Annotated in this window: 54 protein-coding genes and 2 pseudogenes (2 of these 56 running past the window's edge); 20 read left to right on the top strand and 36 right to left on the bottom strand. The window is 58.9% G+C overall.

What is annotated here, in order from left to right; genetic code table 11:
* Positions 1-569: the beginning of a methyl-accepting chemotaxis protein gene (locus tag HU718_RS23420; protein WP_186614551.1), read on the bottom strand. The gene continues 1,054 nt to the left of window position 1, outside the view; only the first 569 of its 1,623 coding nucleotides appear in the window; the start codon lies at positions 567-569; its stop codon lies off the left edge, out of view.
* A gap of 276 nt (positions 570-845) precedes the next feature.
* Here HU718_RS23420 and HU718_RS23425 point away from each other — a divergent pair, with 276 nt between their 5' ends.
* Both HU718_RS23425 and HU718_RS23430 read left to right on the top strand, forming a co-directional pair.
* A complete protein-coding gene (locus HU718_RS23425; protein ID WP_095121237.1) occupies positions 846-1,868 on the top strand; it encodes a transporter in 1,023 nt (340 codons plus the stop codon).
* Positions 1,869-2,116: 248 nt separating this feature from the next.
* Positions 2,117-3,730 carry an inorganic phosphate transporter gene (locus HU718_RS23430; RefSeq protein ID WP_077574219.1) on the top strand — a complete coding sequence of 538 codons (1,614 nt, stop codon included), beginning with the start codon at positions 2,117-2,119 and terminating at the stop codon, positions 3,728-3,730.
* 124 nt (positions 3,731-3,854) lie between these two features.
* Here HU718_RS23430 and HU718_RS23435 read toward each other — a convergent pair whose 3' ends face one another.
* Positions 3,855-4,751, bottom strand: coding sequence for a LysR family transcriptional regulator (locus HU718_RS23435; RefSeq protein ID WP_186614549.1), 897 nt, complete (start codon positions 4,749-4,751; stop codon positions 3,855-3,857).
* A gap of 120 nt (positions 4,752-4,871) precedes the next feature.
* Here HU718_RS23435 and HU718_RS23440 point away from each other — a divergent pair, with 120 nt between their 5' ends.
* Complete coding sequence (locus HU718_RS23440) at positions 4,872-5,630, top strand: SDR family NAD(P)-dependent oxidoreductase (RefSeq protein WP_186614547.1); 759 nt, start codon at positions 4,872-4,874, stop codon at positions 5,628-5,630.
* A 135-nt stretch (positions 5,631-5,765) separates the two neighbouring features.
* On the opposite strand, the gene HU718_RS23445 is transcribed toward HU718_RS23440, so the two are convergent.
* Positions 5,766-6,203 carry a multidrug/biocide efflux PACE transporter gene (locus tag HU718_RS23445; RefSeq protein WP_110718776.1) on the bottom strand — a complete coding sequence of 146 codons (438 nt, stop codon included), beginning with the start codon at positions 6,201-6,203 and terminating at the stop codon, positions 5,766-5,768.
* Between the two features lie 89 nt (positions 6,204-6,292).
* On the opposite strand from HU718_RS23445, the gene HU718_RS23450 reads away from it, so the two are divergent.
* Complete coding sequence (locus HU718_RS23450; protein ID WP_016984800.1) at positions 6,293-7,147, top strand: LysR family transcriptional regulator; 855 nt, start codon at positions 6,293-6,295, stop codon at positions 7,145-7,147.
* Between the two features lie 591 nt (positions 7,148-7,738).
* Here the strand turns inward: HU718_RS23450 and HU718_RS23455 are convergent.
* From HU718_RS23455 to HU718_RS23465, 3 genes are read right to left on the bottom strand one after another with little or no spacing between them, the layout of a single operon-like run.
* Positions 7,739-8,980 carry an RNA polymerase sigma factor gene (locus HU718_RS23455; protein WP_186614545.1) on the bottom strand — a complete coding sequence of 414 codons (1,242 nt, stop codon included), beginning with the start codon at positions 8,978-8,980 and terminating at the stop codon, positions 7,739-7,741.
* Positions 8,973-9,317, bottom strand: coding sequence for a YciI family protein (locus HU718_RS23460; protein ID WP_008081988.1), 345 nt, complete (start codon positions 9,315-9,317; stop codon positions 8,973-8,975). The genes HU718_RS23455 and HU718_RS23460 overlap by 8 nt, the downstream gene beginning before the upstream one ends.
* 40 nt (positions 9,318-9,357) lie before the next feature.
* On the bottom strand, positions 9,358-9,783 hold the full coding sequence (locus tag HU718_RS23465; RefSeq protein WP_186614543.1) for a YybH family protein: 426 nt from the start codon (positions 9,781-9,783) through the stop codon (positions 9,358-9,360).
* A 141-nt stretch (positions 9,784-9,924) separates the two neighbouring features.
* On the opposite strand from HU718_RS23465, the gene HU718_RS23470 reads away from it, so the two are divergent.
* Both HU718_RS23470 and HU718_RS23475 read left to right on the top strand, forming a co-directional pair.
* Positions 9,925-10,410, top strand: a complete 486-nt coding sequence (locus tag HU718_RS23470) for a GNAT family N-acetyltransferase (RefSeq protein WP_038362581.1) — start codon at positions 9,925-9,927, stop codon at positions 10,408-10,410.
* Positions 10,411-10,428: 18 nt separating this feature from the next.
* Complete coding sequence (locus HU718_RS23475; protein WP_186614541.1) at positions 10,429-11,034, top strand: pyridoxamine 5'-phosphate oxidase family protein; 606 nt, start codon at positions 10,429-10,431, stop codon at positions 11,032-11,034.
* 120 nt (positions 11,035-11,154) lie between these two features.
* Here HU718_RS23475 and HU718_RS23480 read toward each other — a convergent pair whose 3' ends face one another.
* The 3 genes from HU718_RS23480 to HU718_RS23490 all read right to left on the bottom strand — a co-directional run bounded on the left by HU718_RS23480 (position 11,155) and on the right by HU718_RS23490 (position 13,192).
* On the bottom strand, positions 11,155-11,643 hold the full coding sequence (locus HU718_RS23480; protein WP_186614539.1) for a GNAT family N-acetyltransferase: 489 nt from the start codon (positions 11,641-11,643) through the stop codon (positions 11,155-11,157).
* Positions 11,644-11,967: 324 nt separating this feature from the next.
* Complete coding sequence (locus HU718_RS23485) at positions 11,968-12,462, bottom strand: GyrI-like domain-containing protein (protein WP_186614536.1); 495 nt, start codon at positions 12,460-12,462, stop codon at positions 11,968-11,970.
* A gap of 67 nt (positions 12,463-12,529) precedes the next feature.
* Positions 12,530-13,192, bottom strand: a complete 663-nt coding sequence (locus HU718_RS23490) for a LysE family translocator (protein ID WP_102900890.1) — start codon at positions 13,190-13,192, stop codon at positions 12,530-12,532.
* 139 nt (positions 13,193-13,331) lie between these two features.
* Between HU718_RS23490 and alaC the strand changes: the two genes are divergently transcribed.
* Positions 13,332-14,549 (top strand): alanine transaminase, encoded by a 1,218-nt coding sequence (gene alaC / locus HU718_RS23495; protein WP_093430443.1) that lies wholly within the window; start codon positions 13,332-13,334, stop codon positions 14,547-14,549.
* 178 nt (positions 14,550-14,727) lie between these two features.
* Here the strand turns inward: alaC and HU718_RS23500 are convergent, their stop codons facing one another.
* Both HU718_RS23500 and HU718_RS23505 read right to left on the bottom strand, forming a co-directional pair.
* Positions 14,728-16,083, bottom strand: a complete 1,356-nt coding sequence (locus HU718_RS23500; protein WP_008082018.1) for a GntP family permease — start codon at positions 16,081-16,083, stop codon at positions 14,728-14,730.
* A gap of 82 nt (positions 16,084-16,165) precedes the next feature.
* Entirely contained in the window at positions 16,166-16,699 is a 534-nt protein-coding gene (locus HU718_RS23505) for a gluconokinase (RefSeq protein ID WP_095048167.1), read from the bottom strand.
* Positions 16,700-16,915: 216 nt separating this feature from the next.
* Here HU718_RS23505 and gntR point away from each other — a divergent pair, with 216 nt between their 5' ends.
* Positions 16,916-17,947 (top strand): HTH-type transcriptional regulator GntR, encoded by a 1,032-nt coding sequence (gene gntR / locus HU718_RS23510; RefSeq protein ID WP_150707500.1) that lies wholly within the window; start codon positions 16,916-16,918, stop codon positions 17,945-17,947.
* Between the two features lie 250 nt (positions 17,948-18,197).
* On the opposite strand, the gene HU718_RS23515 is transcribed toward gntR, so the two are convergent.
* Entirely contained in the window at positions 18,198-19,070 is an 873-nt protein-coding gene (locus tag HU718_RS23515) for a LysR family transcriptional regulator (protein WP_150707501.1), read from the bottom strand.
* Positions 19,071-19,192: 122 nt separating this feature from the next.
* On the opposite strand from HU718_RS23515, the gene HU718_RS23520 reads away from it, so the two are divergent.
* The 3 genes from HU718_RS23520 to HU718_RS23530 all read left to right on the top strand — a co-directional run bounded on the left by HU718_RS23520 (position 19,193) and on the right by HU718_RS23530 (position 21,884).
* Positions 19,193-19,633 (top strand): PACE efflux transporter, encoded by a 441-nt coding sequence (locus tag HU718_RS23520; RefSeq protein WP_102900210.1) that lies wholly within the window; start codon positions 19,193-19,195, stop codon positions 19,631-19,633.
* A gap of 125 nt (positions 19,634-19,758) precedes the next feature.
* A complete protein-coding gene (locus tag HU718_RS23525) occupies positions 19,759-21,183 on the top strand; it encodes an MFS transporter (protein ID WP_186614534.1) in 1,425 nt (474 codons plus the stop codon).
* A 155-nt stretch (positions 21,184-21,338) separates the two neighbouring features.
* On the top strand, positions 21,339-21,884 hold the full coding sequence (locus HU718_RS23530) for a hypothetical protein (protein ID WP_150795183.1): 546 nt from the start codon (positions 21,339-21,341) through the stop codon (positions 21,882-21,884).
* A gap of 136 nt (positions 21,885-22,020) precedes the next feature.
* On the opposite strand, the gene HU718_RS30060 is transcribed toward HU718_RS23530, so the two are convergent.
* The 3 genes and pseudogenes from HU718_RS30060 to HU718_RS23540 all read right to left on the bottom strand — a co-directional run.
* Positions 22,021-22,560, bottom strand: a complete 540-nt coding sequence (locus HU718_RS30060) for a methyl-accepting chemotaxis protein (protein ID WP_224789345.1) — start codon at positions 22,558-22,560, stop codon at positions 22,021-22,023.
* Positions 22,561-22,563: 3 nt separating this feature from the next.
* A pseudogene (locus HU718_RS30065) lies at positions 22,564-23,340 on the bottom strand (PAS domain-containing protein); the annotation flags it as partial.
* Between the two features lie 546 nt (positions 23,341-23,886).
* Positions 23,887-24,078, bottom strand: a pseudogene (locus HU718_RS23540) (fatty acid desaturase); the annotation flags it as partial.
* A 325-nt stretch (positions 24,079-24,403) separates the two neighbouring features.
* Between HU718_RS23540 and HU718_RS23545 the strand changes: the two are divergent.
* Complete coding sequence (locus HU718_RS23545; protein ID WP_186614530.1) at positions 24,404-24,823, top strand: GNAT family N-acetyltransferase; 420 nt, start codon at positions 24,404-24,406, stop codon at positions 24,821-24,823.
* Positions 24,824-24,952: 129 nt separating this feature from the next.
* On the opposite strand, the gene def is transcribed toward HU718_RS23545, so the two are convergent.
* The 3 genes from def to HU718_RS23560 all read right to left on the bottom strand — a co-directional run bounded on the left by def (position 24,953) and on the right by HU718_RS23560 (position 26,801).
* Complete coding sequence (gene def, locus HU718_RS23550; protein WP_217868240.1) at positions 24,953-25,492, bottom strand: peptide deformylase; 540 nt, start codon at positions 25,490-25,492, stop codon at positions 24,953-24,955.
* Positions 25,493-25,494: 2 nt separating this feature from the next.
* A complete protein-coding gene (locus HU718_RS23555) occupies positions 25,495-26,445 on the bottom strand; it encodes a YihY/virulence factor BrkB family protein (RefSeq protein WP_034153379.1) in 951 nt (316 codons plus the stop codon).
* A gap of 164 nt (positions 26,446-26,609) precedes the next feature.
* Positions 26,610-26,801, bottom strand: a complete 192-nt coding sequence (locus HU718_RS23560; RefSeq protein WP_008082339.1) for a CsbD family protein — start codon at positions 26,799-26,801, stop codon at positions 26,610-26,612.
* Between the two features lie 197 nt (positions 26,802-26,998).
* On the opposite strand from HU718_RS23560, the gene HU718_RS23565 reads away from it, so the two are divergent.
* Positions 26,999-27,376, top strand: a complete 378-nt coding sequence (locus HU718_RS23565; RefSeq protein ID WP_007917843.1) for a hypothetical protein — start codon at positions 26,999-27,001, stop codon at positions 27,374-27,376.
* A gap of 435 nt (positions 27,377-27,811) precedes the next feature.
* On the opposite strand, the gene fadD1 is transcribed toward HU718_RS23565, so the two are convergent.
* A complete protein-coding gene (fadD1, locus tag HU718_RS23570; protein WP_095121271.1) occupies positions 27,812-29,509 on the bottom strand; it encodes a long-chain-fatty-acid--CoA ligase FadD1 in 1,698 nt (565 codons plus the stop codon).
* A 347-nt stretch (positions 29,510-29,856) separates the two neighbouring features.
* Positions 29,857-31,545: a long-chain-fatty-acid--CoA ligase FadD2 gene (fadD2, locus tag HU718_RS23575; RefSeq protein WP_186614526.1), complete on the bottom strand. Its 1,689-nt coding sequence runs from the start codon at positions 31,543-31,545 to the stop codon at positions 29,857-29,859.
* A gap of 200 nt (positions 31,546-31,745) precedes the next feature.
* On the opposite strand from fadD2, the gene HU718_RS23580 reads away from it, so the two are divergent.
* On the top strand, positions 31,746-32,690 hold the full coding sequence (locus HU718_RS23580) for an alpha/beta hydrolase (RefSeq protein WP_186614524.1): 945 nt from the start codon (positions 31,746-31,748) through the stop codon (positions 32,688-32,690).
* A 42-nt stretch (positions 32,691-32,732) separates the two neighbouring features.
* Positions 32,733-33,203 (top strand): MaoC family dehydratase, encoded by a 471-nt coding sequence (locus HU718_RS23585; protein ID WP_003227420.1) that lies wholly within the window; start codon positions 32,733-32,735, stop codon positions 33,201-33,203.
* A gap of 263 nt (positions 33,204-33,466) precedes the next feature.
* Here the strand turns inward: HU718_RS23585 and HU718_RS23590 are convergent, their stop codons facing one another.
* Positions 33,467-33,934, bottom strand: coding sequence for a ferritin-like domain-containing protein (locus HU718_RS23590; protein WP_038369175.1), 468 nt, complete (start codon positions 33,932-33,934; stop codon positions 33,467-33,469).
* A 204-nt stretch (positions 33,935-34,138) separates the two neighbouring features.
* Between HU718_RS23590 and HU718_RS23595 the strand changes: the two genes are divergently transcribed.
* Both HU718_RS23595 and HU718_RS23600 read left to right on the top strand, forming a co-directional pair.
* Positions 34,139-34,375, top strand: coding sequence for a DUF3820 family protein (locus HU718_RS23595; protein ID WP_003227425.1), 237 nt, complete (start codon positions 34,139-34,141; stop codon positions 34,373-34,375).
* A gap of 29 nt (positions 34,376-34,404) precedes the next feature.
* Positions 34,405-35,586, top strand: a complete 1,182-nt coding sequence (locus HU718_RS23600) for an aminotransferase class V-fold PLP-dependent enzyme (RefSeq protein ID WP_186614522.1) — start codon at positions 34,405-34,407, stop codon at positions 35,584-35,586.
* Here the strand turns inward: HU718_RS23600 and HU718_RS23605 are convergent.
* The 4 genes from HU718_RS23605 to zwf all read right to left on the bottom strand — a co-directional run bounded on the left by HU718_RS23605 (position 35,583) and on the right by zwf (position 39,288).
* Entirely contained in the window at positions 35,583-36,158 is a 576-nt protein-coding gene (locus tag HU718_RS23605; protein ID WP_186614520.1) for a peptidase associated/transthyretin-like domain-containing protein, read from the bottom strand. The two genes, HU718_RS23600 and HU718_RS23605, sit on opposite strands and share 4 nt — an antisense overlap.
* Before the next feature lie 280 nt (positions 36,159-36,438).
* The gene (locus HU718_RS23610; protein ID WP_008082815.1) at positions 36,439-37,104 is read right to left on the bottom strand and encodes a bifunctional 4-hydroxy-2-oxoglutarate aldolase/2-dehydro-3-deoxy-phosphogluconate aldolase; all 666 of its coding nucleotides are present in this window, start codon (positions 37,102-37,104) and stop codon (positions 36,439-36,441) included.
* A gap of 17 nt (positions 37,105-37,121) precedes the next feature.
* A complete protein-coding gene (pgl, locus tag HU718_RS23615) occupies positions 37,122-37,835 on the bottom strand; it encodes a 6-phosphogluconolactonase (protein WP_186614518.1) in 714 nt (237 codons plus the stop codon).
* On the bottom strand, positions 37,822-39,288 hold the full coding sequence (gene zwf, locus HU718_RS23620) for a glucose-6-phosphate dehydrogenase (RefSeq protein ID WP_186614516.1): 1,467 nt from the start codon (positions 39,286-39,288) through the stop codon (positions 37,822-37,824). Before zwf ends, pgl begins: the two co-directional genes overlap by 14 nt.
* A gap of 226 nt (positions 39,289-39,514) precedes the next feature.
* Here zwf and HU718_RS23625 point away from each other — a divergent pair, with 226 nt between their 5' ends.
* Positions 39,515-40,375 carry a MurR/RpiR family transcriptional regulator gene (locus HU718_RS23625; protein WP_171057240.1) on the top strand — a complete coding sequence of 287 codons (861 nt, stop codon included), beginning with the start codon at positions 39,515-39,517 and terminating at the stop codon, positions 40,373-40,375.
* Between the two features lie 123 nt (positions 40,376-40,498).
* Here HU718_RS23625 and HU718_RS23630 read toward each other — a convergent pair whose 3' ends face one another.
* From HU718_RS23630 to edd, 11 genes are all read right to left on the bottom strand, one after another.
* Positions 40,499-41,353 (bottom strand): D-hexose-6-phosphate mutarotase, encoded by an 855-nt coding sequence (locus HU718_RS23630; RefSeq protein WP_007917868.1) that lies wholly within the window; start codon positions 41,351-41,353, stop codon positions 40,499-40,501.
* A gap of 113 nt (positions 41,354-41,466) precedes the next feature.
* A complete protein-coding gene (locus HU718_RS23635) occupies positions 41,467-42,816 on the bottom strand; it encodes a carbohydrate porin (protein WP_095126181.1) in 1,350 nt (449 codons plus the stop codon).
* A 193-nt stretch (positions 42,817-43,009) separates the two neighbouring features.
* Positions 43,010-44,170 carry an ABC transporter ATP-binding protein gene (locus HU718_RS23640; RefSeq protein WP_102900194.1) on the bottom strand — a complete coding sequence of 387 codons (1,161 nt, stop codon included), beginning with the start codon at positions 44,168-44,170 and terminating at the stop codon, positions 43,010-43,012.
* Between the two features lie 2 nt (positions 44,171-44,172).
* A complete protein-coding gene (locus tag HU718_RS23645; RefSeq protein WP_007917872.1) occupies positions 44,173-45,018 on the bottom strand; it encodes a carbohydrate ABC transporter permease in 846 nt (281 codons plus the stop codon).
* Positions 45,011-45,919, bottom strand: coding sequence for a carbohydrate ABC transporter permease (locus tag HU718_RS23650; RefSeq protein ID WP_007917874.1), 909 nt, complete (start codon positions 45,917-45,919; stop codon positions 45,011-45,013). The genes HU718_RS23645 and HU718_RS23650 overlap by 8 nt, the downstream gene beginning before the upstream one ends.
* A 117-nt stretch (positions 45,920-46,036) precedes the next feature.
* Positions 46,037-47,338 (bottom strand): ABC transporter substrate-binding protein, encoded by a 1,302-nt coding sequence (locus HU718_RS23655; RefSeq protein ID WP_095121282.1) that lies wholly within the window; start codon positions 47,336-47,338, stop codon positions 46,037-46,039.
* Positions 47,339-47,457: 119 nt separating this feature from the next.
* On the bottom strand, positions 47,458-48,717 hold the full coding sequence (locus tag HU718_RS23660; protein ID WP_186614514.1) for a D-mannose isomerase: 1,260 nt from the start codon (positions 48,715-48,717) through the stop codon (positions 47,458-47,460).
* 294 nt (positions 48,718-49,011) lie between these two features.
* Positions 49,012-50,481 carry an ATP-binding protein gene (locus HU718_RS23665; RefSeq protein WP_095121285.1) on the bottom strand — a complete coding sequence of 490 codons (1,470 nt, stop codon included), beginning with the start codon at positions 50,479-50,481 and terminating at the stop codon, positions 49,012-49,014.
* Positions 50,471-51,202, bottom strand: coding sequence for a response regulator (locus HU718_RS23670; RefSeq protein ID WP_102900192.1), 732 nt, complete (start codon positions 51,200-51,202; stop codon positions 50,471-50,473). Before HU718_RS23670 ends, HU718_RS23665 begins: the two co-directional genes overlap by 11 nt.
* A 179-nt stretch (positions 51,203-51,381) precedes the next feature.
* On the bottom strand, positions 51,382-52,341 hold the full coding sequence (locus tag HU718_RS23675; protein ID WP_186614512.1) for a glucokinase: 960 nt from the start codon (positions 52,339-52,341) through the stop codon (positions 51,382-51,384).
* A complete protein-coding gene (gene edd, locus HU718_RS23680; protein WP_007917882.1) occupies positions 52,338-54,164 on the bottom strand; it encodes a phosphogluconate dehydratase in 1,827 nt (608 codons plus the stop codon). The genes HU718_RS23675 and edd overlap by 4 nt, the downstream gene beginning before the upstream one ends.
* Positions 54,165-54,384: 220 nt before the next feature.
* On the opposite strand from edd, the gene gap reads away from it, so the two are divergent.
* Both gap and HU718_RS23690 read left to right on the top strand, forming a co-directional pair.
* Complete coding sequence (gap, locus tag HU718_RS23685) at positions 54,385-55,386, top strand: type I glyceraldehyde-3-phosphate dehydrogenase (protein ID WP_034153396.1); 1,002 nt, start codon at positions 54,385-54,387, stop codon at positions 55,384-55,386.
* 198 nt (positions 55,387-55,584) lie between these two features.
* On the top strand, positions 55,585-56,085 hold the 5' portion of the coding sequence (locus HU718_RS23690) for an RNA polymerase sigma factor (RefSeq protein WP_127929500.1). Its footprint extends 27 nt past the window's final position; only the first 501 of its 528 coding nucleotides appear in the window; the start codon lies at positions 55,585-55,587; its stop codon lies off the right edge, out of view.

Below are 56,085 nucleotides of genomic sequence, written 5' to 3' on the forward strand. Positions count from 1 at the left end.
CCCAGCCATACGGTGCGATCAGCCTCGGCACTGATCAGCGCCGACTGCGCGGTGCCTTGCTTGCGCAACTCGGCGACCAGCTCGCTCATCTGATCGCTGGCGGCGCGGTCGACGCCTTTGACCGCCGCGTCACCCACCGTCGGATCACCACCGGCAGCCACGTAGGCATCGCGTCCCTTCAGATAAGCGCTACCCAACTGGCGGTGTTCTTCACGCAAATGTTCGATGCGCGATTTCAGACTGGGCTCGATGCCTTTCTGCCCGGCCAGTTCTCCGAGGATCTTCTGCACATCGCGCTGGCGATCTTCGAACTGACCCCAATACTTGGCCAGATCCGCCGGTTGCTTGCCGCGCAACAACACGTTTTTCCACTCCTGCACCTGCACCTTGAATTGCAGGTTGGCTTCGTCGATCAGTTGCGAAGTGTGCAGGGGACCGGCGATCAATTGGCTGTAGCTTTGCACGCCGTTGGACAGGAAATGAAAACACGCCAGGGCAATCAACAGCACCGCCAGCAGGCTGCCGCTCAGCAGAGCGAGAATTTGCGCTCTCAGGGATTTTTGCAGCATCGAAAGATACTCAGGACAAGGATGAGGCACGCCCGGTAAGGCGTGAAATTGTGCCGGACATCCTTGTCGGCGAGCCTTGGCTCATGGCCAATGGCGCGCAACCTAACGCACCTGTGATCGGCGCGCCAGAGCGTTTCTTGAAGAAAATCAGACCACCGGTAAGTCGCTGATTTGACGTCACTTTGCTGTCACACAAACGTCATGTGACATTGCGATGATGCGGCTCAGGTGAATCTGTAAAACCCGCCCCGGATGCCCTCCTCGCAGCGAGCCTTCATGAACCACAGCCTCGACATCAGTCATCGCGATCCTGATCTTTTTGGCCTGCTCTACGGCTTCCGTTTCCTGCCCGGCGAACGTGGCCGCGAAGTCGATTCGGCGACGGCATTGCGCTGTTTGCAGGACGACAGCGACAGCGGTGAATTCCTTTGGCTGCACCTGAACCTGGCCCACGCGGCGTGCGAACGCTGGATGAAAAGTCATCTGCAATTGCCCGAAGAGTTTTTCGAGGCGCTGCACGAAGGCTCGCGTTCGACACGTATCGAGCATGTCGATTCGGCATTGCTGGCGGTGGTCAACGATGTGGTGTTCAACCTCAGCAGCATGGTCTCCTCGGACGTGTCGACGCTGTGGGTCTGTGTGCGCAGCAAACTGATCGTCAGTGCGCGTTTGCAACCGCTGCACTCGGTGGATAAATTGCGCTCGTCAGTGAAGGCCGGCGAGCGCTTTCGTTCGCCCTCGGAGTTGCTTGTGCATCTGCTGCGCGATCAAGGCGAAGTGCTCACGCAAATCGTGCGCAAGACCAGCCTGAGCGTTGATCAGGTCGAGGACGAATTGCTCTCCTCACGGCTGTCGACCAACCGCGCCGAACTGGGTGCCAACCGGCGCGTGCTAGTGCGTTTGCAACGGCTGCTGGCGCTGGAGCCGGGTTCGCTGCTGCGTCTGCTCAATCGGCCGCCGCCATGGTTGCAGAAGGAGGACGTCAAGGAGCTGCGCAAATCCACCGAGGAGTTTGCGCTGATCATCAACGACCTCACTGCGCTGGGCGAGCGGATCAAACTGCTCCAGGAAGAGATCGCCGCCAACCTCAACGAGCAGAGCAACCGCACGCTGTTTACTCTGACGGTGGTGACTGTGCTCGCGTTGCCGATCAACATCATTGCCGGTTTTTTCGGGATGAATGTGGGTGGCGTGCCGTTGTCGCAGGATCCGGAAGGGTTCTGGATTCTGGTCGCGCTGGTGGCGACGTTTACCGTGATTGCCGGGCGTTGGGCGTTTCGCAAAAGAGGCGATTACTGACCACAAAATGCGCTAGCACCGCAGATCCAATGTGGGAGCGAGCCTGCTCGCGAAAGCGATCTGTCATTCAACAATGATGGTGACTGACACTCCCTCTTCGCGAGCAGGCTCGCTCCCACAGGGGACCTCATCGGCCTTAAGACCGACGGTCAGGCTATTCGGCCAAACACTGATCTATCGCAGTCTCTCTGTAACATTCTGCAACGATCATGGGCGACATTCCTTCCCTCGCTCAGGATTGTCCGCTCATGGCTACTCCCTCCCTGACCGCCAGCCCCGCGTCCGCCGCCAGCGGCAGGCCGGCCCTCGACAAGAAAACCGGCCCGTTCACCTACGTGATCTTTTTCGCCGTGCTGGCGATGGGAATGCTGTTTACCGCTTACAGCCTGATGCACGACATGCACGAACTCGGCACGGTGGTCACCACATGGACGCCGTTTCTGCTGCTCGGCGTGGCGCTGCTGATTGCGCTGGGTTTTGAGTTCGTCAACGGTTTCCACGACACCGCCAACGCCGTCGCGACGGTGATCTACACCCACTCGTTGCCACCCAATGTCGCGGTGGTCTGGTCGGGGTTCTTCAACTTTCTCGGCGTGCTGCTCTCGAGTGGCGCGGTGGCGTTCGGCATCATCGCCTTGCTGCCGGTGGAGTTGATTCTGCAGGTCGGTTCGTCTGCCGGTTTCTCGATGATCTTTGCTCTGCTGATTGCGGCGATCCTGTGGAACCTCGGCACCTGGTGGCTGGGGTTGCCGGCCTCGTCGTCGCACACGTTGATCGGTTCGATCATCGGCGTCGGTGTGGCCAATGCCTTGATGCACGGCCGCGACGGCACCAGCGGTGTCGATTGGGCACAGGCGACCAAAATCGGTTACGCGTTGCTGCTATCGCCGTTGGTGGGTTTCGGTTGTGCGGCACTGTTGCTGCTGGCGCTGCGTGCGTTCGTGAAGAATCGTTCGCTGTATAAAGCGCCGGAAGGCAACACGCCGCCGCCATGGTGGATTCGCGGTTTGCTGATTCTGACCTGCACCGGCGTGTCCTTCGCCCACGGCTCCAACGACGGGCAGAAAGGCATGGGCCTGATCATGTTGATTCTGGTCGGTACGCTGCCGATGGCCTACGCCTTGAACCGCACCATGCCGGAAGAACAGTCGCTGCAGTTCGCCGCCGTGGCGCAAGTCACCCAACAAGCGCTGGTGAAAAGTGCGCCGTTGCCGACACCGGCCGATCCACGTGCAGTCCTCTCCGATTACGTGCGCAGCAAGGACGCCACGCCGCAACTGATCCCCGCCCTCGCCGCTCTCACCGGGCACATCGGTGAAGAAGTCAAAGGCTACGGTTCGCTGGCAAAAGTCCCGGCTGAAGCCATGGGCAACGTGCGTAACGACATGTACCTGGCCAGCGAAAGCATTCGCCTGATGGACAAAAACAAGGTCGGCAATTTCGACGCCGACACCAGCGGCAAACTGCAACTGTTCAAGCAACAGATCGACAACGCCACGCGATTTATTCCGCTGTGGGTGAAGATCGCCGTGGCCATCGCGCTGGGGCTGGGCACCATGGTTGGCTGGAAGCGCATTGTGGTGACGGTCGGCGAGAAGATCGGCAAGACCCACCTGACCTATGCGCAAGGTGCCTCGGCGGAAACCGTGGCGATGTTGACCATTGGTGCGGCGGATATGTTTGGTTTGCCCGTTTCGACCACGCATGTCCTGTCCTCGGGTGTCGCCGGGACCATGGTCGCCAATGGTGGTGGGTTACAGATGAAGACCATCCGCAATTTGCTGATGGCGTGGGTGCTGACGTTGCCGGCGGCGATCCTGCTGTCAGGCAGCCTGTACTGGCTGTTCACCCAGATCTTCTGACCCCCCACAAATCCCCTTGTGGGAGCGAGCCTGCTCGCGAAAGCGCTGGATCAGTCAACTCAGTACTGACTGACACGCCCTCTTCGCGAGCAGGCTCGCTCCCACATTGGTTTTGTATTCAGGTTCAGAGCGCGGAGCGAATCAGATCTCCGAGCCAATCCATGAACACGCGCACTCGCAAAGGAAGGTGTCGCTGCCTGGCATAGAGCAATGAAATCCCCATCGCCGGCGCAGTGAATTGCGGCAACACGGTCACCAGTTCGCCGTTTTCCAGATGCGGCTGCATGCCGGTACGCGGCACCTGCGTCAGACCGAAGCCACCGAGGCACGCCGACTCGTAAGCGTCGGTGCTGTTGACCGTCACACTGCCAGCCATCGGCAAGCGTTTAACCTGCCCGCCCTCCTCGTACACAAAACCTTCCGAACGCGAACCCAATACGCCGACGTAATGCACCAGTCGATGCTGCGCGAGATCTTCAAGCGACTCCGGCACGCCGTAGCGCTCGAGGTACGCGGGGCTGGCGCAGTTGACCATGGGGAAGTCCCCGAGGTGCCGCGCGACCACCGATTGATCCGGCTGCGCGCCAATCCGCACCACGCAATCGAACCCTTCGCTGAGCAAGTCGACGCGTCGATCGGTGCTGCTGATTTCCAATTCCAGATTCGGGTGGCGATCCATGAACTGCGGCAGGCGCGGCATGATCAGACGCCGCGCGAGAATGTTCGGCAGGTCGACACGAATACGCCCGGTCAGCGAGGCCTCGTCCTGCCGAAACAAGCCCTCGATTTCGTCCATGTGCGAGAGCAGATCCTTGCTGCGCTCGTACAACACCAGACCGTCCTGCGTGGCCTGCACCTTGCGCGTGGTGCGTTGCAGTAGGCGTGTGCCGAGCAGGGATTCCAGCGCTTGCACATGTTCGGACACGGTTGAGCGGGGCAGTCCGAGACTTTCCCCGGCGAGGGTAAAACTCGACAGTTCGCTGACCCGCACGAAGGTGCGCAGCAGTTCCAGTTTGTTCATGGCAGGCCTTTTATTGTTCGGCTGAGCCGATCAGTGATTCCGGATTCAGTCTGTTTATCACCTCAGGGCGGATAAATAAACTTCATCCCATCACCACTCACCGCAATCGAGGAAGCCTCCATGAATCGTAAAATCGCATTGATCACCGGCGCCAGTCGTGGCCTGGGCAAAAACACAGCGCTGCACCTCGCCGCTCAAGGCATCGACGTTATCGGCACTTACAACAGCCGTGCTGATGAGGCGCAGGCGCTGGTTGCCGAAGTGCAAGCACTTGGCGGCAAAGCCGTGATGCTGCAACTCGATGTTGGCCGCAGCGAAAGCTTTGCCGATTTCGCTAAACACGTTGAGCAGGCGTTGCAGCAGACTTTCGACCGTCAACGTTTTGATTTCCTGATCAACAATGCCGGGATCGGTGTTCACGCACTGTTCGCCGAAACCACGCCGGAGCAGTTCGATTTGCTGATGAATATCCAGCTGAAAGGGCCGTTCTTTCTGACTCAGCAGTTGCTGCCACTGATTAACGACGGCGGACGCATCATCAATATTTCCAGCGGCCTGACCCGTTTCAGCCTGCCGGGTTACGGCGCTTATGCGGCGATGAAAGGCGCGATGGAAGTGCTGACCCGTTATCAGGCCAAAGAGTTGGGTGCGCGGCAGATTGGCGTGAACATTCTCGCGCCGGGGGCGATTGAAACCGACTTCGGTGGTGGCGCCGTGCGCGATAACTCGGCGGTGAATGCGATGGTCGCCAGCAACACCGCGCTGGGACGCGCCGGGCAGCCGGATGATATTGGCGGAGCGTTGGCGCTGCTGCTGTCGCCGGGTGGACAGTGGATCAATGGCCAACGGGTCGAGGCATCCGGCGGCATGTTCCTTTAACTCTTACTGAAAACACTTACCTCCTGTAGGAGCTGCCGAAGGCTCGGGCCGCGATCGGACGATCTTTTGATCTTGCTGTTAAAAATCAAGATCAAAAGATCGCAGCCTTCGGCAGCTCCTACACGGGGATCGAGGTTAGCTCTGGCAAGCGTTGCGCGTCATGAAGCGCTCGCGCAAAACGTCATAGCCCCAGTGATACACGTAGGTGTACGGCAGGAAAAACAGCAGCACGCCGATGTCGAGCAAAAACGCCTGCCAGAGGCTGACCGACAACCACCAGGCAATCAGCGGCACACCCATCACGATCAAACCACCCTCGAACAGCAGCGCGTGCACCACACGCACCCAGGCGTTATGCGCGACGTTCATGCGCGCCAGCATACGGTCGAAGAAGCGGTTGAACACCACGTTCCAACCCAGCGCCAGCAAGGCGATCAACACGGTCACTGCGCCCATTTCAAGCATCGGTTTTTGCATGATCCACGCCAGCAACGGCGTGCAGATCAGGATCGCCAGCAGTTCGAAACCAACGGCCTGAAAAATACGTTCTGTGATGGATTTGTGGGCAGTCATGGCCTGACTCCTTGAGTGAAGATGGTTGCCATGATCCATCCCCAAACCGATACTTCATAATCAATAACCATCGATCAAGGCGATAGTTGATGATTTCTCAGGAAGTGCTGTTGGCGTTTGTCCAGGCGGCCACGCAAGGTTCGTTTTCCGCAGCGGCGCGCAAGTTGGGGCGCAGTCAGTCGACCATCAGCGCGGCGGTGGCCAGTCTGGAGATCGATCTGGATCTGCAGTTGTTCGATCGCAGCAGCCGCAAACCGACACTGACGCCGGCCGGGCATGTGATGCTGCAACGCGCCGAGGCGATTCTCGCAGCCAGCAGTCGCCTGGAAATGACCGCGCGGCAGTTGTCGCAAGGCGTTGAGCCGAAGCTGACGGTGGCGATTTCCGATACCTATCAGTCGGACCGGTTTGAAGCCGCTTTGGTCGGGTTTGAGCAGCGTTATCCGGATCTGGAACTGGAATGTCTGATTGCCGAATGTGATGACCTGATTGAATTGGTGCAGCGTGGTCGCGCGCATCTGGCGTTCGCCGAAATGCAAGAGAACTATCCGCCGGATCTGGTCACGTCGACGGTGGCCGAGCGTACGGAAATTGCCCTGTTCGTCAATCGCGACCATGCGCTGGCCAAGCTTGATCACATTGATCAGCAGATCCTTGAGCAACATCGTGAGCTGCGTCTGGCGACCATCGTCAATCCCTATGACAGTCGCGGCAAAGGTCGGGTGTGGTCGGCGCCGAGTTATCTGATGCTGCTGGAAATGGCCGAGAAAGGTTTTGGCTGGGCGCCTTTGCCGCGCTGGCTGGCGCAGCGCTTTGGCAATGATTTGCTGGTGGAGTTGAAGGTGCGCGGCTGGCCTAAGCCGGTGTTTGTTGATGCGTTGTGGTCGCGGCTTTATCCACCGGGGCCGGCGGGGAGCTGGTTGTTGAGCAAGATGCTGGAATAGCGGCGCTGCCAATCGCTGGCAAGCCTGAAGTCAAAAGCCCCTCACCCCAGCCCTCTCCCGGAGGGAGAGGGGGCCGACCGAGGTGTCTTGCGTCAGACATCGACCTGAAGGACCGAGTCGATTATGGATTCATTGGATATGAGTTCAAAAGGCCCACACCCCAGCCCTCTCCCGGAGAGAGAGGGGGCCGACCGAGGTGTGTTGCGTCAGACATCGACCTGAAGGACCGAGTCGATTATGGATTCATTGGATATGAGCTCAAAAGCCCCACACCCCAGCCCTCTCCCGGAGGGAGAGGGCGCCGACCGAGGTGTGTTGCGTCAGACATCGACCTGAAGGACCGAGTCGATTATGGATTGATTGGATATGAGCTCAAAAGCCCCACACCCCAGCCCTCTCCCGGAGGGAGAGGGAGCCGACCGAGGTGTCTTGCGTCGTACATCGACCTGAAAAACCGAGTCGATTATGGAATGATTGCTGCGGTATATAGGGTCGTGAAATTTGGTTCGATCATGGATTCCCAACTGAGCTTTCAAGTCGGTGAACCTCTCCAATATCCCCCAATCAGTCCCCTCTCCCCCTGGGAGAGGGCTAGGGTGAGGGCAATTCCAGCGCCGAAAGCCGCCCTTCAATAAACCGCCGCTCCGGTTCCTGCCGCGTAAGCTCCAACGCCCGCCAATACGCCGCCCTCGCCTCTCCCACCCTGCCCAACTGCCGGCAAAACTCCGCCCGCGCCGAGTGCGCCAAGTGGTAATCCTGCAACTCGCCCCGCGCCAAAATCCCTTCAATCAGATTCAACCCCGCCAACGCCCCATCACGCTTGGCCACCGCCACCGCCCGGTTCAACTCGATCACCGGCGAAGGCACCGCGCGCAACAGCACGTCATACAAACCAACGATCTGCTCCCAATCCGTCTCCCCCGCCGACGGCGCCTCGGCATGCACTGCGGCAATCGCCGCTTGCAGACAATAAGGCCCAAACCGCCGCGTGGTCAGCGCACGCTCAACCAGCGCACAGCCTTCAGCTATCAACGCGCTGTCCCACAATGAACGATCCTGATCATCCAGCAGCACCAGTTCACCACTCGGCGAAGTGCGCGCCGAGCGTCGCGATTCGTGCAACAGCATCATCGCCAGCAACCCCATCACCTCCGGCTCCGGCAGCAACTCCATCAACAGCCGCCCCAACCTGATCGCCTCACGCGTCAGATCTTCACGCGTCAATTCAGCCCCGCCCGACGCCGAATACCCTTCGTTGAACACCAGATAAATCACCCGCAATACACTGTCGAGGCGTTCGGGCAATTCGCTCAGGCTCGGTACTTGATAAGGGATTCTCGCGTCCCGAATCTTGGCTTTGGCCCGCACGATGCGCTGGGCAATCGCCGCTGGCGCCGAGAGAAAGGCGCGGGCGATTTCCTCGGTGGTCAGGTCGCAGACTTCGCGCAAGGTCAGCGGCACTTGCGCATCCGCCGCCAGCGCCGGGTGACAACAGGTGAAGATCAGCCGCAGACGATCGTCTTCCACGTCCTCGCCACTCCAGTCGGCCTGCTCCAGTTCTTCCAGTTGCGCCAACAACAATGGCTGCGAGGCTTTGAACCGCGCGCGCCGGCGCAACACGTCAATCGCCTTGAAGCGTCCGGTCGAGACCAGCCAGGTGCGCGGATTATCCGGCACGCCGTCGCGTTGCCAGCGCTCGACCGCGACGAAGAACGCCTCGTGCAAGGCCTCTTCGGCGAGGTCGAAATCACCCAGCAGGCGAATCAGCGTCGCCAGAATCCGCCGCGAGTCTTCGCGATAGACCTGCTCGACCCGCGTCCGAACCTCAGACATTCAACTGCCGCACCGGCCGCACTTCGACGCTGCCAACCCGCGCGGCCGGAATGTTGCCGGCGACCTGGATCGCTTCGTTGAGGTCCTTGGCGTCGATCAGATAGAAACCCGCCAATTGCTCTTTGGTTTCGGCGAACGGGCCATCGGTAATCGATAACTTGCCGTTGCGCATACGCACCGTGGTGGCGGTCTGCACCGACTCCAGCGCTTCGGCGGCGACCATTCGCCCGCTGCCCTGAATCGACTCGGCGTAGGCCCAGCACTCGGCGTCTTCCGGACTGTCGGGCGATGAATGCAGCAGGCGTTCATCGCTGTAGACCAGGCATAAATACTTCATGGCGTTCTCCTGAACCGGACGGATCAACTATGGCTGAAGATCAGGGAGTCACATCGAACAGCGTCGCGCCGCTCATCGGATCGAACGGCGCCGACCAGTGTTCGTGGACGATTTTCCACGCCCCGCCGACCTGCCGGTAGCAAGCGGTGACGCGCATCCAGCAGCTCTGGGTTTCGCCTTTCTCATTGGTGCCGCCGCAGTTCGCCACCCAGTGGGCGAAGGCGATGTTGTCGGCGCTTTCGATGGCGATTTCGTGGAATTCGAAAATGTGCGGGCCGGGGCACATTTCCATGCACTCGACCCAGTGCGCGCGGTAGGCGGCTTTGCCCTTGAATTGCAGGGCCTTGATCGCGTCGAAGGAGACGATGTCGTCGGCGTACAACGCCATGACTTTCTCCACGTCCTTGGTCATGACGGCTTCGCGGTAGGTGTTGATCAGGGTCTGAATTTCAGATTGTGCGCTCATGCTGTTCTCCGTGGTTTTTGTTGTGAAGACACCCTTAGTCGTTCGGCAATCGGGTAGATCGACAGTCGAAACAAAAAATTTCCACTGAGGCCAAAATCGCTAGAATCCGAGGCTCATCTTTGTAGGAAAAAGGAAATTCCCGTGTCAGCCCAACTCGTGCCGTACGACAGCCTGAACGCCTTGCAGCGTGAGCAAGTCGAGGCGATTGAAATCCATGCCGAGCAGATCAAGTTCTCCGGTGATATCCACGGTGCCTTGCACACGCTGCTGTCGAAACCCGGCCCCGGCGTGAAAGGTTTTGCGCTGTTGGCGGATGACGTACCGGTGGCGTTTCTGCTGCTCAAGCGCCCGCCGGTGTTGCCCGCCTGGGCCAATGAGCACAGCGCCACCTTGCATGCGTTGCAGGTCGATCGCCGCGCACAGGGCAAGGGTTACGGCAAGGCCTGTCTGCAAGCGCTGCCCGAAGTTGCGCGCCTGGCGTGGCCGGAGATCAAGGGGCTGGAATTGTCGGTGGACGCTGACAATGATGCGGCGATCGCGCTGTACGCCAAGCACGGCTACGTCGACAGCGGCGAAGCGTACAAGGGCCGGATCGGTTACGAACGGCGTATGGGTCTGGTTTTCTAAGTCATCGAGGGATGCACGATGATCGATTCAATCGAAGCGCTGGAAGCGATTTACGGACTGCCGCATGAACGGGCGGTGCGCAAGCAGATCGGTTTTCTCAACGAGGATTATCAGGCGATGGTGCGGGTTTCGCCGCTGGTGATTGTCAGCTCGGTGGGCGCTGATGGCCTGGATAATTCACCGCGCGGCGACAAGGCCGGGTTTGTGCGGATTATTGATGAGCGCACCTTGGCCCTGCCCGATCGCCCGGGCAACAACCGCATCGATACCCTGCGCAATGTGCTGCAGGATTCGCGGGTGTCGCTGCTGTTCATCATTCCGGGGATTGGCGAGACATTGCGGGTCAACGGCACGGCGACGATCAGCGCAGATCCGCAACTGCTGGAAAGCTTTGCGGTGAATGGCAAACCGGCGAAAACGGTGTTGCTGGTGACGGTGGAAGCGGCGTTTTTTCATTGTTCGAAAGCCTTCGTCCGTTCTGATGCGTGGAACCCGGAAACGCATCTGCCGCGCTCTGCCCTGCCCTCTGCCGGCGCCTTCCACAAGCGCCTGAATGATGGGCAGTTCGATGCCGACACCTACGACCGTGAAGCGCCGAAACGGGTAAGCGACACCCTTTACTGACACAACACGGTCCCCCGTGTAGGAGCTGCCGAAGGCTGCGATCTTTTGACCTTGCTGTTAAAAATCAAGATCAAAAGATCGCAGCCTTCGGCAGCTCCTACAGTGGAGATCGGTGTGGGGTTAGAGGGTCAGGATCATCTCGTGCCACGCCATCCCACCGTGGTCGGACTCAGACGGTTTGATGTAAGCGAAGCCAAAGCCTGCATACAGAGGGATGTGTATTTCTTTGCACATCAAATGAATCGTCGCCTTATCCATCCCGCGCATACGTTCAATGAACTCGCCCATCAAACGCTTGGCCAAACCCTGCCCCTGATAATCCGGGTGCACCACCACCGACATGATCACCACGTTCGGCCCTTGCGGGTCGTGGCCGATCAGTTCCTTGAAGGCCTCGTCCGACATCTGCACGTCAAACGCCGCGCCGGAGTTGACGAAGCCTGCGACCTCACCGTCCACCTCGGCAACGATAAAACCTTCCGGCCAAGTGGCGATGCGCGTGGCGATTTTTTCGCGGGTGGCCGCTTCGTCACCTTCGTAGGCAACGGTTTCGATGGCGTAGCAGCGGTCCAGGTCGGCGGCGGTGACGTTGCGGATGACGGTGTTCATGGCGGCTCGAAAATCAGCAGAAGAAAGTGCCGAAAGCATAAAGGAATAAGGCCTGCATATCGATGCGCACGGGCGGCGTAAAGCCTGCGTATAAGTGCTTTTCTTCGTGTTCGCGGCGGGCTATTTCTCAGGTGTGTCTCTGACTACCCTTGGGGGAAACCGCTTATGAGCAGCGTTGAAATTGGCCTGTTGATGGTGTTGGGCATCAGTACCTTCGGCTTTATCACCTTGGGCATCGACCTGTTGCGGGCGCGACGGTTGGGCAAAGGCAAGCGGGGTTGAAAACCATAAGGCGGATCATTGATCCGCCTCATGGTTGTCGGCTCAGACCTTGGTATCGACCGGCACGCAGATTTCCAGTTTGCCGGTGTTCATTTTCGGATTGAAGTCGGCGCTGTAACGCTCCAGTTCCGGGGCGTTCAGTTCCACGTAATGGGAGTTCGGCAGCCAGGTTTTGTAGATGTATTGCAGGGTTTGCGGCAACTGATCGAGCGGTCCCTTGTGCTCAAACACCGCGTACTGCCGAGGCAGCACTTCCACCCACTGATAAACCTTCTGGTCGAGGTCATCAAGCTTGCTGATTTCCACCCCAGCGATGTAATCGAAGCCACCCTTGCCGTCGAAATTGCTGCAAACACCGTAGGTCACTTCGTTCTTTTGCCCCTGGATCTTTCCCAGGTGCGGCAAGAACTTTTCCCACAGCGCCGGGATGTCTTTTGCTGTGTCTTGAGTAAATCGACCGCGAAAGCCTGCAATCAGCAGGAAGTGTCCATGTTCGAAGCGAGGTTCAGCCACTTCGACGCGTGTTTGCTCATCCATGACTCGACTCCTGGAACAAGAAAGGGGTTCGGCTGGGAGTATAGAAAGCCAAACCCAATTCGCACGCTTACAGCGAATGCAACTGCTCGACGGCGCCCGAACCGACAAACTCGTTATAGCCGGAAACGATCACGTACACCGCGAAATAGCAGAAGATCGCTGCAGATGCCATATAGGAATAGCGCAACAGCTTGTCGCCCAGCAGCTTGCCACCGTGGCTCGCGGCAAAACATAAACCCGCCGACCACAACAGCCCGGCGCAAAGGAAACCGCCAAGGAACAGCGCCGAACTCAAAGGGCCGCCGCCACCGGAACGGGCGATCAAGGTGCCGCCGACCGCTGCAAACCAGAGAATCGCGCTTGGCGATGACATAGCGAGAAAAATCCCACGGAAGAACTCCTTGCGATGGGAGTTCTGCCCTACCTCGGCGGTCGCGGCCAGTTGCGCTTCGTGATGGATCGCCGAGTAGATCATCTTCGCCGCAAAGTAGATCAGCAGCGCCGAACCACCGATCCACAGGACCCAGCGCACGGTTTCGAACTGCAGCAAAACGGTCATGCCGGCCAGCGCCAGCACCGCGTAGATCAGGTCGCCGACGCAGGTGCCGAGGCCCAGCGCAAAGCCCTGAAAGTAACCGCGCTGCATCGCCAATGTGATCATTGCGATGTTGGCCACGCCGATATCCAGGCACAGCGAGAGGCTCAGCAAGAAGCCGCTGGTGAATTCCATCTACCGATTTCCTTGGGACAAAATTGTTTACAAACGGGCTGGACAGTATGCCATCACTGACCTTATCTTCCGCCACAGGTCACCGCAGTGACCAGCGTCGCTCGGACGGTTCCGGGCGCTTACGTTATCCGAGGCAACAATGGCCGAACAAGGTTCGCCGCGCCGCTTTGCGCGCATAGATCGACTCCCCCCTTACGTTTTCAACATCACCGCCGAGCTGAAGATGGCCGCGCGTCGTCGCGGTGAAGACATCATCGACTTGAGCATGGGCAACCCCGACGGCGCCACGCCGCCGCACATTGTCGAAAAACTCGTACAAGTTGCCCAACGCGAAGACACTCACGGCTACTCGACGTCCAAGGGCATTCCGCGCCTGCGCCGGGCGATTTCCAACTGGTACAAGCAGCGCTACGAGGTCGATATCGACCCGGAAAGCGAAGCCATTGTCACCATCGGTTCCAAGGAAGGCCTGGCGCATTTGATGCTGGCGACCCTGGATCAGGGCGACACCGTGCTGGTGCCGAACCCGAGCTATCCGATTCACATCTACGGTGCTGTGATTGCCGGCGCCCAGGTGCGTTCGGTGCCGCTGGTGCCGGGCGTGGACTTCTTCGATGAATTGGAACGGGCCATTCGTGGCTCGATTCCGAAGCCGAAAATGATGATCCTCGGCTTCCCGTCGAATCCGACCGCGCAGTGTGTGGAGCTGGATTTCTTCGAGCGGGTGATCGCCCTCGCCAAGCAGTACGACGTGCTGGTGATTCACGATCTGGCTTACGCCGACATCGTCTACGACGGCTGGAAAGCCCCGTCGATCATGCAGGTGCCGGGCGCCAAGGACATCGCGGTGGAGTTTTTCACCCTGTCCAAGAGCTACAACATGGCCGGCTGGCGCATCGGTTTCATGGTCGGTAACCCGGAACTGGTCAACGCGCTGGCGCGGATCAAGAGCTACCACGACTACGGCACCTTTACCCCGCTGCAAGTGGCGGCGATTGCTGCGCTGGAAGGCGATCAGCAATGCGTGCGCGACATCGCCGAGCAGTATCGCCAACGGCGTAATGTGCTGGTCAAAGGCCTGCATGAACTGGGCTGGATGGTCGAGAATCCGAAGGCTTCGATGTATGTCTGGGCGAAGATTCCCGAGCAGTACGCGCATCTGGGTTCGCTGGAGTTCGCCAAGAAACTGCTGGCCGAAGCCAAGGTCTGTGTTTCGCCGGGGGTGGGGTTTGGTGAGTATGGCGACGATCACGTGCGCTTTGCGCTGATCGAAAACCAGGACCGCATTCGTCAGGCTGTACGCGGCATTCGCGGGATGTTCCGGGCGGATGGCCTGAGTCCAAAAACTTCCGCCTGACACTTACCCCCTGTGGGAGCGAGCCTGCTCGCGAAGGCGTCGTGTCAGCTACATCAATGCTGACTGACCCACCGCTTTCGCGAGCAGGCTCGCTCCCACATTGGTTTTGGGTGAACCACAAAATCCACCCACAAAAAAACCGCATCGCTGCGGTTTTTTTGTGCCTGAAAGAAGCCGCTTAAACGAACAGCGACAACAGCAGGATAAAGCCCAACGCAACCACCGAGAGGATGGTTTCCATCGCAGTCCAGGTCTTGAACGTCTCAGCCACGGTCATGTTGAAGTACTGCTTCACCAGCCAGAAACCGGCGTCGTTAACGTGGGACAGGATCAGCGAACCGGCACCCGTGGCGAGCACCAGCAACTCACGGTTAACGCCCGGAATCATCCCCACCACCGGCACGACAATGCCCGCGCCAGTGATGGTCGCCACAGTTGCCGAACCGGTCGCGATACGGATCACCGCCGCCACCAGCCACGCCAGCAGGATCGGCGAGATCTGCGCGCTGACCGCCATGTGGCCGATCACGTCGCCCACGCCGCTGGTGACCAGCATCTGCTTGAAGCCACCGCCGGCACCGATGATCAGGATGATCGCGGCGGTTGGCGCCAGGCTTGCGTCGAGCCACTTGAGCATCTGCTGGGAACCGATGCCCTGCTTGTGCCCGAAGGTGTACAGCGACAGCAGCAACGCCAGCAGCAGTGCCGAGATCGGGTGACCGATCATGTCCATCCAGGTACGGAAGAAGTGGCCGTCCGGCAGCGCCACGTCAGCGAAGGTTTTCAGCAGCATCAGGAACACCGGCAGCAGCACGGTGATCAGGGTGATGCTGAAGCTCGGCAGCGTAGTCGAGTCGTCATTTTCGCGGGCCAGTTGATCGACCAGTTCCTGATTCGGGTGACCCGGAATGTGCTTGGCGATAAACGTACCGAAGATCGGACCGGCAATGATCGCGGTCGGCAGCGCAACGATCAGACCATAAAGAATGGTCTTGCCGATGTCAGCGCCGAACACACCGATGGCCAGCAGCGGACCCGGGTGCGGTGGCACCAGACCGTGTACTGCGGACAGACCGGCAAGCAACGGGATACCGATCTTGATGATCGACACGCCGGTGCGACGCGCAACGATGAACACCAGCGGAATCAGCAGGACAAAACCGATTTCGAAGAACAGCGGGATGCCGACAAGGAACGCGGCAAACATCATTGCCCACTGGACTTTGTCTTTACCGAACGCTCGAATCAGGGTCTGGGCGATCTGATCCGCCCCGCCCGACTCGGCCATCATTTTGCCGAGCATGGTGCCCAGCGCGAGGATGATGCCGACGAAACCGAGCACGCCACCGAAGCCGTCCTGGAACGCTTTGATGATGGTGCCGATCGGCATGCCCGACGTCAGGCCGAGGAACGCGGCGGCGATGGTCAGGGAAATGAACGGGTGAATCTTGAATTTGGTGATCAGGATAATCAGGCCGATTACCGTGACCACTGCATCGAGCAGCAGGAACGTCTCATGGGACATGCCAAACATTGGGGGTGTCTCCTGGATTGTTGTTGTTATTAAAGCGGGTTAAACAGAAGTCGGGAGGACAGCGCTATCTCTTTCAACACACTCATACCGCCTGCTTCAGACCGTGGGCCTGCCACCAGACATGAGCCTGGGACGCCAGTTCTTCAACGCTGTGGATCGAAGCATTCAGCGCCAGGGTCAACGGCTCGCCCTTCGGCGATTCGAGGGTGGCGAACTGGCTTTCGATCAGCGTGGCCGGCATGAAGTGGCCCGGACGATGGGACACACGTTCAGCGGCAACTTCAGGGGTCAATTCAAGAAACACGAAGCCCAGGCCCGGCAAGGCACTGCGCAACACTTCGCGATAACTGTGTTTAAGGGCCGAGCAGGTCAGCACCGGGCGTTTGCCCAGCGCATCGACGCGACGCAGTTCATCGCACAGGCTGTCGAGCCAGCCGGCACGGTCGTCGTCGTTCAGGGGGATCCCCGCGCTCATCTTTTCGATGTTCGCGGCCGGATGGAAAGTATCGCCTTCAATGGCAGTGGCGCCGCTCAATTGGCACAGGGCCTCGCTGACGCACGTCTTGCCGCAACCGGCAACGCCCATGATGACCAGGGCGGTGATGGGATGACTCATATAACACCTCAGCGCGCAGACAGCGCTACCTTTGCTAGCTATGACTCTAGTGCACAGGCAGAAGTTGCCGACGCCTTCTTGTCGTTTTTTTGGGTTGCAGCAGGTTTGTTCCCAACACCAAAAAGCGAAGATCAGGCAGGACCTCGCTTACGCATTTACAGCTGCATCAGGACAGCGCTACCTTAGTGCCTTGATTTTTGTTTGGCAAGCCGCCCGATGACCTCCCCTAAAAACGATAAAAACACTCGCACCACCGGCCGTCCCACCCTGAATGAAGTTGCCCGCCTGGCCGGTGTCAGCCCGATTACCGCCTCCCGCGCCTTGCGTGGGGTCAGCACGGTCGCCACCGAACTGGTGGAAAAAGTGCAGAAAGCCGCGCTCGAGCTCAACTATGTCGTGAACCCTGCTGCCCGCGCGTTGGCCTCGGCGCAGAGCCATTCGGTGGTGGTTCTGGTGCCTTCGTTATCCAACTTGCTGTTCATCGATACGCTGGAAGCCATTCATCGGGTGCTCACGCCCAAAGGCTTCGAAGTGCTGATCGGTAACTTCCACTACTCGCGCGATGAAGAAGAAAACCTGCTGCGCAACTACATGGCCTATCAGCCGCGTGGATTTCTGCTGACCGGGTTTGATCGCACGGAAAGTTCGCGGCGGATGATCGAGGCGAGCAACATTCCCTGCGTGTACATGATGGAGCTGGACAGCGCCGCCGGAGTGAACTGCGTGGGGTTTTCGCAACTGAGTGCCGGTGAAACGGCGGCCGAGCATTTGCTCTCACGTGGGCGTAAGCGTCTGGCTTACATTGGCGCGCAACTCGATCAGCGCACCTTGTTGCGTGGCGAAGGTTTTCGCAAAGCGCTGCAGAAGGCCGGGCGTTATGACCCGGATCTGGAAGTGCTGACGCCTCGCTCTTCATCGGTGGGCTTGGGTGGGGAACTGTTTATGCAATTGCTCGCGGGGCATCCGGATGTTGATGCAATCTTCTTTGGTAACGACGACCTGGCGCAGGGAGCGTTGCTGGAAGCACTGCGCCACGGCATCAGGATTCCCGAGCAGGTGGCGATTCTCGGTTTCAACGACTTGCCGATGTCCGAACACATGGTGCCGCGCCTGAGCAGCATCAACACCCCGCGTGAAGCGATTGGCCGGCGCGCGGCGGAGCAGATGCTGACGTTGATGGCGGGTAACAGCGTAGCGCGCCCGGTTGAAGACATGGGCTTTGAACTGAAGATCCGCGAAAGCACCTGAAACTGTCGCGATCCCCTGTAGGAGCTGCCGAAGGCTGCGATCTTTTGATTTTGCTCTTAAAAACAAGATCAAAAGATCGCAGCCTTCGGCAGCTCCTACAGTTTTATGTGGTGCTCACAAATGCTGAGTTGAAACACAATCCCCTGTGGGAGCGAGCCTGCTCGCGAAAGCGCTATGTCAGATAAGTATGTGCCGACTGACACGACGCTTTCGCGAGCAGGCTCGCTCCCACATTGGATCTCCACAGTCGCTAGTGGCTGAGCAAGTCAACGAGGGCCAGCGCGCCTTTCTGTAGTGGCTGGCTTTTGAGCCACACCGCATGCACCGGCATCACCAGACCGTTTTCGATGTTGCGAAAATTCAGGCGTTTCAGCCGCCCGGACTCGATCCGCGACTGCACCACCGACAGCGGAAAATTACCCCAGCCCAATCCTGCCTCAACCATTTCCATCGCCGTCTCAAGGCTGTCCGTGCGCCAGTACGACTCCGCCACCAACGGTCGCGTTTCACTGATCGGCAAGTCGCGACTGGCGACGATGATCTGCCGCACATGCACCAGATCTTCGAGAAACACATCCTGCCCCTGCAACAGCGGGCTGTCCGCCGCCAGCGTGGCGATCATCCGTTCGCTGCCGACAAACTGAAAACGCTCCAGCACATTCATGCTCAGCCCGGCGAACGCCAGGCACACGCTGACCCGGCCGCTGTGCAGCATCGCCAGCACATCATCCTGCGGCGCGGTCAGCACTTCGATATCGAGCAATGGATGACGCTCGGCGATCACCTTGATTGCCGCCAGCAAACGACGGCGGTCGATGTCCGCGACTACGCCGATCGACAACTTGCTCTCCAGCCCCAACGACAACTCCACCGCGTGCACTTGCAGTTGCTTGAGCTGCTCGGCGATCAGTCGCGCATGCGGCACTAGCGACAGCGCCATTGCCGTGGGTTGAGGTTCGCGATGGCTGCGGTCGAAGAGCAGATAACCCAGCTCCGCTTCAAGATTGCCAATACTCATGCTGACGGCGGAAGGCACCCGACCTAACGCACGCGCCGCCGCTGAAAACGAGCCGCGTTCGATCACGGCAAGAAACAGCTCGATGCTATCGCTGTTGAAATTCACCCTAAAAACCTATCAATAGAACTGAAAGTAGCTGACTTTTTCTGTCAGCCCTATTGAAGCTATCTTTCGCCGCCTTCGCCAGTCCCACTGGCCAACAAACGGCAAGAAAGAGGTAAATCCCCATGCAAGGCGTCAAACGCAAACTGGTCTATGTGTCGCTCTACGAAGTGATCGGCATGACCTTCTCCGCCCTCGGTCTGGCGCTGCTATCCGGCACGTCGCCGGGCAGCACCGGGCCGTTGGCGGTGATCATCACCACCATCGCCGTGACCTGGAATTTCATCTACACCACGATGTTCGAGCACTGGGAAAGCCGCCAGGTATCGCGCACACGCACGGTGAAACGACGCATTGCTCACGCCGTCGGCTTTCAACTGACGCTGATCGTGTTCCTGATTCCGTTGATCGCGTGGTGGATGAACATCAGTCTGGTGCAAGCCTTCCTACTCGATCTGGCGCTGATCATTTTCATTCCGTGCTACACGTTTGCCTTCAACTGGCTGTTTGACCGGATCTTCGGCTTGCCGGCCTCGGCGCTGCCAGATTCAGCCGCTGCGGCATAAATCGTTAATTCGTAAGCAGATATTGCAAGAAATCAGCGGTTTAACTGTGTAAACCGCCGATATTCACAATCCGTCAACTCCGATAGCAGGCTAAGCTTTTCCATCAATAAAAAATGGATCAGCCCATGACTGCACACGCCCCCGCCGCCGCGACAAGCAACGGCATCGACCCGATCCGCGCCGCTCAGGTGTCCGCCCGCATTGATCGTCTTCCAGCGGTCGCGACGATCTGGCGGCTGGTGGCGCTGCTGTCGATCGGTGGTTTTTTCGAACTCTATGATCTGTTCCAGACCGCCTACATTAGCCCCGGGTTGATCCGCGATGGCATCTTCGCCACCGGCAATCAGGGCGTGTTCGGTTTCTCCGATCAAGCGGCGTTTGCTTCGGCGACGTTCCTCGGCCTGTTCCTAGGCGCCAGCCTGCTCAGCCCGCTGGCGGATCGTTTCGGTCGCCGTGCGATCTTCACCTTCGCGCTGGTCTGGTACACGCTGGCGACGGTGTTGATGGGGATTCAGAGTTCAGCGCTGGGCATCATCTGCATGCGCTTTCTGGTTGGTATTGGTCTGGGCATCGAGTTGGTGACCATCGACGCCTACCTCTCGGAACTGGTGCCCAAACGCATGCGCAGCTCCGCCTTTGCCTTCGCGTTTTTCATACAGTTCCTCTCGGTGCCGGCAGTGGCGCTGATGTCGTGGTGGCTGGTGCCGCAAGCGCCGTTCGGCGTGTCCGGCTGGCGTTGGGTGGTGTTGGCCAGCGCGGTGTTTGCGCTGTTTATCTGGTGGCTGCGCAAGCGTCTGCCGGAATCGCCGCGCTGGCTCGCGCAGCATGGCCGCTTTGATGAGGCCAACCGGATTCTCGACACTATCGAGGCCCGTTGCGAGAAAGATCACGGTAAACCGCTGGACGCCCCCGAAGCCGTTCCGGTCGATGTCGAAGGCAAGGGTCGTTTCGCCGATATCTGGCAACCGCCCTATCGTCGTCGCGCGTTGATGCTGATCGTCTTCCACATCTTCCAGGCGATCGGTTTCTTCGGTTTCGGCAACTGGTTGCCGGCGTTGCTGTCCGGCCAGGGCGTCAGCGTCACCCACAGTTTGATGTACGCGTTCATCATCACCCTCGCCTACCCGCTCGGGCCGTTGCTGTTCGTGAAGTTCGCCAACCGCTTCGAGAACAAGTGGCAGATCGTCGGCTCGGCCCTCGGCGCGATGACCTTCGGCACTTTGTTCGCCTTGCAGACCAGCGCGTTCGGGCTGATCTTCTGCGGGGTGATGATCACCTTCTGCAACGCCTGGTTGAGCTTCAGTTATCACTCGTACCAGAGCGAACTGTTCCCGACCAACATCCGCGCCCGCGCTGTGGGTTTCTGTTATTCGTTCAGTCGTTTGTCGACGGTGTTCAGCAGCCTGTTGATCGGTCTGTTTCTCGACAACTTCGGCACACCCGGGGTGTTGGCATTCATCGTCAGCAGTATGCTCATCGTGATGCTGACCATCGGCTGGTTCGGCCCGCGCACACGCAATCTGGCACTGGAGAACATTGCCCATCGCTGAGGCTGGCAACGGTCATCCTCTGCCGCTTATCGGCAAAGGATGACCGCCGCGAACGCCTGACCGACGATCAACCTGTTGAAATAAAAGGATTTATTCAGAAGGCACGGTAATTGCTCCGCTACGCCAGTCAGCAATTACCTACAGGTCCACACATCATGTTGATCAGTGCCAAACAACAGCAAATCATTCATCTGCCCAAAGCGCTGAATGACGATGCGACGTCCACCGCTGCGGCCGGTCTGCAAGGTGGCCTGCACGGCGCCATGCTGCAAACCCTGCAAAACCAGACCCAGGCGCAAACCGCCGAAGCCACCGCGAAGGTGCAGGACTCGGCCACGCAGATCGCGACCCAGCAAGTCAGCGAAGCCACGCGCATCAGCGACAACGTCGACGAAGCGTTCGCCAAGACCCGCGTCAACCTGCAAGCCACCGATGCCACCACGGCCTCGGCAACATCCGCCACCGACGAGTTCAAGGACTACATGAGCAAGACGCCGGAACAGCGTCTGCGCGACAGTATCCTGCAGTCGATGGGGCTGACCGAAGATGACATCAAAGCCATGCCGCCGGAGAAACAACTGGCCGTCGGCAAGGAGATCGCCGAGCGCTTGCAGGACAAGATGAAGCTGGCGCAGGCGGAAAAAGACAACGATGTGAAGGACAGTGACAAGCAAGCGGACAAGTTTCTCGCTGCGCTGTGATCTTCAAGTCACCCGAAATCAAATGTGGGAGCGAGCCTGCTCGCGAAGGCGGTGAACCAGTCAACACTGATGTTGAATGTTCCGCCGCCTTCGCGAGCAGGCTCGCTCCCACAGTTTTTTGTGTGTTCAGGAAAGATCAGTTCAGTTGCAGGGTTTCATTGAACTGACTGATCGCATCCACTACATGCCGCGATCCCTGCTGGATCTCCAGAATCACCTCCCCCGCTTCATTCGCCAACTCCACGCCAAGCCCGGTACGACTCAGGCTCGACTGCATGCTCGACACCGCACTCAGCGACAGGTCATGGTTCTTGCGTACCACATCGACAATCTCCAGGGTTGCCTGACTGGTACGCGCCGCGAGGCTGCGCACTTCATCCGCAACAACCGCAAAACCCCGTCCGTGCTCCCCGGCCCGCGCCGCTTCGATCGCAGCGTTGAGCGCCAGCAAGTTGGTCTGATCGGCAATGCCACGAATGGTCTGCACGATGGTGCCGATGATGTCCGACTGTTTGCTCACCGCATCGATGCTCGCCGCTGCTTCGTTGAGGTCGCGGGAAATGTCCTGAATGATCTGCACGGTTTGCTGCACGACCTGTGAGCCTTTTTGCGCGCAGGCATCGTTTTGTACCGAAGTGCTATGGGCCGATTCCGCAGCGTTCTGCAACGTGGTCATCTGATGGGTGATGTCGCTGGCGAACTTGACCACTTTGTACAAGCGGCCCTTGGCGTCGAACAACGGGTTGTACGACGCTTCGAGGTAAACCATCTGCCCGGATTTGTTCTTGCGTTCGAAACGATGCGAGTGATATTCGCCGCGATTGAGCGAGGCCCAGAATGCCTTGTATTGCGAGGACTCGGCTTCGGCGCGATGGCAAAAAAGACTGTGATGATGGCCGACGATTTCGTTGAGCGAGTACTGCATGGTCTTCAGGAAGTTGTCGTTGGCAGCGATGACATTGCCTTCCGGGGTGAACTCGATCACCGCCATGGAGCGACTGATTGCCGCCAGCATGCTTTCTTCTTCGTGCTCTTTATTCACCCGTGCAGTGATGTCGGCAGCCACTTTGATCACGCTCTGGACTTGCTTGTCCGGGCCATACACCGGCATGTAACTGGCTTCGAGCCAGACTTCCCTGCCGGCCTTGTTCAAACGCAGAAAAGTCCCGCTGATCGGCTCACCGCGAGCCAGGTCACGCCACAATCTGGCGTACTCTTCGCTGCGATAGAAAGCCTCTTCACAAAACACCCGATGATGTTTGCCACGCACTTCATCGGCGCTGTAGCCCATGGTTTTGCAGAAGTTTTCATTGGCATCGAGAACGATGCCCTCAGGGGTGAACTCGATCATGGCCATCGAACGGCTGATCGCTTCCAGCTTGGCGTTGGCCTCGGTCAAGGCGCAGCTGAATCGCTCGATCTGCTGCAGGTCAGCCTTGTGATGTAGGTTGAACATGGTTGTATCACCTTCCGCGCGGACTTTTGATTTGATGAAAGTTCAGTTCTTTCACGATCCACCACTACGTTCCACAGAACAGGCACACGCATTCCTCCACGGGAGGAAGTTGTCAGGTGATAAATGATGATCAATCGGAGCGTCCATGCAGCGACGCTCTAATCAAGACATCCTTCTCTTGATAGCCCGCACGCGGGCCAGCCCTAACGCGTTGAAGAACTTCCATGTAAGCGACGCTCCTTGTTGGTTCAGTGTCGGTGCCTTGGGTTGCGCACTCTGGCAGCATGAATTCACGGACTAACCCTGTGGATCAGCCATGTTTTGACATGACGGTCGACATAGTTAGTTACGAGAAGCATAGCCAGTGCAAAGGCCTGCGCAAGGCCACTAGTCGGCCAGTATCTGGCACTTTTTGCACAAGAAACGGTTCAGCGCGGGGAGAATTGTTGCCGGGGCGGACGTTTTCGCGAGCAGGCTCGCTCCACATTGGAATGCGTTTCTCCTGTGGGAGCGAGCCTGCTCGCGAAGGCAAAAGTTGTAGCGCTACAAAAACAACAGCGGAATCAGCAGCAAGGTGCTCAAGGCACGGCCCAGCCAATGACTATTAAGAACAATAGCGAACCAGCCGCCATAGACACCGATCAGCAACAGCCAGGTCGGCCACTCGGTACGGGCGGTGAAACGTTGGCGCAGGGTTTCGATCTGTTGACGATGGGCGGCGTAGAAGTAATGGGGCATGGCGTTGCTCGGAACGGGATTCGTCCCCTTCTGTGCAACGACGCAGTGCATTCTTGCAGATTATTTTCAGGTCAATGCTGGAGCCCGAGAACCGGGCTCCGGAAAGGCGTGATCAATGGCCGAAGATGTCGACTTTCTTGGCTTTCTTCTCCGCGCGTTTTTCAATCGCGGTCTTGGCCGGTTTCTTCTTCGCGGCTTTCTTTGAATCCATACCTTTGGACATGATGCGTACTCCACTCACAGGGGATGTGAGGTCAGGTATACACCTATCCAGAGCCGTGCGTTCTTTTATAATCGGCGCTTTGCCCACCGACAGTCTGATCCCATGCCCGACACCCAATACAGCCTGCTCGACGAGTCGCTTTGGCCGTTGATGAACAAGTTTTACCGCAGCCACCAATCGTCGATGAAAGCTGTTCGCGATGCGCAATTGTGGGTGGCGCGGCGCGGAGAGATTGTGGGTGCGTTGTGCCTGCGGCCAGTGTCCGGCGGGCAATGGTTGACCGGGTTGTTCGTTGATCCGGGGTGTCGTGAACAGGGCGTTGCCGCACAGCTGATCGCAGCGGCGGTGCAGGATGTGAGCGAGCCGGTGTGGCTGTTCTGTCATCCGGATTTGCGTGAATTTTATGAGCGACGCGGGTTCACGTTCGACCCGGCGCTGCCGCAAGCGATGGCAGAGCGATTGAGCCGGTATGCGCGGCACAAGCCGATGATTGCGATGGAGCTGGCCCCCTCACAATCCTGATGTGCAATGCAAAACCAATGTGGGAGCGAGCCTGCTCGCGAAAGCGCTGTGTCAGTCACAGAATCTGTCACTGATATTGCGCATTCGCGAGCAGGCTCGCTCCCACAGGGGTATGTACTGGGTCTTGGATCAATCGTCGGCGGTGGGATCGAGATCCGGAAACATCACTTCGGTAAAACCGAACTTGCTGAAGTCAGTAATCCGCGACGGGTACAACCGGCCGATCAGGTGATCGCATTCGTGCTGCACAACCCGTGCGTGGAAACCTGATGCTACGCGCACAATCGGCTCACCCTTCGGATCAAACCCTTCGTAACGAATCTGCTGATAACGATCCACCGCACCGCGCAACCCCGGCACCGACAGACACCCCTCAAAGCCCTCCTCCGTCAACGGACTCAGCGGCGTAATCAACGGATTGATCAGGATCGTCTGCGGCACGGCTTCAGCGTCCGGGTAACGTTCGCTGTGTTCGAAACCAAAGATCACCAGTTGCAGATCGACACCGATCTGCGGCGCAGCCAGGCCAACGCCACCGACGCTTTCCATGGTCTGGAACATATCGTCGATCAGTTGCCACAGCTCGGGGCTGTCGAACATCTCGGTCGGCACTGGCGGGGCGATGCGCAGCAGGCGCTCGTCGCCCATTTTCAGAATTTCACGGATCATGATCAGACTTCGTCAGTGTCCGGCTTGAGCGAGTGATCGCGGCCCAGGCCCGAGACGTGTTGTTTGGGATGCTCATCGAGTTCGCCGGGGACTTTCTCACCCGCGTCCTTGCCCTCGCTGGACATGTGTTCGATCACCGCGTTCATCTCGGCGCCGAGCAACAGCACCGCAGCGGAAATATAGAAATACAGCAACAGCACGATGATCGCCCCGATGCTGCCATACATCGCGTTGTAGTTGGCGAAGGTTTTCACGTAGAAAGCGAAGCCCAACGAGGCGATGATCCACACCACCACCGCCAGGACCGAACCGGGCGTGATGAAACGGAATTCCTGTTTGACGTCCGGCATCACGTAGTAGATCAATGCTACCGCGACCATCATCAGAATCACGATCACCGGCCAGCGCGCGATCGTCCACACGGTGACGATGAAGTCTTCCAGCCCCACCTGCGCGGCGATCCAGCCCATCACCTGCGGCCCGAGCACCATCAGCGCGGCGGCCACCAGCAGCATGCCGGCAATGCCGACGGTGTAGAAAATCGACAGCGGGAAACGCTTCCAGACCGGTCGGCCTTCAACCACGTCGTATGCGGCGTTCATCGCGCTCATCATCAAGCGCACGCCAGCGGAGGCGGTGTACAGGGCAATGACAATACCGACGGAAAGCAGGCCACCCTTGGATTGCTGCAACTGGTCGATCACCGGATTGACCTGCTCCAGTGCCTGCGGGGGCAGCACCAGTTCCGATTGCAGGCGCAGCCAGGAGAAGAAGTCCGGCAGGTGCAGGAAGCCGATCAGAGCGATCAGAAACAGAATGAACGGGAACAGCGAAAACAGCATCTGGTAGGCCAGTGCCGAGGCGTAGGTCGACATCTCGTCGTCGACGAATTCAGTGACCGTGCGCACCATCACCCGGTGCAGGGGCAGACCTTTCATGTCCGGAAAAATCATTCGCGTCTCCTTTCGCCGCAATACAGGTTGAAGTCGTGGCGACTCAGGGGCCGTTTTTTACATCACGGTAGCCTGTTTGGCGAACCTCGTCGGGTCGTCGCAGGCTTTTGACACAAAAACGGCCATCCTTGGATGGCCGTTCGTGTCTTTCGTTCAAGGCTGGATTACGCCTTGTCGACGCCTTTTTTGACCGCGTCCTTGGCTTTGCCGACGGCTTGCTGGGCTTCGCCTTTTTTCTCTTGAATCTTGCCTTCGGCTTGCAGCTTGGTGTTGTCGGTGGCTTTACCGACGCCTTGCTTGACGTTGCCGACCGCTTCGTTGGCCATGCCTTTTACTTTATCGCCTGTGCTACTCATGGTGTTTCTCCTTGGTGCAATTAGGGGGAAAAGTCAGTACGTAATGATTGACTGGCCGGGTTTGCGCCAAGTTTCATTTATTTTCAGGGGTTCATTTCGTCGTGGCGTGCAGGTTGGGCTTTATGTTTGCGTGCGTAGCCCCGAGAATGCGCAACATATGGGCGCCAAGCGCCAGGAACTGATCCCGCAGGAATGTTATGAAACTCGATAAAACGCAGGCCATCGCCCGACGCAACAAGGAACTGGGCGGTGCCGTGCTTGGCACCAACAACTGCCACTTCGCCGAACTGAACCGTAACCGCAACATCTGGTGGTTCGACCTGCCGGTGTCGCGTCTGGCCATCGGTCAGTACGAGTGGATTCACCTGCTGATGCACACGCCGGCCACTGACGAACTGCTGCATCTGAAAGTGCCGACGGTGTTCCTGCGTGAAAAGCTTGAAGGGCTGGTGATTCGCAACGAAGGCAAGCGTAAAGCGGCATTGAGCCTGGAGTTGAGTGCAGACAAGGATTCGTATCTGCAGGACATGCGTCCGGCGGGGACTAACGTGAATTTTGCGCCGTTCCGTCAATAGCCCTCACCCTAACCCTCTCCCAGAGGGAGAGGGGACTGATCGAGGTGTTTGGGCGAGCTACGCCGACCTGAGATTCCTGAGTTGAACTCAGGTTCTGAACAGCCCCGATTGGCTCCCTCTCTCAGAGGGAGAGGGGACTGACCGAGGTATTCGGGCGAGATACACCGACCTGAGATTCCTGAGTTGAACTCAGGTTCTGAACAGCCCCGATCGGCTCCCTCTCTCAGAGGGAGAGCGGACTGACCGAGGTGTTTGGGCAAGGTACACCGACCTGAGATTCCTGAGTTGAACTCAGGTTCTGAAAGGCCCCCGATCGGCTCCCTTCCCCCTCGCCCCCTGGGGGAGAGGGTTGGGGTGAGGGGGTAGATTTACCAGGCACTGCAAATCTACAGCCTGCCCCAACAAAAAGCCCCGCATCTGCGGGGCTTCGTGTTTTCAGGCGGCGGACTTGGCCTTGATCTTCTTCAGCTCTTCATCCCGCAACTCGCGACGCAGGATCTTGCCGACATTGGTGGTCGGCAGCGCATCGCGGAATTCCACCGAGCGCGGCACCTTGTAACCAGTGACGTTGGCACGCATGTGATCCATCACCTGCTCTTTGGTCAGGGTCACGCCTGGTTTGGCAACGATGAAAATCTTGATCGCCTCGCCCGACTTCTCGTCCGGCACGCCGATGGCCGCGCACTGCAACACGCCCGGCAAAGTCGCCAGCACGTCTTCCAGTTCGTTCGGATAGACGTTGAAACCGGAGACCAGAATCATGTCTTTCTTGCGATCGACAATGCGCATGTAGCCGTCCGGCTGGATCAGCGCGATGTCACCGGTCTTCAGCCAGCCTTCGCTGTCGAGCATTTCATCGGTGGCTTCCTGACGCTGCCAGTAGCCCTTCATCACTTGCGGACCTTTGACGCACAGTTCGCCGATTTCACCCAGCGGCTGCTCGACACCGTTATCGTCGATGACTTTGCACAAGGTCGATGGCACCGGAATACCGATGGTGCCGATCTGGATGTGCTGGATCGGGTTGACCGTGGCCACCGGGCTGGTTTCGGTCATGCCGTAACCTTCGCAGATGGCGCAACCGGTGACCGCTTTCCAACGCTCGGCAGCGGCCAGTTGCAGGGCCATGCCGCCGGACAAGGTGACTTTCAGCGCGGAGAAATCCAGCTTGCGGAAACCTTCGTTGTTACACAGCGCCACGAACAACGTGTTGAGGCCGACGAAACCGCTGAACTTCCACTTCGACAGTTCCTTGACCATCGCCGGCAGGTCGCGCGGGTTGCTGATCAGGATGTTGTGGTTGCCGATCAGCATCATCGCCATGCAATGAAAGGTGAACGCATAGATGTGGTACAGCGGCAGCGGCGTGATCAGGATCTCGCAACCTTCATTGAGGTTTGAACCCATCAGCGCCTTGCACTGCAGCATGTTGGCGACGAGGTTGCGATGGGTCAGCATCGCGCCTTTGGCCACGCCGGTAGTGCCGCCGGTGTATTGCAGCACGGCAACGTCGCCGCTGTGCGGATTGGCTTCGGCAACCGGTTGGCCCTGGCCCTTGCTCAGCACGTCGTTGAACTTGACGGCTTTGGGCAGGTGATAGGCCGGGACCATTTTCTTCACGTACTTGATGACGCTGTTGATCAGCAGTCGCTTGATCGGCGGCAGCAGGTCGGCGACTTCAGTGACGATGACGTGTTTGACGCCGGTTTTCGGCACCACGGCTTCGGCCAGGTGCGCCATGTTCGCCAGGCACACCAGCGCCTTGGCACCGGAGTCGTTGAATTGGTGTTCCATTTCCCGCGCGGTGTACAGCGGGTTGGTGTTGACCACGATCAGCCCGGCGCGAATCGCACCGAAGACGGCGACCGGGTACTGCAGAACGTTGGGCAGTTGCACGGCGATTCGATCGCCGGGCTGCAAATCGGTATGCTGTTGCAGATAGGCGGCAAACGCACCGGACAATTCGTACAATTCACCGTAGGTGATTGTCTTGCCCAGGTTGCTGAAAGCCGGTTTGTTGGCGAAGCGTTGGCAGGATTGCTTCAACACTGCCTGAATGTTCGGATACTCGTCCGGATTGATGTCGGCAGCAATTCCAGCCGGGTATTTATCCTTCCAAAAGTCTTCGATCATGGAAGCCCACTCCTCAGCAACGCGAATTCTTCACCGCATTTGATGCGATTATTATTGGTGTGTGTTTGGTATTGGTGAATCTGGCTTTTATATAGGCCGAGAAGTCACAAAGCGCGCCGAGAGTAGCAGCTTTGCCAAGGGTCGACTAGAGCCAAAAGCGGCCCCTACAGTCACTATGATGACTCAAGACCACCTAGCAGTCATTTTAGAGCAAAAATCCTAGAATACCTTTGAAGCCCCGGTTTTCGGGGACTCAAAGTAAACGATCGCAGCCTTCGGCAGCTCCTACAGGAAATGCATTCCAAGGTAGGAGCTGCCGAAGGCTGCGATCTTTGTGTTTTTGACTTTTACGCGATATCGCGCAACTCGCGCCGCAGAATTTTCCCGACAGGCGTCATCGGCAATGACTCACGCAACACGATGTGTTTCGGCACCTTATACGCGGTGAAATTCTCTTTGCAGTAGGCCTTGAGCTCTTCAAGACTGACCCCGGTTTCCCGCGCCACCACAAACAGTTTCACCGCCTCCCCCGAACGCTCGTCCGGCACCCCGATCACCGCGCAGTTGGCGACTTTCGGATGGGCCATCACCACGTCTTCGATCTCGTTCGGATACACATTGAAACCGGAGACGATGATCATGTCCTTCTTGCGATCAACAATGCGCACAAAACCGTCCGGATCGATCACCGCAATATCGCCGGACTTGAACCAGCCCTCGGCATCCAGCACTTCGGCCGTGGCCTCAGGTTTGTGCCAGTAGCCCTTCATGATCTGCGGGCCTTTGATGCACAGCTCGCCGCGTTCGCCCATAGCCAGCTCGACACCATCGTCATTGATGACTTTCAGCAACGTGCCCGGCACCGGCAAGCCAACCGTGCCCAGCCGCGATTGATCGCCGTACGGGTTAGTGCAGGCCACCGGTGAGGTTTCGGTCAGGCCGTAGCCTTCGGTGATGCGGCAACCGGTTATCTGCTCCCAGCGCTCGGCGGTAGCTTTGACCAGTGCGGTGCCACCGGAGTTGGTGAGCTTGAGGCTGGAAAAATCGAGGGTCTTGAAATCCGCGTGATCCATAAGCGCCACGAACAAGGTGTTCAAGCCCAGCAGCGCCGAGAAGCGCCAGTTCTTCAGCTCCTTGATGAAGCCGGCAATATCGCGCGGGTTGGTGATCAGCACGTTGTGGTTGCCGGAAACCATCATGCACATGCAGTTCGCGGTGAAGGCATAGATGTGATACAGCGGCAGCGGCGCGATCATCACTTCCTGGCCTTCGCGCAGCAGCGGCTGGCCGTCCGGGCCGAGCTGGGCGAGACAGGCGCGCACTTGCTGCATGTTCGCCACCAGATTGCCGTGGGTGAGCATCGCGCCTTTCGCCAGCCCGGTGGTGCCGCCGGTGTATTGCAGCACGGCGATGTCGTCGAGGCTGACTTTCAGTGGCTTGATGCCCAGGCCGCGACCCATGCGCAGTGCGCTCTTGAAGGAGATCGCCTGCGGCAGCGAATACGCCGGGACCATTTTCTTCACTTTGCTGACCACGGTGTTGACCAGCCAGCCCTTGGCGGTGGGCATCAGGTCGCCCATCTTCGCTTCGATCAGGTATTGAATGTCGGTGTCGGGCAGCACTTCCTGGACTTTCTGCCCGAACATGTTCAGGTACACCAGTGCCCGTGCCCCGGAATCCTTGAACTGATGACGCATCTCGCGCGCGGTGTACAGCGGGTTGGTGTTGACCACGATCAACCCGGCACGCAATGCACCGAACACGGCAATCGGGTAATGCAGGACGTTGGGCATCTGCACGGCGATGCGATCCCCCGGGACCAGATCGGTATGCGCCTGCAAGTAACCGGCGAAGGCTGCGCTCTGACGCTCAAGTTCAGCGTAGGTCAGGGTGATGCCCATGTTGCTGAACGCCGGGCGATCGGCGAACTTCTTGCAGGAACGCTCGAACACCTCGATCACCGACTTGAACTCACCCATGTCGATGTCCAGCGGTACGCCGGCCGGGCGTTTGTCGTTCCAGAAATCAGGTTGCATTGTTCTTGTCCTCTTTACCTGAGCCGATCCGGGGCCGCTTTCTGTCATTTCTGAAAAAGCGGAGCTTCACGGACACTAGCAGTTATGGCCATTGAGGCAAATATGGACAAAGCCGTCATTGATCGTGTGAATCTTCCTGCCGTGGCGTGGGCTGATCAGACGCGCTATACAATGATCCGACTCTGAGCAAAGGAAGCGCCATGATCCACGACACCCTATGGCTGGACGCGAGTGACCGCAGCCGCCTCTTCGTCAATCAATGGCTGCCCGCAGCGCCATTGAAAGCGGTGATCCTGCTGGCCCATGGCATGGCCGAACACAGCGGCCGCTATGCACGACTGGCCGACACGTTTTGCGACAAAGGATATGGCGTGTACGCCCCGGATTTACGCGGACATGGCAAAACCGCCAATCACGGCACCCTCGGCCACTTCGCCGATGACGACGGCTGGTGCAAAGTGCTCGGCGATCTGGCCAGCCTCAATCAGCACATTGGTCAACAACACCCCGGTGTGCCGATTATTTTGTTGGGGCACAGCATGGGCAGCTATCTTGCCCAAGGCTATTTACTGCACCACAGCGCCAGTCTGCACGGGGCGATTCTCAGTGGTTCCAACTTTCAGCCTGTTGCGCTGTACGGCGCCGCGCGGCAGATCGCCCGTGTGGAGAAAATGCGCCAGGGAGGTAAGGGCCGCAGCGCGTTGATCGAATGGTTGTCGTTCGGCTCGTTCAACAACAAATTCAAACCGGTGCGCACACGCTTTGACTGGCTGAGTCGTGATCCCGCCGAAGTCGACCAGTATGCCAACGACCCGTTATGCGGCTTTCGCTGCACCAATCAACTGTGGATCGACCTGCTCGGCGGCTTGCAGCAGATCAGCAAAGCGTCCAATCTCGCGCAGATCGACCCGGGCCTGCCGGTGCTGGTAATCGGCGGCGAATGTGATCCGGTGAGTGAAGGCAAGCGTCTGACAGATCTGGCCAATGCTTTGCGCTCGGCCGGCAGCCAGCACCTGCAACTGAAGATCTACCCGCAGGCGCGGCACGAATTGTTCAACGAAACCAACCGCGACGAAGTGATCGCGGATGTGCTGGCCTGGATCGATCAGGCCCTGAGCCATCCGCGCCCTCAGCGCAGCGAATAATTTTTTCTGGATTCACTGAATCCGTCACAGGAATCGAGACCGATGACCCAGGTTACCAACATCCCTTACGAAGCCCTCGAAGTCGGCCAGACCGCCAGCTACAGCAAAACCGTCGAAGAGCGCGACATTCAACTGTTTGCCGCGATGTCGGGCGACCACAACCCGGTGCACCTGGACGCCGAGTTTGCCGCCGCCAGCATGTTCAAGGAGCGTATCGCTCACGGTATGTTCAGTGGCGCGCTGATCAGTGCCGCCGTTGCCTGCGAGCTGCCTGGGCCGGGCACCATTTATATCGGTCAGCAGATGAGCTTTCAGAAGCCGGTGAAGATCGGCGACACGTTGACCGTGCGTCTGGAAATTCTCGAGAAACTGCCGAAGTTTCGTGTACGCATTGCCACTCGTGTGTTCAACCAGCGTGATGAGTTGGTGGTGGATGGTGAGGCGGAGATTCTGGCGCCGCGTAAGCAGCAGACGGTGACGTTGCCTACTTTGCCGGCGATCAGCATTGGCTGATTGATTGGTGGGGTGTCAGTGAGAGCTTTCCCCCTCACCCCAGCCCTCTCCCCCAGGGGGGCGAGGGGGAAAGGGAGCCGATCTATGTGGATTTCAAATCCCTGGTTCGACCCGGTACCCCAGGTCGGCGTACCTCGAAAGAACACCACGATCAGTCCCCTCTCCCTCCGGGAGAGGGCTAGGGTGAGGGGCTCTTGCTTTGGCTTTCCACCAGACATAAAAAAACGCCAGACTAGCTGGCGTTTTTTATAACCGGCAAGCGCTTAAGAACGAGCGCGAGCCTGGTTACGCAGGGCTTTCACCTGGTCGTGGTTGCGTTGCACGCCGTGGTATTGGCGTTCAACCAGGTCACGAATACCTACCAGATTGTGCTTGTTGATCTTCTCGAGCGCTTCTTTGTAAGCCTTCAGCGCATGGTCTTCACCACGCTCGGCTTCGTTCAGCACAGCCTCTTCGTCCTTGCCGGTGAACATGGCTTTGACGTCGACCCAGCGACGGTGCAGGTCACCGCTGACGCTGGTGGAGGTTTCCGGATCGCCGCCCAGCTTGCGAACTTCGGCCTGCAGTTCTGCTGCAGCGGTGGCGCAATCAGCGGAGCGAGTTACAAACAGGGTTTTCAGTTCTGGATGCTTGATGTCTTCAGCGCAAGTCTTGAACCCTTCCTGACCGTCCTTGCTGGTTTCAATCAGGTCATTGAGTACAGAGATGGCTTCTTTATTCATGTCGGTCATTTTTCAATTCCTTGCGATTGGTTGAAGATGCAAGGGATATTGCAGTGTGCGTGCCAGCTTTTTTATTTATAGAATTTCGTTAATTATCAACAAGTTAAAGACAATTGAACTATCTGTATCACGGTTATTTGCATGATCTGTCATTTGGCCTGCATGCAGAATGCCTGTATTTTCCAAGCTGATTTGAGCTAGACGAAATCCCTGATGAATCCCGAAAAACTCGAACTGCTGATAACCCGAGAAATGCCCTTCGGCAAATACAAGGGCCGGATCATTGCCGACCTGCCGGGGCCATACCTGAACTGGTTTGCCCGTGAAGGTTTCCCGCACGGCGAACTCGGCGGCCTGCTCGCGCTGATGCAGGAGATCGACCATAACGGCCTCTCGGACTTGCTCGAACCGCTGCGCGCCAAACACGGCAAACCTGCCCCGCGCCATTGAAGCGCCCTCCTCTCTAGAGTCAGCCGACCATGCCCGATAACACCCGCCGCGCCCGTGACGAAGCCTTTTGGCAAACGTTCGCCGATCGTTACGACGTTCAACCCGGCCCCGTAAACCTGGAAAACGGTTACTTCGGGCGCATGTCGCGCACAGTAATCGAGGAATACCAGCGCAATATCGAGCTGATCAACACCAGCAATTCGGTGTACGTGCGCCAGCGTTTCGAGCAGCACGACAACCTCGATATCCGCGCGCAACTGGCCGAGCTGATTGGCGTGCGTGCACAGAGCGTCGCGTTCACCCGCAACGCCACCGAAGGCCTGCAATCGCTGATCCGCAACTACAACCGCTTGCAACCGGGCGATCAGGTGCTGATCAGTGATCTGGAATACGACACGGTCAAAGGCGCCATGCGCTGGCTGGCCAGACATCGTGGTGCCGAGGTGATCGAGATTGCCCACGCGCACCCCGCGAGTTACGACAGTCTGCTGGAGACTTACCGCGAAGCGTTCAGCGGCCACCCGAAGATCAAGCTGATGGCCCTGACTCACGTCACTCACCGCACCGGCCTGGTCATGCCGGTACAAGCCATCGCCGCGCTCGCCAAAGAGCATGGCGTCGATGTCATCCTCGACGGCGCCCACGCGCTCGGTCAGATCGAGTTCGATCTTGAAGCACTGGGCATCTCTTTCGCGGGTTACAACCTGCACAAATGGATCGGCGCACCACTCACCCTCGGCTTCCTCTATATCGCGCCGCAACGCTTGACCGATATCGATCCGGACATGGATGAAATGCATTACCCGGCCAATGATATCCGTGCGCGCACGTCGTACAGCACGCCCAACATTCCAGCGCTGATGACCTTGCCGCTAGTGTTCGAGGAGCACCGCTCCCTCGGCGGTGCGCCGGCCAAAGGCGCTCGCGTCAATTATCTGCGCAATCTGTGGGTCAGCGCGGTGCGACACTTGCCGGGTATCGAGGTGATGACGCCAGACGATCCACGACTGTATTGCGGCATCACATCGCTGCGTTTCACCCGCCACGATGATCAACAGGCGATGGCCGAGCGTCTGCTCAACGACTACAACCTGTTCACCGTGGTGCGCAACGGCGCAGCCAGCGGGCCGAGCATCCGCATTACGCCGGGGCTGACCACCACCGCTGCCGACATGCAGTTGCTGGTCCGCGCGCTGAACGAGCTGCGCTAAAACACCGCGCCTGTGGACTTCTCGTAGCCAGCAAGGCCGATCTGCGACGACACCGCAAAGGTGTCGACGCCGATCGTCAGGCTGCCGAAGTAGCCGTCCTCCGGGCCAGCGTCCGTGATCGGGCGCAATCCCAGCCGAACGGCATCGTTATCAACGGCTGTGCAATTGCAGGCACAGGGCAAATGCAGGCGCCCCGCCCAGGCCTCTTGGTACAGCTGCGGCTGTTGATCGTCATTGGCGATGGCGACGCTCAGAGCGATGCACGAAAAGGCAGTTTGCCGATCCGGGTAAAGGCTGGTGAAACGAACGATGCCCTTACTGTCGGTCGACTGACTGCCGCACAGTGTGTCGGTGCCAATGTGCTGCTCAATGCGAACCACGGCGCCACTGACCGGCTCGCCGGTCATGGCATCGACCAGGGTCAGCCGCAATAGAAGAGGCAAGCCTTCGACGCCCGCGCTGATGTTGCGCACCTTGCCCTTGCTGTTGTGCCAATCGAAACTGCCAACCACGGGCAACTGCCGCGGGTGCAGAGCGTTGATTGATAAAGCGACAGATTGATGGTCGTCCATGAGGCGTTCTCTCTTCCGTAAGATGAAAGCAGATTAGCGCCACGCAAACGCGGCTGTGCGGTAACTATGTATCGCGTCGTAACGGTGTCGATGTAGGAGCTGCCGAAGGCTGCGATCTTTTGATGTTGGCGCTCAAGAGCAAGGTCAAAAGATCGCAGCCTCGTTTCACTCGACAGCTCCTACATAGCTTCTACATAGCAATTTTCAGGCAAAAAAAAACGGTGCACCGACCAAGCGCACCGTAAAGCCGTAGAACACACAACGAAGTGTCTGGTAACAATCAGTCCAGCAGTGCCAACGCCTCGGCGGTGCATTCCTGAATACGCGCCCAGTCGCCGTTCTTGATCCACTCCGGATCAAGCATCCAGCTACCGCCCACGCACATGACGTTTTTCAGCGCCATGTAGCTCTTGATGTTGGCAGGACCCACGCCGCCAGTCGGGCAGAATTTCACTTCGCCGAACGGGCCGCCGAGGGCCTTGATTGCCGCCACGCCACCGCTGACTTCCGCCGGGAACAACTTGAAGCGGCGATAGCCCAGACCATAGCCTTCCATGATGCCGGAGGCGTTGCTGATGCCCGGCAACAGCGGAATCGGGCTGTCGACGCTGGCTTCCAGCAGGTCACGGGTGATGCCCGGGGTGACGATGAATTGCGAACCGGCCGCTTCGGCCGCCGCGAGCATGTTGCGATCGAGCACGGTGCCGGCACCGGTCATCAGTTCCGGGCGCTGGTCGCGCAGGATCTGGATGGCCTTGAGGCCGAACTGCGAACGCAGGGTCACTTCCAGCGCGGTCAGACCACCGGCGGCCAGGGCGTCGGCCAATGGCAGCACGTCCTGTTCGCGAGCGATGGTGATCACCGGCAGGATCCGCGCCTTGGCGCAGAGGCTGTCGATCAGGGCAACTTTGTCCGCCATGGAAACGGTCGGGGATGGGGTTGTCATAGCGGCTGTTCCTTGGCTCATGGGCACCAGTAAATCTCTAACGTAGGTTGCAGAAACGCGCGCACCGGCATGGCGGCGACGTCGTCGGATGCCAGTGCGGCATTCAGGGTGGTCAGTTTCGACTGACCGGAAATCGACAGAATCTTGTGCCGGGCCGAAGCCAGCAAAGCACGGCTCATGGTCAGACGCTGACGCGGCACGCTTGGCGCCAGCATCGGCCAGCAACGGCGTGTGCCATCGGCTTGCAAGGCTTCGGTCAGGTTCGGGCTGTCGGGGAACAGCGACGCGGTGTGCCCGTCATCGCCCATGCCCAATACCAGTACGTCAATCGGCGGCAACTCGGCGAGCAGACGATCGGCCTGTTCAGCAGCCTGCTCGACGTTGGCCGCCGCGCTATAAAGGCTGAGGAACTGCGCCTTGGCCGCCGGGCCTTTGAGCAGATACTGCTTGAGCAGGCCGGCATTGCTGTCGGCGTGTTCAACCGGTACCCAGCGTTCGTCGGCGAGGGTCACGACGACCTTCGACCAGTCCAGCTCCTGCTTGGCCAGGTGCTGGAAAAACGCCACCGGGCTACGACCGCCCGACACCACCAGCACCGCGTTGCCGCGTGCCGCAATGGCCTCGCTCAATTGCTTGGCGACGTTCAGCGCCAGACCTTCGGCCAACAGCACCGGGCTCTTGAATTCATGAGCGTTCACGCCCGCAGGCAGTTGCACATCAGATATCGCCATACCACGACCTCCCGTCCCGCGTGATCAATGCAATGGAGCTCATCGGCCCCCACGACCCGGCCGCATACGGCTTGGGCGCGTCACCGGATTTTTTCCACCCGGCGATCAGCTGGTCACACCATTTCCACGCGGCTTCGATTTCATCTTTACGGACAAACAGGTTCTGATTGCCGTTCATCACTTCCAGCAACAACCGCTCGTAGGCATCGGGGATCCGCGCGCTACGCCAGGTGTCGGAGAAATTCAGTTGCAGCGGCCCGCTGCGCAGTTGCATGCCTTTGTCCAGGCCCTGCTCTTTGGTCATCACGCGCAAGGAAATGCCTTCGTCCGGTTGCAGGCGGATGATCAGTTTGTTGCTGATCTGCAGGCGTTGTTCCGGCGCAAAAATGTAGTGCGACGGTTCCTTGAAGTGGATGACGATCTGCGACAGTTTCTGCGGCATACGCTTGCCGGTGCGCAGGTAGAACGGTACGCCGGCCCAGCGCCAGTTGCGGATGTCGGCACGCAGGGCGACGAAGGTTTCAGTGTCGCTCTGGGTGTTGGAATTCGGTTCTTCGAGGTAACCCGGAACGGATTTGCCTTCGCTGTGGCCGGCGATGTACTGGCCGCGTACCACCTGAGTGGTGAGGCCTTCCGGGCTGATTGGCGCCAGTGCCTTGAGCACTTTTACTTTCTCGTCACGGATGCTGTCGGCGGACAGGTCGGCCGGCGGATCCATGGCGATCAGGCAGAGCAGTTGCAGCAGGTGATTCTGGATCATGTCGCGCAGCTGGCCGGCCTTGTCGAAATAGCCCCAGCGGCCTTCGATGCCGACCTTCTCGGCCACGGTGATTTCCACGTGGGAGATGTAATTCTGGTTCCACTGGGTTTCGAACAGGCTGTTGGCGAAACGCAGGGCGATCAGGTTTTGAACGGTTTCTTTGCCCAGATAATGGTCGATGCGGTAGGTGCGGTTCTCCGGGAAGAACTGCGCCACGGCGTCGTTAACCTTGCGCGACGATTCGAGGTCGGAGCCGATCGGCTTTTCCAGCACCACACGGGTGTTTTCTGCCAGACCGACTTTCGCCAGGTTCTCGCAGATCGCGCCGTACACCGCGGCCGGCGTGGCGAAGTAGGCAATCATGCGTTGCGTGCTGCCAGCCAGTTCGGCCAGCGCCACATAATCTTCGGATTTGAGGAAATCGACGTGCAGGTAGGTCAGGCGTGCGAGAAAACGCTCGGCGACGGCCTCGTTCAGCTCTTTGCCCACATAGCGACGCAGTTCGGCGGCGATGAACGCCATGTGCTGTTGCTGGGAACCTTCTTCACGGGCCAACGCGATGATGCGCGTGTCCTCGTGCAGCAGGTCGGCGCCATCGAGGTGATAAAGGGCAGGAAACAGCTTGCGCAGGGCCAGATCGCCAAGCGCGCCGAACAAGGCAAAGGTGCACGGTTCAACCGTAATCGAAGGCATGATGTTTGTTCTTTTATCAAGTTAAGCTACAAATACCTTTTTTCAAGGCATCACTCAAGGGAAAATGTAGTAATAACCACAACATTTTCGCAAAATACAGATTCCGAGTGGTGGTCAGTCGGAGCCATCAGTAGGATAGGCCACCGTTACGGGCCATATCAAAGGCCCAATTTGCATAGCCCGGCGCACCTTTGCGCAGGTGAATTAGGAATTCCATATGGACCGCGTGCGAAATTTACTGGAACAGATCCAGAGTCGCCTTGAAGACCTGAACAAGGCCGAACGCAAAGTCGCCGAGGTGATCCTGCTCAACCCGCAGCAGGCCACCCGCTTCAGCATCGCCGCCCTCGCCCAGGCAGCCTCGGTGAGCGAACCGACGGTCAACCGTTTCTGCCGTTCGTTCGGTGTCAGCGGCTATCCCGAACTCAAACTGCAACTGGCGCAGAGTCTGGCCAGCGGCGCGGCGTATGTCAGCCGCGCGGTCGAGGCCGACGACAATCCAGAGGCGTACACGCAAAAGATTTTCGGCAGTGCCATTGCCTCGCTGGACAGTGCTTGTCAGGCGCTGGACCCGAACCTGATCAGCCGCGCCGTCGACCTGTTGATTCAGGCGCGGCAGATCCACTTCTTCGGCCTCGGCGCTTCGGCACCGGTGGCACTGGATGCGCAGCACAAGTTCTTCCGCTTCAACCTGGCGGTGACCGCGCATGCCGATGTGCTGATGCAGCGGATGATTGCTTCGGTGGCGCACACCGGTGAGTTGTTCGTGATCATTTCCTACACCGGTCGCACCCGTGAGCTGGTCGAGGTGGCGCGTATTGCTCGCGAGAACGGCGCTTCGGTGTTGGGTTTGACGGCGGAGAATTCGCCGCTGGCCAAGGCGAGTACCTTGAGCCTGAATATTCCGCTGCCGGAAGACACCGACATCTATATGCCGATGACGTCGCGGATCATTCAGTTGACGGTACTGGATGTGTTGGCGACGGGAATGACGTTGCGTCGTGGCGTGGATTTCCAGCCGCATTTGCGCAAGATCAAAGAGAGCTTGAATGCCAGCCGGTATCCGGTGGGTGACGAGTTCAACTGATCCGGAATCTCGGCTGACTGATCCGGCCTCTTCGCGAGCAGGCTCGCTCCCACAGGGAAATGCATTCCAAATGTGGGAGCGAGCCTGCTCGCGAAAGGGCCAGTCCATACACCGCGAAACCCTCTAAGCCGCCGCCCACGCCTGCAAGCTCAAATGCGCCTTCTCCCCCGGCGCCAGATGCAGACTGTCCGTCCCGCCCGCCGCCGCTTCCACACAGACAAACTCGGAAATCTCATCCCACGTCACGCCCAACAACGGCCGCGCTCCAGGATGCCAGACCACCGTGTCGGCACTGTCGCCGGTATCGATGCACAACTCGCGCTGCCAGGCGTGATCTTTCAACTGCAATTCACCGTCATGCTGGAACACTCGCTGACAGCCGCCATCCACCCGCAACTCGCCTTCCTGCTGGCAAACCTGGCGATTCAACTGGTCATAACCCTGCGCCCCTTCGAGCCCAGACAGCGCTATCTCACCGACATCGCCAATACGCCAGTAAGCATGCAAAGCCTGGCTCAACTGGCACGGCATGTCATCCTGATGCTCGGTGCTCAGGCGTAATTCCATGCGTTCACCCAGATGTGCGTGCAGGTCAACCTGCCAGTCGCACAGCTGCAATTGCCAGTGCAAGCGCACGCCATCTTCGGCGCTGCTGCTGTCGAGCAACTTCCAGTCGAGCAAACGCGCCCAACCATGCGATGGCCAGGCGTTTTCGCTCGGATGACGGCCATACCAAGGCCAGCACACCGGCACACCACCGCGAATAGCGCCGACATGCGGCCACTTCGCCGCACACCACAACCACGGCTTTTGCCCGCGCGGCTGAAAGTGCAGCAACTGCGCGCCCTGACGACTGAACACCGCCTGACACAGCGGGTGATCGATCACCAACACGTCGCGCATCTGATAGCGCTCCCAGGCGAACACCGGTTGTTCACGCAGGGATTTGAAGAAGCGTTGTAGCGGATGCTCATGCATTTGCCACGATCCTGAACTCGTCTTTCACAGGGGTGCGCCGCCCCCAAAAAAAAGCGGACAGCCTTGGCTGTCCGCAAATATGCGCACATAGAGAGGAGCTTATCGCAGACGCGTTAGAACGTAGACTGAATTTTCAGGCCAGCGACCAAAGCGTTATCAACTTCATCCACACCACCCGGGTGAGTGATGTACTGCAGGTTAGGACGTACGGTCAGCCAGTTGGTGACGTGGAAGCCGTAGTTGATCTCGTAGTTGTATTCGGTTTCACGAATCGGCGAGAACACCGGGTTGTCGTAATCCGAAACACCGTTGGAAGCGTTCAGCAGTTCGGCGTTTTTCTTCACGTCGTCGTTGACGTGGATACGCGCCGCACCGATACCGACGTCATCCTTTGGACGCGCGTCGAATGGGCCTTTGTAGACAAACATCACCGACTGATAGTTGTCGATGAAGTTGGTGTCTTTGTCGTGGAACGTGGCGTTGGCCGCGATGTTCAGACCGCGGGTCGCATCACCGTTATGGCTGGTGAGTTGCTGTTGCGCCACGAACCAGTAGCCGCTTTTGCTGCTGTGGGTTTTGTAGGCGTCGCCAGTGGTGGCTGCGTCGAAACCGTTGACGTCTTCACGAACGTCGTCGGCATCGGCCGTGCTCTTGTAGTAACCCACACGGTATTCGCCCGGCAGGCTGTTGACCTTCGGCGACCAGACCAACTCAACCGGCAACACAGTACCTTTGGTGCCGCTGCCGCTGAGCTTGAAGCCGTTGCCGTGTTCCAGCTGCGACGGGTTCTGGTTGTACGCGCCGATCTGCGCGTAGAGCTCGTCGTTGATGTTGTACTTCACACGGATCGCGGCCTGGCTGACGGGCCAGTTGTACCAGATGTTGGTCGCCCAGTTACCCACTTGCGAACCGCAGAACGCCAGGTTCTGGAAGTCGCACGGGAAGGTGTTGAAGTCTTCGCCTTCACCGAAGTAACCGGCCTTGACGTCGAGCTTGTTGTCGAAGAACTGGTGCTGAATCCACAACTGGGTCAGACGCACCATGTGGCCACGGCCGTAAACTTCTTGCGAGGAGCTGAGGGTGCCGGCACGCGGATCGCCAACGCGGTCGTTGGAGATGTTGTAGCCGTTACGGTTAGTCAGCTGGATCTTCGCCTGGGTGTTATCCCAGCCCCACAGCTTTTGCAGATCGAGTGCCACGCCCAGACCGAACTGGTCAGCGTAACGCGCGGTCTTGTCGTCGTTGTAGCCACCGTTCAGGTTGCCACCGACTTCCCCAACGTAGTCGGCCTTGATGTCGATACCCTGCTCGATCAGCTTGGTACGCTCGCCACCCCAGTCGCCGGTCATCCATTTCGAATCGGAACTGAAGGCATCCGCCGCCATGGCGTTACCGGCCAGCACCAAGGCCGCCGCAGCCGACACTTGGCAGATCAACCGGGCATTGACGTGTTTCTTTTTCATCCCTACATCCTCGTCTTTATTGTTATTAACTGTTTTTATCTAACGCGGTTTACATAAAGTGCGATGGATTACAGGCCATCCACCGCGTGCTCCTTTGTGGGAGCGAGCCTGCTCGCGAATGCGGTGTATCAGGCGACATCAATGCTGGATGTCAGACCGCTTTCGCGAGCAGGCTCGCTCCCACATTTGTTCTTCAGCGGCCTTTGAATTGCGCCACGTTCGCAGACCGCGCATCGGTCTGTGGTTGCCCGGCAGTGCCGAGGCGCTCGCCAGTATTGGCATCGAACAACAACACTTTCGACGGATCGAATTGCAGCGTCAGGTTCTCGCCCACCTGCGGTGCCACATCCGGCGCCAGACGGCAGCAGACTTTGGTGTCATTCAAATTGACGAATACCAGGGTGTCCGGACCGGTCGGCTCGGTCACCTGCACTTCGGCACGGATGCTTGGCAGGCCATTGCCCTCGCCGTTCGCCAGAACGATCTGTTCCGGGCGCAGGCCAAGGATCACTTCGCGATCTTCCAGACCAGCATCCTGCATGCTCATCGGCAATTCACAACGGGCCTGACCACTGTCGAGCAGCGCCAGCAGACGACCGTCCTTGCGTTGCAGGCGCAGCGGGATGAAGTTCATCGGCGGCGAACCGATGAAGCTCGCCACGAACAGGTTGGCCGGGTCGTTGTAGATCTCTTTTGGCGTGCCGAACTGCTGGATGATGCCGTCCTTCATCACCGCAACTTTGTCGCCCAGGGTCATCGCTTCGATCTGGTCGTGGGTCACGTAGACCGTGGTGGTTTTCAGGCGCTGATGCATCAGTTTCATTTCGGTGCGCATCTCGACGCGCAGCTTGGCGTCGAGGTTGGACAGTGGTTCGTCGAACAGATAAATCTTCGGCCGACGCGCCAGGGCACGGCCCATCGCCACACGCTGTTGCTGACCACCGGAAAGCTGACCCGGCTTGCGATTGAGCAAGTGTTCGATCTGCAACAGCTTGGCCACGCGCGCGACTTCCTCGTCGATCGCGGCCTGCGGCATCTTGCGAATCTTCAGGCCGAATTCGATGTTCTCGCGCACGCTCATGGTCGGGTACAGCGCGTAGGACTGGAACACCATGGCGATGTCGCGATCCTTCGGGCTCATCCCGCTGACGTCCTGATCACCGATCATGATCGCGCCGCCGGTGATGGTTTCCAGACCGGCGATGCAGTTCATCAGGGTCGACTTGCCGCAGCCCGACGGGCCGACGAGGATCAGGAATTCGCCTTCCTTGATCGACAGTTCGATGTTCTTCAGGGTGTCCGGCAGGCCGGCACCGTAGGTCTTGTTGACGTTGCGAAGTTCGAGCGTTGCCATGATTACCCCTTGACCGCGCCGGCCGTCAGCCCGCGCACGAAATACTTGCCTGCGACCACATAGACCAGCAGGGTCGGCAGGCCGGCGATCATCGCCGCTGCCATATCAACGTTGTATTCCTTGGCGCCGGTGCTGGTGTTGACCAGGTTGTTCAGCGCCACCGTGATCGGTTGCGAATCACCGCTGGAGAACACCACACCGAACAGGAAGTCGTTCCAGATCTGGGTGAACTGCCAGATCAGGCAGACCATGATGATCGGCGTCGACATCGGCAGAATGATCCGGCGGAAAATCGTGAAGAAACCCGCACCGTCCAGACGTGCAGCTTTGACCAGCGCATCCGGAATGCTCACGTAGTAGTTACGGAAGAACAGCGTGGTGAACGCCAGGCCGTAAACCACATGGATAAACACCAGGCCGGTGGTGGTGCTCGCCAGGCCCATCTTGCCGAGGGTGAACGAGGCCGGCAGCAGCACGGTCTGGAACGGCAGGAAGCAGCCGAACAACAGCAGGCCGAAGAACAACTGCGAACCGCGGAAGCGCCAGAACGACAGCACGTAACCATTCAACGCACCGATGGCGGTGGAGATGATCACGGCCGGAACGGTGATCTTGATCGAGTTCCAGAAGTAACCGTCAACCGTGGCCCAGGCCTTGACCCAGCCGATGCCGCTGACCACGGTCGGCCAGCTCAACAGGTTGCCGGTGCTGATGTCTTCCGGGGTCTTGAAGCTGGTCAGCAACATGACCACCAGCGGCACCAGGTAAAGCAGTACGGCGAGGATCAACACCGCGTAGATCGCGATGCGACTCAGGCTGATAGCAGGTTTGGCAGCGAGACTAGTCATTGCGCTTGGTCCTCAGCTCGGAATACAGGTAAGGCACGATGATCGCGAGGATCGCACCGAGCATCAGAATCGCACTGGCCGAGCCCATGCCCATCTGGCCGCGACTGAAGGTGAAGGAATACATGAACATCGCGGGCAGGTCGGAGGAATAACCCGGACCACCGGCAGTCATCGCCGCGACCAGGTCGAAGCTCTTGATCGCGATGTGCGCCAGAATCATCACTGCACTGAAGAACACCGGACGCAGGCTTGGCAGCACCACTTTCCAGTAGATCGTCGGCATGCTCGCGCCATCGATCTGCGCGGCACGGATGATCGATTGATCAACGCCACGCAGGCCGGCAAGGAACATCGCCATGATGAAGCCCGAGGCTTGCCACACAGCGGCGATCACCAGGCAGTAAACCACGCGATCCGGGTCGATCAGCCAGTCGAGACGGAAGCCTTCCCAGCCCCAGTCACGCAACAATTTGTCCAGGCCCATGCCCGGGTTGAGCAGCCATTTCCACGCGGTACCGGTGACGATCATCGAGAGCGCCATCGGGTACAGGTAAATGGTGCGGATAAAGCCTTCGCGACGGATGCGCTGGTCGAGAAACACCGCAAGCAACACGCCAATCACCAAGGTGATGCCGATGAACATGCCGCCGAACACCGCGAGGTTTTTGCTCGCGACCCACCAGCGATCGTTGTCGAACAACCGCGCGTATTGCGCCAGACCGGCCCACTTGTAGTTGGGCAGGAACGTCGAGGTGGTGAACGACAGCACGAACGTCCACAGGATGTAGCCATAGAAGCCCACCAGCACGATGAACATGCTCGGCGCCAGCACCAGTTTTGGTAGCCAGCGCTGCAATGCATCGAACGGCGAGGCCTTGCTGAACACAGCAACAGAACTCATGGGGAAATCCATCAAAAAAAGTGAAGAACAGCTACAAGCTGCAAGCTGCAAGACCGATAGAGCTCAAGCTTGTAGCTTGTAGCTTGCGGCTTGCGGCTCGCAGCTTGCCGTTACGGCTTATTTGGACGACTTGATCGCTGCGCCAAGTTTCTTGGCGGTGTCGGCCGGGTCGGCTTTCGGGTCGTTGATGTAGTTGGTCACGACATCAAAGAACGCGCCTTGCACCGCCAGCGTGGTCGCCATGTTGTGCGCCATGCTTGGCTGCAGGCCACCGGATTTGGCGTCCGCCAGGAAGTCCTTGGCAGCAGTCTGGGCGCAGGAGTCGAAACCGAGTTTCTCCATGTTGTTCAACATGTCGTTACGCACCGGGATCGAGCCTTTGTTGATGCTGAAGACTTTCTGGAAGTTCTCACCCAACACGACTTTGGCGATGTCCTGCTGACCGGCCGCAGTGCCTGCGTCCTTCTGCTTGAACACGGCCAGCGAGTCGATGTTGTAGGTGAACGCCTTGTCGGTGCCCGGGAAAGCTACGCACTCGTAGTCCTTGCCAGCGACTTTCTTGGCAGCGGTCCATTCGGACTTGGCCCAGTCACCCATGATCTGCATGCCGGCCTTGCCGTTGATGACCTTGGCCGCTTCCAGGTTCCAGTCCTGACCTTTGCCGTCGGCGTCCATGTAGGTCGCGACTTTCTTCAGCTCGGTCAGCGCCTTGACCATTTCCGGGCCAGTCAGCGCGGCGTTGTCCAGATCAACCAGGGCTTTTTTGTAACCATCGACACCCATGACCGAAAGCACGACGGCTTCGAACACGGTGCTGTCCTGCCAAGGCTGACCGCCGTGAGCCAGCGGAATGAAGCCCGCAGCTTTCAGCTTGTCGCCAGCGGCATAGAATTCTTCGAGGGTGGTCGGGTTCTTGGTGATCCCGGCTTTCTTGAACACTTCCGGGTTGATCCACAGCCAGTTCACCCGGTGAATGTTCACCGGCACGGCCACGTAATCACCGTCGTACTTCACGGTATCGGAGACTTTCTTGTCGAGCAGGCTGTCCCACTTTTCCGACTTGGCGACGTCTTTCAAAACGTCGGTGTCGAGCAGGCCGGTCGACGCCCATTCCTGGATGTCCGGACCTTTGATCTGAGCGACGCCAGGCGGGTTGCCGGCAACGGCACGGCTTTTCAGCACGGTCATGGCAGTCGCACCGCCACCGCCGGCGACAGCGCCGTCTTTCCAGGTGAAACCGTCTTTTTCGACTTGCGCCTTGAGCACATCAACGGCAGCTTTTTCGCCACCGGACGTCCACCAGTGCACGACTTCGACCGAACCTTTGGATTCGGCAGCGGAAACACTGAGAGGCAGAATTGCGAGCGGGAACAGGGAGGCGACAGAAATGACAGTAGCGAGGCGAGAAATCGCATTCATCTGAGATGTACCTTTCTTGTTGTTATGCATTGCAAGTCTGGTGCTTGCGCTGCACAGGAGTTTAAACAGGACGTTTCCCCTCGCAGGTAACGAAGGGACGCGCGAATGTCACCACATGGTTACACAGGACTGCTCTGGGATAACTGTGCCAGCGCAGTCGCCATACTGGGTGACAAGGGTAGACGCGGAATCAGCACGGCTTGCCAGGCGTGATACAGATCGGGTTTGCCCGGCCAGATATCGGCGCTGGGGATGTTTTGCGGGTTGAGTTCGTGGTGCCAACTGCCGTCGCAACGGTCGATGAAATTCACTTCGCAGAATTCCCAGAACAGTCGGTACCAGCTTTCGTATTGCGCATCGCCGGTGCGCTTTAGCAACGCGCTCGCAGCAGCGCTGGCTTCAGCGTGAGTCCAATGCAAGCGGTGGCGAACTACCGCTTTGTTGTCCCAGTCGAGGGTGTAAATGATGCCCGGCAAACCATCGACGTCCCAACCGTTGCGGCAGTTGTTCTCGAACAGTTTCTGCGCATCGGTCGCGAGCCAACCGGGCGTGAGCATGCCGGCCTGCACCCGCGCCGCTTCGAGGTGCAGCAGCAGCCGCGCCCATTCGAAACCGTGGCCCGGTGTGGTGCCATAAGGGCGGAAACCGTCGGCAGGATTATCGTGGTTGTATTCGCGCAACGGCTGCCAGTCGCGGTCGAAGTGCTCGATGACCATGTAACCGTTGCCGGCGGCGTGACCGTGGATCACCCGCTCGACGATGCGCTGCGCACGCACCAGCCAGCGCGGATCTTCAGTGACATCGGCCAGCGCGAGAAACGCTTCGGTGGCGTGCATGTTGCTGTTGGCGCCGCGATAGGCTTCTTCTTCGCTCCAGTCGCGATTGAAGAATTCGCGCATGGCGCCCTCTTCTTCGCTCCAGAAATAGGTGTCGATGATGTCGATAGCATCATCGAGCAACGCTTGCGCGCCGGGACGTTGCGCGATCACTGCAGAGCTCGCCGCGAGTGCGACAAAGGCATGCAGATAAGCATTCTTGCCGGTGTTGTCATCGCGGTGTTCGGCGACCGCGAACCAGCCGCCGTGCAGTGCATCACGCAACGGCCCGCGCAAGGCGGCGATGCCGTGATCGACCAGTTCGGCGAAACCCGGCAGGCCCTGAATGTGGGCCATGGCGAAGCTGTGGGTCATGCGCGCGGTGTTCATGGTTTCGGCTTGCGCGTTCGCTGGCAGACGGCCGCGTTCGTCGAGGTTGCCGAAGCCTTGTGGGAGTTTTGCTGCCTTGGCGAAATCCAGCAGACGCAGGCCTTCGGCGGCGAGCCATTGCTGGTGGGCAGGGGCATTCAGCCAACTGCTGAAGCCGGGTTGGAAGAGATCCATGGGTGGCCTTTTTTGTTGTTATGACTGCGGGCAGTCTAAACAACGGGCCGGGGTGGGCTTGTAACGAAGGGGGCGGGGTTTGTCACTAATCGGTGACAAAGAGCGACCCTCACCCCAGCCCTCTCCCGGAGGGAGAGGGGGCCGACCGAGTGGTGCTGGGTTATCCGCCGACCTGACACATCGAGTCGATTATGGATTCGCTACCGGACTTCCAGGTCGGCGTATCTCTGCAGCATCCCCCGGTCAGTCCCCTCTCCCTCTGGGAGAGGGCTAGGGTGAGGGAAAGCTTTTGACTCAATCCGCTGAACGCGGCAACTGCAACGTCACCCGCAACCCACCCTCACGCAGATTCTGCAACGTCACTTCCCCACCATGGCTGTGGGCAATATTGCGCGCAATGCCTAATCCAAGCCCATACCCCTGCTGCTGCCCCGCCAATCTGAAGTGCGGCTCAAACACCTGCTCCAGGCGCTGCTCCGGCACACCCGGCCCTTCATCATCAACGTGCAAGACAAACGCGCTGTCATCGTCATCGATATGCAAGTGCGCGTTCTGCCCATACTTCAACGCGTTGTCGATCAAGTTGCCAATACAGCGCTTCAACGCCAAAGGTTTACCCGGATACGCCGCCAACGCGCGACCATGCTGAGTCACCCGACCGTTGCCGTTCGGCGCCAGGTACGGTTCGACCAGACAATCAAGCACATGGTTGAGATCCACCGGTTCGATGTTCTCGTGAATATCGGTGTCCTTCACGCATTGCAACGCGCCTTTGACCAGCAGTTCCAGCTCATCCAGATCGCGGCCGAATTTGGCTTGCAGCTTCTCGTCTTCAAGCAATTCGACGCGCAAACGCAAACGCGTAATCGGTGTGCGCAGGTCATGGGAAATTGCGCTGAACAACTGGCTGCGCTCGGTCAGGTAACGGCTGATACGCTCGCGCATGGTGTTGAACGCGCGGCCCACTTCGACCACTTCGCTGCCGCCGCCCTCGGCCACTGGCTCGACGTCGGCGCCCAGCGACAAATCTCGCGCTGCCCGCGCCAGACGCTTGAGCGGCCGACTCTGCCAGTGCACCAGCAGACCGATGAACAGCAGCAGGAATCCGCTGGTGAGGACGATGAACCACACCTGCTGCGACGGCAGGCCTTGCTCTTCAAGACTGGTGTACGGCTCCGGCAACAGCGAGGCGATGTACAGCCATTCGCCCGGGGCCATTTGAATCTGCGTGACCAGCACGGGTGGATTCACCGGTTCCAGGGTCAGCGCGTAATGCGCCCAGGAACGTGGCAATTCATCCAGCTTCAGCCCGGCGTTGAAGATGCGCAGGTCTTCGGGACTGACGAAGGTCACCGAGATATCGGTGTCATGGCCCAAGGTCTGCCGCAGCACTTCGTCGACCGCTTTCATCACCGCTGCTTTCCGCGGCGTGACCGGCAGTACGTCCATGCCCAGCGGCTTGTCGTTGAGCGTCACGACGAATCGGGTACCGCCCATGCTGCGCAATTGATCCAGCACCAGCGGTCGATAAGCCACCGGCAGAGAGCGGAAGTAACTGACGCTGGCGGTCATTGAATGGGCGAGGCTGCGGGCGCTGGTGACCAGGCCTTCGAGCTGCGTGGCGCGCAATTGCGAGACCCAGATCACGCTCGACAAGGTCTGCGCAAACAGCACCGCGAGCAGGGTCAGCAGCAGCATCCGCCCGAGCAGCGAACGCGGCACCGGCACCTTGGCGGCGAGTTTACGCAGCGAATCAGTGACCATTGCTGGCAACCACATTGGCTGCCAGTTGGTAGCCGCTGCCGCGTACGGTGCGAATCAGCCGTGGCGGTTTCTCGGTGTCGCGCAGACGCTGGCGCAAACGGCTGACGGCCATGTCGACGATGCGATCGAGTGGCATCAGATCGCGGCCCCGGGTGGCGTTGCCGATGGTGTCGCGGTCGAGGATTTCCTGCGGGTGATCGAGAAACAGTTTCAGCAGAGCGAAGTCGGCGCCGGAGAGAATCACTTCCTCGCCGTCAGTGTGAAACAGGCGATGACTGACCATGTCCAGCCGCCACTCGTCAAAGGCCAGCACATCACTGCCGCTGCGCTCCTGGCCGAATTGCGCACGCCGCAGCAATGCCTTGATGCGTGCTTGCAGTTCGCGCGGGCTGAAGGGTTTGCCGAGGTAATCGTCAGCGCCGAGTTCGAGGCCGATCACGCGGTCGGCTTCGTCGGAACTGGCGGTGAGCATGATGATCGGCACCTGCGCCTGACGCGGATGCTGACGCACCCAACGGCACAGGCTGAAGCCGTCTTCGTCGGGCAGCATGACATCGAGGATCACCAGATCGCTCGGCGCCTCGTTGAGGGCCTGACGGAAACTGGCACCGTCGGCGGTGGCCCGTACCTGAAACCCGGCGCGGGTCAGGTAGGTTTCCAGCAACTCGCGTATTTCCTGGTCGTCATCGACCAACAATATCGACTTGTTGACTGAGCTCACTTCGAAGGCATCCTTGTTGTTGGAATTGGGGCGGATTATGCCTTAAGCATCGAACTTACAAACACCACAGAACCACTGTGGGAGCGAGCCTGCTCGCGAATCGGTTTAAACATTCAACAGATCTGTTGACTGACACACCGCTTTCGCGAGCAGGCTCGCTCCCACAATTGGAGTGCATTTCAGGTCGGGATTGACTGGTCCAGCGCTACGCCGGCGCCCACAAGCCCGGAATACGGCGCTGTCACCAGCCACACTGGAATGCCTTTGAAGTAATCGCTCATGCACCCCTTGTCAGCAAAGCTGCGGGCGAAACCGCTTTCGAGGAAGAAATCGGCAAACCGTGGAATCACACCGCCAACGATATACACCCCACCACGCCCGCCCGTAGTCAGCACGTTATTGCCGGCCACACGGCCGAGCCAGCAGCAGAACTGCTCCAGCACTTCCAGCGCAATCGGATCGCCCGCCAGACCTGCCGCCGTAATCGCTTCCGGCGTGTCGAGTGTCGGCTCATGCCCATCGACTGCGCAGATCGCCCGGTAAACCCGTGGCAAGCCACCACCGCTCAACGCGGTTTCCGCGCTGACATGGCCGATTTCATTGTGGATGTGCTGCCACAACTGGGTTTCACGCGGGCTGCTCAGCGGCAGATCGACGTGACCGCCCTCCCCTGGCAACGCCGCGAAACGACCTTCACCGAGATCCAGCAAGGTACCAACGCCAAGGCCAGTGCCCGGGCCGATCACCACGGCAGGACGCAACGGTTCCGGCGTGCCCTCGCAGACCACACGAAATTCGCCCGGCTGCAAACGGGTCATGCCCAACGCCATCGCCGAGAAGTCATTGACCAACAACAACTGCTCGACCTGCAAGGTTTTGCAGAACGCGCTGCGACTCAGGCGCCAGTGGTTGTTGGTGAATTTGAACTCATCACCACTGACCGGGCCGGCCACTGACAGGCACACCGAACCGATCGAACCCGGCGCCAGACCGAGCCCGCTCAAATAGAGGCTGATCGCCTCTTCCGGGCTGGCGTGGTCGGCCGTGGCCAGCACCTGAACCGATTCCAGTTGCTGGTTTTTCCACAACGCAAACCGCGCGTTGGTGCCTCCGATGTCACCGACCAAAGCCAGTTTCAATTAAGCGTCTCCAGGGCAGAAGTGAAGGCGCTGGCGCCCTGCTCCGCCGAGCTGAAGGCCAAACGCATAAAGCCGAACAGTTCGCGACCACTGCCGATGTTGTTGCCCAACAGGCCTTTGGCGGGTTCGCGCGCTGCAAATTCTGCGGCGTCGACCTTGAGTTCCAAGGTGCCTTTGACGCCATCGACGCGGATGATATCGCCCTCTTGCACGCGCGCCAAAGCGCCACCGACATAAGCTTCCGGGCTGACGTGAATTGCTGCCGGGATTTTCCCCGAGGCGCCGGACATCCGGCCGTCAGTTACCAGGGCGACTTTGAAGCCACGATCCTGCAGCACGCCGAGGAACGGCGTCATCTTGTGCAGCTCGGGCATGCCGTTGGAACGCGGCCCCTGGAAGCGCATCACCGCGACAAAATCTTTTTCCAGCAGGCCGGCCTTGAACGCGTCGGCCAGATCTTGTTGATCCTGGAACACCATCGCTGGCGCTTCGACGATCTGGTTTTCCAGGGCGACGGCGGACACCTTCATCACACCGCGACCGAGGTTGCCTTCCATCACGCGCAAACCACCCTCTGCCGAGAATGCACGGGCGACCGGGCGCAGGATGTTTTCGTCGAGGCTGTCGACCGGACCTTCACGCCAGACCAGTTCACCGTTATCAAGGAACGGCTCTTTGGTGTATTTGCTCAAGCCGTGGCCAAGCACGGTGTTGACGTCTTCGTGCAGCAGACCGGCGCCAAGCAGTTCGCGGATCAGGAACGACATACCGCCCGCTGCCTGGAAGTGGTTGATGTCGGCTTTGCCGTTCGGGTAGACGTGGCTCAGGGTCGGCACGACTTCGGAGAGGTCGGCCATGTCTTGCCAGGTCAGTTGAATACCCGCGGCCATGGCGATGGCTGGCATGTGCAAGGTGTGGTTGGTCGAGCCGCCGGTGGCGTGCAGCGCAACAATGGAGTTGACCAGCGACTTCTCGTCGACGATTTCGCCGATCGGCATGAAGTTGCCGTTCTGTTTGGTCAGGCGCGTGACTTGATGCGCGGCTTCGCGGGTCAGCGCATCACGCAGCGGCGTATTCGGGTTGACGAACGAGGCGCCCGGCAAGTGCAGGCCCATGACTTCCATCAGCAACTGGTTGGTGTTGGCGGTGCCGTAGAAGGTGCAGGTGCCCGGGCTGTGGTAGGACTTCATCTCCGATTCCAGCAGCTCTTCGCGGGTCGCTTTGCCTTCAGCGTACTTCTGGCGCACGTCGGCTTTTTCCTTGTTGGAAATCCCCGAGACCATCGGCCCGCCCGGGACGAAGATCGTCGGCAGGTGACCGAAACGCAGCGAGCCCATCATCAGGCCCGGGACGATCTTGTCGCAGATGCCGAGCATCAGCGCGCCGTCGAACATGTTGTGCGACAGCGCCACGGCAGTCGACATGGCGATCACTTCGCGGCTCGGCAGGCTCAGTTCCATGCCCGGCTCGCCTTGGGTCACGCCGTCGCACATCGCCGGCGTGCCGCCAGCAAACTGGCCGACCGAGCCGATTTCGCGCAGGGCGTTCTTGATCTGTTCCGGGAAAACTTCGTACGGCTGGTGCGCCGAAAGCATGTCGTTATACGAAGAAACAATGGCGATGTTCGCCGAGTTCATCATCCGCAGGCTGTGCTTGTCTTCGCTGCCGCAACCGGCCACGCCATGGGCGAAGTTGGCGCATTGCAGCTTGCCGCGCATCGGCCCGTCGGTGGCGGCGCCGCGAATCAGTGCAAGGTAAGCCTGACGCGTGGCGCGGCTGCGGGCGATAAGCCGTTCGGTGACCTCAAGGACGCGGGGATGCATGTGTAGAACTCCAGGCTAACGGATGTGGCGACCTGATTGTCTATGCTGATCAAACGCCGTTGTTGTTGGAATGACAGACGGCTTTTTTGACCATTCGGACCAGTTGATTCAGGTCACTCGTTGTAGATAAAACAAAATATTGCCACTAAAAAGGCTTGTTTTCTATTTTTATGCGAATAATCTTGTAATTCCAACAACAAAACGACGGCGGCGCTGTTCCATGACTCTTCGAATCGCAATCAATGGTTTTGGCCGCATCGGCCGTAATGTCCTGCGCGCACTGTATACCCAAGGCTATCGACAGGATTTGCAGATCGTCGCCATCAACGATCTCGGCGACAGCTCGATCAATGCTCATCTGCTCAAATACGACACCGTTCACGGCACGTTCGACGCGCAAGTCGAGCATGACAATGAAAGTCTGACCGTCAACGGCGACCGCATTGCGGTCAGCGCGATTCGCAACCCGGCCGAATTGCCATGGGCGGCGGAAAAGATTGATGTGGTGTTCGAATGCACCGGTCTCTTTACCGATCGCGCCAAAGCGGCCGCGCATATTACTGCCGGCGCGCGCAAAGTGATCATCTCCGCTCCGGCCAAAGGTGCCGACGCCACCGTTGTTTACGGTGTGAACCACGACATTCTGCGCCAGTCGCACCAGATCATCTCCAACGCTTCGTGCACCACCAACTGCCTGGCACCGGTGGCACAAGTGCTGCACCGTGAACTGGGGATTGAAAGCGGCTTGATGACCACCATTCATGCCTACACCAACGATCAGAACCTCACCGACGTCTATCACACCGACCCGTACCGCGCGCGTTCGGCCACGCAGAACATGATTCCGAGCAAGACCGGCGCCGCTGAAGCGGTGGGCCTGGTGCTGCCGGAACTGGCGGGCAAACTGACCGGCATGGCCGTGCGCGTGCCGGTGATCAATGTGTCGCTGGTGGACCTGACCGTACAACTGAAGAAAGAAGCCAGCGCCGAAGAAGTCAACGCGCTGATGAAAGCCGCCAGCCAACACTCGAAGATTCTCGGTTTCAACACTCTGCCGCTGGTATCCAGCGACTTCAACCATAACCCGCTGTCGTCGATTTTCGATGCCAACCACACCAAATCCAGCGGCAAACTGCTGAAAGTGCTGGCCTGGTATGACAACGAGTGGGGCTTCTCCAACCGCATGCTGGATAACTGCCTGGCGTTGTGTAACGCCGAGTAATCTCAAGTAATCCCCTATCCCTGTGGGAGCGAGCCTGCTCGCGAATACGATGTGTCATTCAACATTTATGTTGGCTGATACACCGCTTTCGCGAGCAGGCTCGCTCCCACAAGGTTTTTCGTTCTATTCAAATCAGGGCTTGACCATTCGACCAGATGATAAGCATTATCATTCGCTCGAAATGGATCAGGTCTTCCCGTGAGTCAATCGCGCTTCAACCACGTCTTCCTCACCCAGCGCACCTCCTTGCTGCGTACGCTGGAACGGATGGTCAACAATCACAGCACCGCTGAAGACCTGCTGCAGGAGACCTACCTGCGCGTGACGCGGGCGTTGAGCGAGCGGGCCATTGATCACCTCGAACCTTTTGTCTTCCAGACCGCGCGCAATCTGGCGCTGGATCATTTGCGTGCGCGCAAGATCCATTCGCGAACCATGGTCGATGATGTGCCGCAGGATGTCGTGCACAGCGTCGCCGCCCCCGCCAGCAGCGCCGAAGATGCCGCCCACGCCGAACAGATGCTGGAGCGCCTGAACGTGAGCCTCAGTCAACTCAGCCCCCGCCAGCAGCAGATTTTCATTCTCAGCCGTTTGCACGGGAACAGTTATCAGGAAATCGCTGATGAACTGAATGTTTCCCTCAGCACCGTGCAGAAAGAACTGAAGCTGATCATGACCATTTGCATCGGTGTCGCTGAA

The sequence above is a fragment of the Pseudomonas tensinigenes genome (genome assembly GCF_014268445.2).
GTDB lineage: Bacteria > Pseudomonadota > Gammaproteobacteria > Pseudomonadales > Pseudomonadaceae > Aquipseudomonas > Aquipseudomonas tensinigenes.

What these genes read in the sequence shown, in the direction of transcription:
- HU718_RS23425 (WP_095121237.1), top strand. Translation starts at nt 846, where the DNA reads ATGAACCACAGCCTCGACATCAGTCATCGCGATCCTGATCTTTTTGGC.
- HU718_RS23430 (WP_077574219.1), top strand. Translation starts at nt 2,117, where the DNA reads ATGGCTACTCCCTCCCTGACCGCCAGCCCCGCGTCCGCCGCCAGCGGC.
- HU718_RS23435 (WP_186614549.1), bottom strand. Translation starts at nt 4,751, where the DNA reads ATGAACAAACTGGAACTGCTGCGCACCTTCGTGCGGGTCAGCGAACTG.
- HU718_RS23440 (WP_186614547.1), top strand. Translation starts at nt 4,872, where the DNA reads ATGAATCGTAAAATCGCATTGATCACCGGCGCCAGTCGTGGCCTGGGC.
- HU718_RS23445 (WP_110718776.1), bottom strand. Translation starts at nt 6,203, where the DNA reads ATGACTGCCCACAAATCCATCACAGAACGTATTTTTCAGGCCGTTGGT.
- HU718_RS23450 (WP_016984800.1), top strand. Translation starts at nt 6,293, where the DNA reads ATGATTTCTCAGGAAGTGCTGTTGGCGTTTGTCCAGGCGGCCACGCAA.
- HU718_RS23455 (WP_186614545.1), bottom strand. Translation starts at nt 8,980, where the DNA reads ATGTCTGAGGTTCGGACGCGGGTCGAGCAGGTCTATCGCGAAGACTCG.
- HU718_RS23460 (WP_008081988.1), bottom strand. Translation starts at nt 9,317, where the DNA reads ATGAAGTATTTATGCCTGGTCTACAGCGATGAACGCCTGCTGCATTCA.
- HU718_RS23465 (WP_186614543.1), bottom strand. Translation starts at nt 9,783, where the DNA reads ATGAGCGCACAATCTGAAATTCAGACCCTGATCAACACCTACCGCGAA.
- HU718_RS23475 (WP_186614541.1), top strand. Translation starts at nt 10,429, where the DNA reads ATGATCGATTCAATCGAAGCGCTGGAAGCGATTTACGGACTGCCGCAT.
- HU718_RS23480 (WP_186614539.1), bottom strand. Translation starts at nt 11,643, where the DNA reads ATGAACACCGTCATCCGCAACGTCACCGCCGCCGACCTGGACCGCTGC.
- HU718_RS23485 (WP_186614536.1), bottom strand. Translation starts at nt 12,462, where the DNA reads ATGGATGAGCAAACACGCGTCGAAGTGGCTGAACCTCGCTTCGAACAT.
- HU718_RS23490 (WP_102900890.1), bottom strand. Translation starts at nt 13,192, where the DNA reads ATGGAATTCACCAGCGGCTTCTTGCTGAGCCTCTCGCTGTGCCTGGAT.
- alaC (WP_093430443.1), top strand. Translation starts at nt 13,332, where the DNA reads ATGGCCGAACAAGGTTCGCCGCGCCGCTTTGCGCGCATAGATCGACTC.
- HU718_RS23500 (WP_008082018.1), bottom strand. Translation starts at nt 16,083, where the DNA reads ATGTTTGGCATGTCCCATGAGACGTTCCTGCTGCTCGATGCAGTGGTC.
- HU718_RS23505 (WP_095048167.1), bottom strand. Translation starts at nt 16,699, where the DNA reads ATGAGTCATCCCATCACCGCCCTGGTCATCATGGGCGTTGCCGGTTGC.
- gntR (WP_150707500.1), top strand. Translation starts at nt 16,916, where the DNA reads ATGACCTCCCCTAAAAACGATAAAAACACTCGCACCACCGGCCGTCCC.
- HU718_RS23520 (WP_102900210.1), top strand. Translation starts at nt 19,193, where the DNA reads ATGCAAGGCGTCAAACGCAAACTGGTCTATGTGTCGCTCTACGAAGTG.
- HU718_RS23525 (WP_186614534.1), top strand. Translation starts at nt 19,759, where the DNA reads ATGACTGCACACGCCCCCGCCGCCGCGACAAGCAACGGCATCGACCCG.
- HU718_RS23530 (WP_150795183.1), top strand. Translation starts at nt 21,339, where the DNA reads ATGTTGATCAGTGCCAAACAACAGCAAATCATTCATCTGCCCAAAGCG.
- HU718_RS30060 (WP_224789345.1), bottom strand. Translation starts at nt 22,560, where the DNA reads ATGACCACGTTGCAGAACGCTGCGGAATCGGCCCATAGCACTTCGGTA.
- HU718_RS23545 (WP_186614530.1), top strand. Translation starts at nt 24,404, where the DNA reads ATGCCCGACACCCAATACAGCCTGCTCGACGAGTCGCTTTGGCCGTTG.
- def (WP_217868240.1), bottom strand. Translation starts at nt 25,492, where the DNA reads ATGATCCGTGAAATTCTGAAAATGGGCGACGAGCGCCTGCTGCGCATC.
- HU718_RS23555 (WP_034153379.1), bottom strand. Translation starts at nt 26,445, where the DNA reads ATGATTTTTCCGGACATGAAAGGTCTGCCCCTGCACCGGGTGATGGTG.
- HU718_RS23560 (WP_008082339.1), bottom strand. Translation starts at nt 26,801, where the DNA reads ATGAGTAGCACAGGCGATAAAGTAAAAGGCATGGCCAACGAAGCGGTC.
- HU718_RS23565 (WP_007917843.1), top strand. Translation starts at nt 26,999, where the DNA reads ATGAAACTCGATAAAACGCAGGCCATCGCCCGACGCAACAAGGAACTG.
- fadD1 (WP_095121271.1), bottom strand. Translation starts at nt 29,509, where the DNA reads ATGATCGAAGACTTTTGGAAGGATAAATACCCGGCTGGAATTGCTGCC.
- fadD2 (WP_186614526.1), bottom strand. Translation starts at nt 31,545, where the DNA reads ATGCAACCTGATTTCTGGAACGACAAACGCCCGGCCGGCGTACCGCTG.
- HU718_RS23580 (WP_186614524.1), top strand. Translation starts at nt 31,746, where the DNA reads ATGATCCACGACACCCTATGGCTGGACGCGAGTGACCGCAGCCGCCTC.
- HU718_RS23585 (WP_003227420.1), top strand. Translation starts at nt 32,733, where the DNA reads ATGACCCAGGTTACCAACATCCCTTACGAAGCCCTCGAAGTCGGCCAG.
- HU718_RS23590 (WP_038369175.1), bottom strand. Translation starts at nt 33,934, where the DNA reads ATGACCGACATGAATAAAGAAGCCATCTCTGTACTCAATGACCTGATT.
- HU718_RS23595 (WP_003227425.1), top strand. Translation starts at nt 34,139, where the DNA reads ATGAATCCCGAAAAACTCGAACTGCTGATAACCCGAGAAATGCCCTTC.
- HU718_RS23600 (WP_186614522.1), top strand. Translation starts at nt 34,405, where the DNA reads ATGCCCGATAACACCCGCCGCGCCCGTGACGAAGCCTTTTGGCAAACG.
- HU718_RS23605 (WP_186614520.1), bottom strand. Translation starts at nt 36,158, where the DNA reads ATGGACGACCATCAATCTGTCGCTTTATCAATCAACGCTCTGCACCCG.
- HU718_RS23610 (WP_008082815.1), bottom strand. Translation starts at nt 37,104, where the DNA reads ATGACAACCCCATCCCCGACCGTTTCCATGGCGGACAAAGTTGCCCTG.
- pgl (WP_186614518.1), bottom strand. Translation starts at nt 37,835, where the DNA reads ATGGCGATATCTGATGTGCAACTGCCTGCGGGCGTGAACGCTCATGAA.
- zwf (WP_186614516.1), bottom strand. Translation starts at nt 39,288, where the DNA reads ATGCCTTCGATTACGGTTGAACCGTGCACCTTTGCCTTGTTCGGCGCG.
- HU718_RS23630 (WP_007917868.1), bottom strand. Translation starts at nt 41,353, where the DNA reads ATGCATGAGCATCCGCTACAACGCTTCTTCAAATCCCTGCGTGAACAA.
- HU718_RS23635 (WP_095126181.1), bottom strand. Translation starts at nt 42,816, where the DNA reads ATGAAAAAGAAACACGTCAATGCCCGGTTGATCTGCCAAGTGTCGGCT.
- HU718_RS23640 (WP_102900194.1), bottom strand. Translation starts at nt 44,170, where the DNA reads ATGGCAACGCTCGAACTTCGCAACGTCAACAAGACCTACGGTGCCGGC.
- HU718_RS23645 (WP_007917872.1), bottom strand. Translation starts at nt 45,018, where the DNA reads ATGACTAGTCTCGCTGCCAAACCTGCTATCAGCCTGAGTCGCATCGCG.
- HU718_RS23650 (WP_007917874.1), bottom strand. Translation starts at nt 45,919, where the DNA reads ATGAGTTCTGTTGCTGTGTTCAGCAAGGCCTCGCCGTTCGATGCATTG.
- HU718_RS23655 (WP_095121282.1), bottom strand. Translation starts at nt 47,338, where the DNA reads ATGAATGCGATTTCTCGCCTCGCTACTGTCATTTCTGTCGCCTCCCTG.
- HU718_RS23660 (WP_186614514.1), bottom strand. Translation starts at nt 48,717, where the DNA reads ATGGATCTCTTCCAACCCGGCTTCAGCAGTTGGCTGAATGCCCCTGCC.
- HU718_RS23665 (WP_095121285.1), bottom strand. Translation starts at nt 50,481, where the DNA reads ATGGTCACTGATTCGCTGCGTAAACTCGCCGCCAAGGTGCCGGTGCCG.
- edd (WP_007917882.1), bottom strand. Translation starts at nt 54,164, where the DNA reads ATGCATCCCCGCGTCCTTGAGGTCACCGAACGGCTTATCGCCCGCAGC.
- gap (WP_034153396.1), top strand. Translation starts at nt 54,385, where the DNA reads ATGACTCTTCGAATCGCAATCAATGGTTTTGGCCGCATCGGCCGTAAT.